The sequence below is a fragment of the Guptibacillus hwajinpoensis genome (assembly GCF_020171785.1).
Taxonomy (GTDB): Bacteria; Bacillota; Bacilli; order Bacillales; family Guptibacillaceae; genus Guptibacillus; species Guptibacillus sedimenti.
Window position 1 is genome coordinate 57,672 of the sequence record NZ_JAIVAE010000015.1, and the last position, 42,479, is coordinate 100,150.

Annotated in this window: 52 protein-coding genes; 33 read left to right on the plus strand and 19 right to left on the minus strand. The window is 41.7% G+C overall.

What is annotated here, in order from left to right; all coding sequences use genetic code 11:
- Window positions 1-163 precede the first annotated feature (163 nt).
- Together LCL91_RS19150 and LCL91_RS19155 are read left to right on the plus strand one after the other, a co-directional pair.
- Window positions 164-1,039 carry a DMT family transporter gene (locus LCL91_RS19150; RefSeq protein WP_224884762.1) on the plus strand — a complete coding sequence of 292 codons (876 nt, stop codon included), beginning with the start codon at window positions 164-166 and terminating at the stop codon, window positions 1,037-1,039.
- A 103-nt stretch (window positions 1,040-1,142) separates the two neighbouring features.
- A complete protein-coding gene (locus tag LCL91_RS19155) occupies window positions 1,143-1,340 on the plus strand; it encodes a hypothetical protein (protein WP_224884764.1) in 198 nt (65 codons plus the stop codon).
- A gap of 350 nt (window positions 1,341-1,690) precedes the next feature.
- Here the strand turns inward: LCL91_RS19155 and LCL91_RS19160 are convergent, their stop codons facing one another.
- From LCL91_RS19160 to LCL91_RS19175, 4 genes are all read right to left on the minus strand, one after another.
- Window positions 1,691-2,440, minus strand: a complete 750-nt coding sequence (locus LCL91_RS19160) for an SDR family NAD(P)-dependent oxidoreductase (RefSeq protein WP_160919769.1) — start codon at window positions 2,438-2,440, stop codon at window positions 1,691-1,693.
- 152 nt (window positions 2,441-2,592) lie between these two features.
- Window positions 2,593-3,171, minus strand: a complete 579-nt coding sequence (locus tag LCL91_RS19165; RefSeq protein ID WP_224884767.1) for a DNA-3-methyladenine glycosylase — start codon at window positions 3,169-3,171, stop codon at window positions 2,593-2,595.
- A 133-nt stretch (window positions 3,172-3,304) separates the two neighbouring features.
- Complete coding sequence (locus tag LCL91_RS19170) at window positions 3,305-4,840, minus strand: multicopper oxidase family protein (protein WP_224884770.1); 1,536 nt, start codon at window positions 4,838-4,840, stop codon at window positions 3,305-3,307.
- Window positions 4,841-4,997: 157 nt separating this feature from the next.
- Window positions 4,998-5,528 carry a 2'-5' RNA ligase family protein gene (locus tag LCL91_RS19175; RefSeq protein WP_224884772.1) on the minus strand — a complete coding sequence of 177 codons (531 nt, stop codon included), beginning with the start codon at window positions 5,526-5,528 and terminating at the stop codon, window positions 4,998-5,000.
- A gap of 241 nt (window positions 5,529-5,769) precedes the next feature.
- On the opposite strand from LCL91_RS19175, the gene LCL91_RS19180 reads away from it, so the two are divergent.
- Window positions 5,770-7,425, plus strand: coding sequence for an alpha/beta hydrolase fold domain-containing protein (locus LCL91_RS19180; protein ID WP_224884774.1), 1,656 nt, complete (start codon window positions 5,770-5,772; stop codon window positions 7,423-7,425).
- Window positions 7,426-7,528: 103 nt separating this feature from the next.
- On the opposite strand, the gene LCL91_RS19185 is transcribed toward LCL91_RS19180, so the two are convergent.
- Entirely contained in the window at window positions 7,529-7,831 is a 303-nt protein-coding gene (locus LCL91_RS19185) for a hypothetical protein (protein ID WP_160919777.1), read from the minus strand.
- 170 nt (window positions 7,832-8,001) lie between these two features.
- Between LCL91_RS19185 and LCL91_RS19190 the strand changes: the two genes are divergently transcribed.
- From LCL91_RS19190 to LCL91_RS19235, 10 genes are all read left to right on the plus strand, one after another.
- A complete protein-coding gene (locus LCL91_RS19190) occupies window positions 8,002-9,180 on the plus strand; it encodes a hypothetical protein (RefSeq protein ID WP_224884776.1) in 1,179 nt (392 codons plus the stop codon).
- Window positions 9,181-9,209: 29 nt separating this feature from the next.
- Entirely contained in the window at window positions 9,210-9,413 is a 204-nt protein-coding gene (locus LCL91_RS19195) for a hypothetical protein (protein ID WP_224884778.1), read from the plus strand.
- 150 nt (window positions 9,414-9,563) lie between these two features.
- Window positions 9,564-10,775, plus strand: a complete 1,212-nt coding sequence (locus LCL91_RS19200) for a hypothetical protein (protein ID WP_224884779.1) — start codon at window positions 9,564-9,566, stop codon at window positions 10,773-10,775.
- A gap of 210 nt (window positions 10,776-10,985) precedes the next feature.
- Entirely contained in the window at window positions 10,986-12,809 is a 1,824-nt protein-coding gene (locus tag LCL91_RS19205; RefSeq protein ID WP_224884781.1) for a solute:sodium symporter family transporter, read from the plus strand.
- A 272-nt stretch (window positions 12,810-13,081) separates the two neighbouring features.
- A complete protein-coding gene (locus tag LCL91_RS19210) occupies window positions 13,082-14,593 on the plus strand; it encodes a UDP-N-acetylmuramoyl-L-alanyl-D-glutamate--2,6-diaminopimelate ligase (protein ID WP_224884783.1) in 1,512 nt (503 codons plus the stop codon).
- 47 nt (window positions 14,594-14,640) lie between these two features.
- Window positions 14,641-14,889 carry an aldehyde dehydrogenase family protein gene (locus tag LCL91_RS22350; protein WP_425589701.1) on the plus strand — a complete coding sequence of 83 codons (249 nt, stop codon included), beginning with the start codon at window positions 14,641-14,643 and terminating at the stop codon, window positions 14,887-14,889.
- A gap of 290 nt (window positions 14,890-15,179) precedes the next feature.
- Window positions 15,180-15,347, plus strand: a complete 168-nt coding sequence (locus tag LCL91_RS19220) for a hypothetical protein (protein ID WP_224884785.1) — start codon at window positions 15,180-15,182, stop codon at window positions 15,345-15,347.
- 217 nt (window positions 15,348-15,564) lie between these two features.
- Window positions 15,565-16,209 carry a hypothetical protein gene (locus LCL91_RS19225; RefSeq protein ID WP_224884787.1) on the plus strand — a complete coding sequence of 215 codons (645 nt, stop codon included), beginning with the start codon at window positions 15,565-15,567 and terminating at the stop codon, window positions 16,207-16,209.
- Between the two features lie 155 nt (window positions 16,210-16,364).
- Window positions 16,365-16,571, plus strand: a complete 207-nt coding sequence (locus LCL91_RS19230; RefSeq protein ID WP_224884789.1) for a hypothetical protein — start codon at window positions 16,365-16,367, stop codon at window positions 16,569-16,571.
- Between the two features lie 88 nt (window positions 16,572-16,659).
- Window positions 16,660-17,196, plus strand: a complete 537-nt coding sequence (locus tag LCL91_RS19235; protein ID WP_224884791.1) for a small multi-drug export protein — start codon at window positions 16,660-16,662, stop codon at window positions 17,194-17,196.
- Window positions 17,197-17,257: 61 nt separating this feature from the next.
- Here the strand turns inward: LCL91_RS19235 and LCL91_RS19240 are convergent, their stop codons facing one another.
- Window positions 17,258-17,482: a hypothetical protein gene (locus tag LCL91_RS19240; RefSeq protein WP_224884793.1), complete on the minus strand. Its 225-nt coding sequence runs from the start codon at window positions 17,480-17,482 to the stop codon at window positions 17,258-17,260.
- Window positions 17,483-17,699: 217 nt separating this feature from the next.
- Here LCL91_RS19240 and LCL91_RS19245 point away from each other — a divergent pair, with 217 nt between their 5' ends.
- From LCL91_RS19245 to LCL91_RS19255, 3 genes are all read left to right on the plus strand, one after another.
- The gene (locus tag LCL91_RS19245) at window positions 17,700-18,791 is read left to right on the plus strand and encodes a YheC/YheD family protein (RefSeq protein ID WP_224884795.1); all 1,092 of its coding nucleotides are present in this window, start codon (window positions 17,700-17,702) and stop codon (window positions 18,789-18,791) included.
- Between the two features lie 664 nt (window positions 18,792-19,455).
- Complete coding sequence (locus LCL91_RS19250; protein ID WP_224884797.1) at window positions 19,456-19,893, plus strand: hypothetical protein; 438 nt, start codon at window positions 19,456-19,458, stop codon at window positions 19,891-19,893.
- 113 nt (window positions 19,894-20,006) lie between these two features.
- A complete protein-coding gene (locus LCL91_RS19255) occupies window positions 20,007-20,237 on the plus strand; it encodes a hypothetical protein (protein ID WP_224884798.1) in 231 nt (76 codons plus the stop codon).
- Window positions 20,238-20,373: 136 nt separating this feature from the next.
- On the opposite strand, the gene LCL91_RS19260 is transcribed toward LCL91_RS19255, so the two are convergent.
- Complete coding sequence (locus LCL91_RS19260; RefSeq protein ID WP_224884800.1) at window positions 20,374-20,766, minus strand: hypothetical protein; 393 nt, start codon at window positions 20,764-20,766, stop codon at window positions 20,374-20,376.
- Between the two features lie 247 nt (window positions 20,767-21,013).
- On the opposite strand from LCL91_RS19260, the gene LCL91_RS19265 reads away from it, so the two are divergent.
- From LCL91_RS19265 to LCL91_RS19275, 3 genes are all read left to right on the plus strand, one after another.
- A complete protein-coding gene (locus tag LCL91_RS19265; protein ID WP_224884802.1) occupies window positions 21,014-21,514 on the plus strand; it encodes a DinB family protein in 501 nt (166 codons plus the stop codon).
- A 61-nt stretch (window positions 21,515-21,575) separates the two neighbouring features.
- Window positions 21,576-22,088, plus strand: a complete 513-nt coding sequence (locus LCL91_RS19270) for a GrpB family protein (protein WP_224884804.1) — start codon at window positions 21,576-21,578, stop codon at window positions 22,086-22,088.
- 476 nt (window positions 22,089-22,564) lie between these two features.
- Complete coding sequence (locus LCL91_RS19275; protein WP_224884806.1) at window positions 22,565-22,753, plus strand: hypothetical protein; 189 nt, start codon at window positions 22,565-22,567, stop codon at window positions 22,751-22,753.
- A gap of 156 nt (window positions 22,754-22,909) precedes the next feature.
- Here the strand turns inward: LCL91_RS19275 and LCL91_RS19280 are convergent, their stop codons facing one another.
- Window positions 22,910-24,301 (minus strand): UDP-N-acetylmuramoyl-tripeptide--D-alanyl-D-alanine ligase, encoded by a 1,392-nt coding sequence (locus LCL91_RS19280; RefSeq protein ID WP_224884808.1) that lies wholly within the window; start codon window positions 24,299-24,301, stop codon window positions 22,910-22,912.
- Window positions 24,302-24,465: 164 nt separating this feature from the next.
- Here LCL91_RS19280 and LCL91_RS19285 point away from each other — a divergent pair, with 164 nt between their 5' ends.
- Window positions 24,466-25,803 (plus strand): YheC/YheD family protein, encoded by a 1,338-nt coding sequence (locus LCL91_RS19285; protein WP_224884810.1) that lies wholly within the window; start codon window positions 24,466-24,468, stop codon window positions 25,801-25,803.
- Window positions 25,804-25,934: 131 nt separating this feature from the next.
- Here LCL91_RS19285 and LCL91_RS19290 read toward each other — a convergent pair whose 3' ends face one another.
- On the minus strand, window positions 25,935-26,174 hold the full coding sequence (locus LCL91_RS19290; protein ID WP_224884812.1) for a hypothetical protein: 240 nt from the start codon (window positions 26,172-26,174) through the stop codon (window positions 25,935-25,937).
- Between the two features lie 420 nt (window positions 26,175-26,594).
- On the opposite strand from LCL91_RS19290, the gene aspA reads away from it, so the two are divergent.
- The 12 genes from aspA (at window position 26,595) to LCL91_RS19350 (ending at window position 37,500) form a co-directional block, all read left to right on the plus strand.
- Complete coding sequence (aspA, locus tag LCL91_RS19295) at window positions 26,595-28,025, plus strand: aspartate ammonia-lyase (RefSeq protein ID WP_224884814.1); 1,431 nt, start codon at window positions 26,595-26,597, stop codon at window positions 28,023-28,025.
- Between the two features lie 434 nt (window positions 28,026-28,459).
- Window positions 28,460-29,734, plus strand: coding sequence for an ABC transporter substrate-binding protein (locus tag LCL91_RS19300; RefSeq protein WP_224884816.1), 1,275 nt, complete (start codon window positions 28,460-28,462; stop codon window positions 29,732-29,734).
- A gap of 69 nt (window positions 29,735-29,803) precedes the next feature.
- A complete protein-coding gene (locus LCL91_RS19305) occupies window positions 29,804-30,757 on the plus strand; it encodes a carbohydrate ABC transporter permease (protein WP_224884818.1) in 954 nt (317 codons plus the stop codon).
- 3 nt (window positions 30,758-30,760) lie between these two features.
- Complete coding sequence (locus LCL91_RS19310) at window positions 30,761-31,597, plus strand: carbohydrate ABC transporter permease (RefSeq protein WP_166000736.1); 837 nt, start codon at window positions 30,761-30,763, stop codon at window positions 31,595-31,597.
- 74 nt (window positions 31,598-31,671) lie between these two features.
- Window positions 31,672-32,685, plus strand: a complete 1,014-nt coding sequence (locus LCL91_RS19315) for a LacI family DNA-binding transcriptional regulator (RefSeq protein WP_224884820.1) — start codon at window positions 31,672-31,674, stop codon at window positions 32,683-32,685.
- Between the two features lie 29 nt (window positions 32,686-32,714).
- Window positions 32,715-34,058 (plus strand): GH1 family beta-glucosidase, encoded by a 1,344-nt coding sequence (locus LCL91_RS19320; RefSeq protein WP_224884822.1) that lies wholly within the window; start codon window positions 32,715-32,717, stop codon window positions 34,056-34,058.
- Window positions 34,059-34,551: 493 nt separating this feature from the next.
- Window positions 34,552-35,088 (plus strand): RNA polymerase sigma factor SigY, encoded by a 537-nt coding sequence (gene sigY / locus LCL91_RS19325; RefSeq protein ID WP_224884824.1) that lies wholly within the window; start codon window positions 34,552-34,554, stop codon window positions 35,086-35,088.
- A complete protein-coding gene (locus tag LCL91_RS19330) occupies window positions 35,085-35,417 on the plus strand; it encodes a YxlC family protein (protein WP_224884826.1) in 333 nt (110 codons plus the stop codon). Before sigY ends, LCL91_RS19330 begins: the two co-directional genes overlap by 4 nt.
- Window positions 35,404-35,616 carry a transcriptional regulator gene (locus LCL91_RS19335; RefSeq protein ID WP_224884828.1) on the plus strand — a complete coding sequence of 71 codons (213 nt, stop codon included), beginning with the start codon at window positions 35,404-35,406 and terminating at the stop codon, window positions 35,614-35,616. The genes LCL91_RS19330 and LCL91_RS19335 overlap by 14 nt, the downstream gene beginning before the upstream one ends.
- A gap of 4 nt (window positions 35,617-35,620) precedes the next feature.
- On the plus strand, window positions 35,621-35,821 hold the full coding sequence (locus LCL91_RS19340) for a PLD nuclease N-terminal domain-containing protein (protein WP_202407261.1): 201 nt from the start codon (window positions 35,621-35,623) through the stop codon (window positions 35,819-35,821).
- 12 nt (window positions 35,822-35,833) lie between these two features.
- A complete protein-coding gene (locus LCL91_RS19345) occupies window positions 35,834-36,727 on the plus strand; it encodes an ABC transporter ATP-binding protein (RefSeq protein ID WP_224884830.1) in 894 nt (297 codons plus the stop codon).
- Entirely contained in the window at window positions 36,724-37,500 is a 777-nt protein-coding gene (locus LCL91_RS19350; RefSeq protein ID WP_224884832.1) for an ABC transporter permease, read from the plus strand. The genes LCL91_RS19345 and LCL91_RS19350 overlap by 4 nt, the downstream gene beginning before the upstream one ends.
- Before the next feature lie 326 nt (window positions 37,501-37,826).
- On the opposite strand, the gene LCL91_RS19355 is transcribed toward LCL91_RS19350, so the two are convergent.
- The 7 genes from LCL91_RS19355 to LCL91_RS19385 all read right to left on the minus strand — a co-directional run bounded on the left by LCL91_RS19355 (window position 37,827) and on the right by LCL91_RS19385 (window position 40,519).
- Window positions 37,827-38,150 (minus strand): hypothetical protein, encoded by a 324-nt coding sequence (locus tag LCL91_RS19355; protein WP_224884834.1) that lies wholly within the window; start codon window positions 38,148-38,150, stop codon window positions 37,827-37,829.
- Window positions 38,151-38,171: 21 nt separating this feature from the next.
- Entirely contained in the window at window positions 38,172-38,516 is a 345-nt protein-coding gene (locus LCL91_RS19360) for a DUF1433 domain-containing protein (protein WP_224884858.1), read from the minus strand.
- 48 nt (window positions 38,517-38,564) lie between these two features.
- Complete coding sequence (locus LCL91_RS19365) at window positions 38,565-38,837, minus strand: hypothetical protein (RefSeq protein WP_224884859.1); 273 nt, start codon at window positions 38,835-38,837, stop codon at window positions 38,565-38,567.
- 114 nt (window positions 38,838-38,951) lie between these two features.
- Complete coding sequence (locus tag LCL91_RS19370) at window positions 38,952-39,281, minus strand: DUF1433 domain-containing protein (RefSeq protein WP_224884860.1); 330 nt, start codon at window positions 39,279-39,281, stop codon at window positions 38,952-38,954.
- A 35-nt stretch (window positions 39,282-39,316) separates the two neighbouring features.
- Window positions 39,317-39,649, minus strand: coding sequence for a DUF1433 domain-containing protein (locus tag LCL91_RS19375; protein ID WP_224884862.1), 333 nt, complete (start codon window positions 39,647-39,649; stop codon window positions 39,317-39,319).
- A 34-nt stretch (window positions 39,650-39,683) separates the two neighbouring features.
- Window positions 39,684-40,016, minus strand: coding sequence for a DUF1433 domain-containing protein (locus LCL91_RS19380; protein ID WP_224884864.1), 333 nt, complete (start codon window positions 40,014-40,016; stop codon window positions 39,684-39,686).
- Window positions 40,017-40,171: 155 nt separating this feature from the next.
- Window positions 40,172-40,519 (minus strand): DUF1433 domain-containing protein, encoded by a 348-nt coding sequence (locus tag LCL91_RS19385; RefSeq protein ID WP_224884866.1) that lies wholly within the window; start codon window positions 40,517-40,519, stop codon window positions 40,172-40,174.
- A gap of 211 nt (window positions 40,520-40,730) precedes the next feature.
- Here LCL91_RS19385 and LCL91_RS19390 point away from each other — a divergent pair, with 211 nt between their 5' ends.
- Window positions 40,731-40,907, plus strand: coding sequence for a hypothetical protein (locus tag LCL91_RS19390; RefSeq protein WP_224884868.1), 177 nt, complete (start codon window positions 40,731-40,733; stop codon window positions 40,905-40,907).
- An 84-nt stretch (window positions 40,908-40,991) separates the two neighbouring features.
- On the opposite strand, the gene LCL91_RS19395 is transcribed toward LCL91_RS19390, so the two are convergent.
- From LCL91_RS19395 to LCL91_RS19405, 3 genes are all read right to left on the minus strand, one after another.
- A complete protein-coding gene (locus LCL91_RS19395; RefSeq protein WP_224597178.1) occupies window positions 40,992-41,144 on the minus strand; it encodes a hypothetical protein in 153 nt (50 codons plus the stop codon).
- Between the two features lie 246 nt (window positions 41,145-41,390).
- On the minus strand, window positions 41,391-41,735 hold the full coding sequence (locus LCL91_RS19400; protein WP_224884870.1) for a hypothetical protein: 345 nt from the start codon (window positions 41,733-41,735) through the stop codon (window positions 41,391-41,393).
- A 178-nt stretch (window positions 41,736-41,913) separates the two neighbouring features.
- Window positions 41,914-42,204 (minus strand): hypothetical protein, encoded by a 291-nt coding sequence (locus tag LCL91_RS19405; RefSeq protein WP_224884872.1) that lies wholly within the window; start codon window positions 42,202-42,204, stop codon window positions 41,914-41,916.
- Between the last annotated feature and the right edge of the window lie 275 nt (window positions 42,205-42,479).

Genomic DNA, 42,479 nt, shown 5'->3' on the forward strand with positions numbered 1-42,479 from the left:
GTGTATCGAGTTATTACATCTATTAGACTTTCTATTGTCTTTGGCAACAGTATGGTAAAAAGTATGGAATGTTCATGTATTTTCCATGATTTTGTTTTATGTGGTAAATAATTGGGAATTCCCTCCGAACAACATTATTTTAGTACAGCAAAGGAGGATTATAATGCGAGTCTATTATACAGGTTTCGTAATATTAGCAGCTATTTTATGGGGGATTTCAGGAGGTTTAGCAGGGATTTTAATGGACAAAGGATGGAGTCCCCTTGTGATCTCTTTTTATAGAGGGGCGATAGGGTTAGTGTGTTTAGTGATTTGGGTACTTCTTAAACGAAAAGAGAATTTAAAGAAACATTCGTCGAAAACGGTTATGTGGGCAATGCTCGCTGGAGTGGCTGTAGCTAGTAACTTCAGCTTTTACTTTCTTAGTATTTCTGAATCTGGTGTAGCAGTAGCCTCGACCTTAATGTACACCGCACCGATATTCGTCTTAATTAGTTCTTTTTGCTTTCGAATCGAGTCAATTACGCCATTTAAGGTTATCTCGATGATTATTGTCATGTTTGGTATCAGTTTATTAACGAACATTTATGAAACAGGAATAAGCGAACTAAATGTGGTAGGGATCATGAGCGGGTTACTATCAGGTATTTCTTATGCGCTCTTTATCTTTAGTTTCAAAAATGCTTCTAAAAATAATAGTCCTCCGTTTGTTCTTAGCACGGCTTTTGCTACATTTACTGTGGTATTGCTCCTGTTTATTGATCATAAGGAAGCAGTATCCGCATTGTTTTCGGAGGATCTAATCTGGTTTATTACGCTCGGAATCATTGGCGCAGGCGTTTCCTTTTACCTCTATGTAGAAGGGTTGAAAAAAACTTCCGCTTCCGTAGCTTCGGTTATTGCGATGGTTGAACCCGTCACCGCTTCTTTATTTGGATTAGTGGTTTTAGGAGAAGTTCTTACGGTCCTTCAGAGTATTGGGCTTATTGTTATCCTAATTACAATTACGATGTTAAGTGTAAAACAAAAGGATTGTTGAAGAATGATGAGAGAAAGTATGGTAGTAGCGTAGGTTGTTTGATTTAATGAATGTAAGAACTTTTGTGAAATTTTTACTACTGCGAATCGAAGGGGAAAGTGATATGGAAAAGGAGTGTTTTGTTTGCGTGAAGCCTGTAGGACTGCTGAGGGGGATGAGCTATGAAGATGATTTGTACGGAAGACATAGTGATCGAAGAAAAAAACGGGTCTATTCCGGCCATGTGGTCATTAAGGTAAAAGTGAGTAAGGCACTTCCTGGATGTGAGCGCGCTCAATTAGTAAGACTAGTCATCACATGAGCGTGTCCTTCATTTGGTTTATCGTGCTGACGAGCATGGGGCTATCATTTTTTTATTGGGGAGTAAGAGAAGTATGGCGAGGTAGTAAAGGGATTAATCGTGTTAAAGGCTATTTGGAATGTTTGTATGAAGTGGTGACACTTCAACTAAGTTCGGTTAGTCTTCACCTTCTAGTGGGAGTTGTATTGTTTATAGCAGGTGGAGTGTCTCTTTTCTTGTAGAGTGAAGGAATGTCTTTCAGTACGTGAGATAGATCTATGTGAGAGAGCATATTATATGGTTGAAGAGAACGGTAAGAAAAGGCCCGCAAAACGAATGGTTTTGCGGGCCTTAATATTATTTTAGATCACTTACTTCGTATTCGTAAACCCGCCATCAATGCGGATCACTTCACCATTGATATACTGTGCTTTCGACGTTAGTAGAAACGTAACAAGTTCTGCTACTTCTTCGGGCGTTCCGAGACGTTTCTGTGGAATACCGGCTTCGGCATTTTCTTTCATTTTCGGATTGGCATCATAAAAGTCTTTAACCATTGGGGTTTCGGTTGGTCCAGGGGCGATTGCGTTTGCACGCAGGCCGTCTTTCGCATATTCAGCCACAATACTTTTCGTTAGTCCAATAATCCCGTGCTTTGTAGCGGAATACGTGACAACCGAATCCTGACCAATGACGCCGGCACTTGAAGCGGTGTTCACGATGGAACCTCCACCATTTTTGATCATCACATCAGCTACGTATCGAACACCGTATAAGGCGCCCATTAGGTTAATGTCGACGATCTTCTCGATTTCTTCAACCTTTGTATTTAAGTAGTATTCTCCACTACCGGAGATGCCGGCGTTATTGAAGAAATAATCAATTGAACCAAAGGCTTCCACTGTTTTATCGACGTAGTTTTTTACTTCATCTGCTTTGGATACATCAGCTTTTATGAAAAGCGCATCAACGCCAGCTTTTTTTGCTAGGTCAACCGTTTCATTACCGCCTTCTTCGTTAATGTCTACGGCAACGATATTAACACCTTCATTAGCTAAACGAACAGCAGCTGCTTGTCCTAATCCACTTCCTGCACCTGTAATAATTGCGACTTTACTCATGCATAAAACCTCCTAATTCGTTGTTTAAAAATCCTATCCTGTTGCTATAGTACTAGCTTTACCCGATAAAAAATCACATTAAACGATTGGAGTGTAGCGCATAAGTCACGGATGGTAAGGCGTAACAAAAAAGCTGAAATGGAAAAACGATGTTACCTTGATACGTATTTGTTTCCCGTTACCCAAAAACGCCATGGATAGTCCCGTGCTTCACCGGAGTTATCAATGCCAATTCGTTTTCCTTCAGAAATGTGATCAGGCTGATAACCACTCCGAATATAAAGTGGCGCTCGCATTAAAGCATGTCCATAATCCCCTGGATCAATCCCAAGTGCTTTTGTGAGCTTACCAGGTCCATCCGTCCATTCCTTTTGTTTACGGCCGGGTCTTCGTTGTTCCATTAAATCGAGTCCTTTTAGAGGCTCAACGGCTCGCACTAGAACAGCTTCTGGAACACCGGTTTCAGCACTGACGACGTTGAATAAACAGTGAGTATGCATCACATAGGTATAGGCATTTCCAGGAGGGCCAAACATCACTTCCGTGCGCTTTGTGCGTTTGTTATTGAAACTATGGGCGGCTTGATCGGTTGCTCCTAGATATGCTTCTGTTTCAACGATATATCCCGATGCAAGCCCTTCGTCTGTTTCTTTTACCAGCTCACAGCCGAGAAGCGCTTTTGCTAGTTCGAGGGTCGGTTTTTGATAGAATTCTCTTGGTAAGATTGACATGAGTGGCTTCCTTTCTAATGGGGGATGAAAACTTGATTTCAGGTCTCTATGTACCAGTTTTCCACGAGTTTTGAATAGATAAACGCGGGAACCGCGGGTGACAGGCACCCGCGGTTTTGAAATGTCCGATCGTTCACTTTCTAATGACGACATAAGGCCGCATCATTTCATAATCTTCGTGTTCTAATAGATGGCAGTGCCATACAAACAAGCCTGCATAAGGTGCGAACTTCATAATGATGCGCGTGATTTCATTTGGATTTGCCCTGACGGTATCTTTCCAACCGCATTCATTCTCTTCCGGTTTCTTTCGTGGTCCCGTTGGAACAATGCCCCCTTTTTGATCATATAAACCCCTGTCAAAAGGCTGGCGATCAAGAATTTGAAAGCGAATAAGATGGAGATGAATAGGGTGAGTATTATTCGTGATATTAATAAAACTCCAAATTTCCACGTCACCTAATCGAGGCTTTTCGGTGATTGGATCAGACCAGAGCTGATTGTTTAATAGATGAAGGGATCGATTGTAGGAATCGTTTCTCATGTTAAGTAGAAGGTTTCGTTGATTGTTTGCCTGGTGCTCGTTCATTGTTTCATACTTGCCCAAGGAGCCTGGTATGACACCTTTCTCTTCATGAGAGAGCTCTTCTTTTACGCGAAATTGCATAATAACCCCGGTGGTCTTAGAATTCGGTAACTTTCCATTTGGATAGGATGAGGGGGCATTATTGGTTAAGGTGATCATCTTTCCACTAGAACGACTGAAGTCCACCACGACGTCCACACGTTCTGCAGGAGCGATCAAAACGCGAGTGACAGGCACCGGATGTGGTAATAACCCTTGATCTGTGCCAATTTTAGTAAAGGGAACGCCGTTAGAAAGAGAGAGACAATAGAATCGAGCATTTGCGCCATTCAGAATGCGAAACCGATACTTGCGAGGCTCCACTTCTAAATAGGGCCATACTTTCCCATTTACAAGGTTTACCTTACCAAAAAACTCTCCAACAACAGAGGGGGAGACACCTGTTACAGGGGGGGTGGGCTCAGACGGATAATACAAAGAACCGTCTTGATGAAACGAGCGATCTTGAATAATGAGCGGAAGATCGAATGGGCCGTCCGGCAAGCCGAGTGAACGTTCTTCTTCATCATGAATGAGATACATGCCAAGAAGTCCAGCATAGATGTTCAAGCGGGTAATCCCCATCGCATGATCGTGATACCAGAGGTTCGTGGCAGCTTGACGATTCGGATATTCATAAACGGGGTTAGTGAAAAAGGGACCGAGTTGCTGAAACCCCTTTGTAAACCAAGCTTCTGGATAGCCATCGCTCGTATCAGGTGTAGAGCCTCCGTGAAGATGTACGACGGTACGAACGTCGGGTACATCTAGACCAGCCCCATGAACGGTGTGATCAATCGGAAGGAAATGCCTGGTGGGAAGTTCGTTTTTCCAAAGAACACGAATAGGCTGATCCCGAAAGACGTGAAAGGTTGGACCTGGAAACATCCCGTTATATCCCCAGATCCGAGTTGGAGGCAAATCTCGATGAAGCTTTTGCATGGTTTCTTTCATGGTCACTTCGTAGAAGGGGGTGCCGTTGATGGTTTTAATTGGTTGAATGGTCGGGAGGATGGGGAGTCGATCCACAAACTTTTCGAGCATGTGTAGCACTCCTTTCATTACGGTGCTTTTATTTATCTTATGTTTACGTGTAAGCATCTATTTTTGATTTGTTTCGAGTGTGAGGGTGAGAACAGAAAAAACCCCCTCCTTTTCAATTGGAAGAGGGAGGGGGCGGCTAGGTCTATGGAGCGCACATTCAGCCTAGAGGGATTTGGAGTAGTGGTTCGTAGCGTTTGCTGTTAGGGCGTAGTTCGTATACTTGCACGGATTTTACTAGAAAAGTAGGGTACGGTGTTAACTCTTTCTCTGCTGCATGCGCCATATCGCTTAGCTCCTCTTTCGATAAGCCATGCTGTTCTTTTCCGAGCGTGAGGTGAGCTACAAAGTTATCGAGCTCAAAATATTGGTTAATAAGTTTCTGGGGAGGAGAAATTGCTCTTACAATCGCTTCGTGTAAGGGATACAGCTCATTAGATAGAACGCTTAAGTAAAGAATGTTATCCCCAAAATAGTTTGGTTTGGCTAGGGTAATCGTAAACGGGTGAAGGCTTTTACAAACCGTTCTCACTTTTTCCATCCATTCCTTATCTGGTGTTAAACCACCTTGTGCTTTGAGCGTAATGTGCGGTTCGACGATCAGGGAATCTAGCCATTTATGTTGAAAGTATTCGACCTTTTTTAGATAGTCGGGTGGTGGGGTGATACCGATGAAATACTGTGAGGGCATAGAGATTCAGTCCTTTTGATAGATTTTAATCGTGAGTACCGTTTGATTACGAGTATGGGCTTCTTATGCTGTTATATCTGTTTAATTATAGTTATTATAGCAAAATTAGGATTGTGAGAGTGTTTGACTGGTTGTAGTGTTCGAACATAGGGTATCATTGCTATATCTTACCACTTTGCAAATATCGACAGCATTCGCCTAAAACCGGGCGGTGACAGGCACCAACTAGAGGAGGTTTTCTATGTCTTCAGAACTTGAATCAAATATGGAACGCGAAACGAAGTCGCCATTACCTAAGAAATTCATCTTACAAGCTTCCTACTGGAAAGCCATTCAACTTCTTGCAGGGATAAATCTGCTCTTTAGTTTATTTTATCTCTCATTTCGAAATACAAGTCCGATTTGGAATGTGTTTGGGGTTTTGTTTCTCGTCATGATTGTGATGAGCATCTTGGGGGTGCTCAGGCAGCGTAAACTCAGTATTGTGAGCATGCTGTATCTGTTGTTTCTTCCTTTTGCTTTAATTTTAATAGGCCTCTTAAATTTCCAGCTATCAAATCAGTATCCAGGTGAAACGAGCAGCGCGCCGATCTTGATCCCTTCTTTGTTCCTTCTCGTTCATGTAGTGACGCTTATTTTTGCTTGGAGAATGGACAAGGAGCGAAATGGGAGAGTAAACGGCATCCCGAGGTGGTTTTCTGATCTATTAATATGGGGCAATGTCGTTGCATTAATTGTCGGACTCTTCACAAGCTCTCTGATTCTCTTTCGTTACGAAAACGGCGGCTATGGGCCTTACGTGAACCAACTCGCCTTGTTTTACGCATTTGTTTTCTTAGCGAGTACCGTACTCGTTTTACAGGGAAGCAAGTCGTGGATAAGACCACGCCAAACGTTGCGGAGGATCTTGATGAGCGGTGGGTTTGCCATTACTTTCGTTCATTTCTTACCGCTTCTCTCTGTCCCGATTATAATCAGTCAGGCAGAAGAACAGGTAGAAGAGGCGTTTAGTCAATGGGATTCAACGTCGTCCGAATTTCAACAAACGCCATTTTCGCTTCCCGCTTATTTTCTTGGCCTTCCACCTGCAGATGTGGAAGGAGAAAAGGATGTGCTGTTTTATGAAGGGACTGAAGGAGTGGACGATGGCGTTGAGCTTCGCTTTGATTCCTTTCTTCCAAAAGAAAAGGATGGAAAGCTGCCAGTCTTAATTCGTATCCATGGCGGGTCATGGGCAAATGGAGATAAAGGTGATGCAAACGTCATGCAGCAAAATACGTATTTTGCTGAACAAGGGTATGCGGTATTTGATATTCAATATGGACTCACAACGCTTAGTTCCTATGGATTAAGCAGCAATGTTCCTGACCATGTGAGGGGACCATTTTCAATTGATGATCAAGTTCGTCATATTGGACTTTTTACACAGTATTTAACGGAGCATGCAGAGGAATATGATCTGGATCTTTCAACCACCTTCATCTCAGGAGGTTCGGCTGGTGGTCATCTGGCAACGGCTAGCGCTCTTGCGATGACAGAAGGGAAGTATGGTGAATGGTTCTCGGAGAAACTGAAAGTGAAAGGGTTGATCCCTTACTATCCAGCGAACAAAGGGCCTGCGCTTGGCGGTATTCCGGGCACGGAGGAACTTCTCTGGCCAGAACAGCTCGTGAGCGAAGAAAGTCCACCAGCGCTTCTTTTTCACGGCACGCACGATACGTACGTGGGCTATGAAACGGCGGCATCGTTTAAAGAAACGTATGCAGAGAACGATAATAAAAAAGCCGCTGTGATTTATATGCCGTTTGGAAACCATGGCAGTGATTTTTACTTTGCAGGGTATTACAGCCAGACATTTACGTATTATATGGAGAGGTTTATGGCGTCGTATCGGTGAGTGTTTCGTGACTTTAGAAATAGAGTAAAAAAAACCAGGTTTCCCTAAAGAGTGAGGGAAGTGCCTGGTTTTCTTTTAAGTCGATTTAAATCGGTTTCTAAGATTAAACGAGACTAATGCCTATCCAAATAAAGTAAGCGATTACAGAAACGTTGAACAGTGTAAAGAGCAATCCGATCGTCGCCCATCCTTTTTTCTCATCGCTCGTTCGGTAGACAACAAATGCGAACAAAATAGACAGCACACAGCCCGCTAGAATAACAAACATAATGGATATAGCAGCCGATTCACCGGAGCGAGAAGATACCGGATCAATCAGAAACATAGCGAGTGTTGTTAGAACACTGATGATATTGAATAAAACCGTTCTCCACGTTGTTCTCTTTGAGCGGTAGGTGTAAAACATGTTGTTCTCCTTTCTAGCCTGTAGAGTAGCCTGTCTATCATTATAGTGGAGTTAAAAGGCAGACACAAATTGACAAGTGAAGGTGGTAGTAGAAAAAAGAATGGCGCATTCGACAAATTCCGACTGAAATCGGGTGGTGACAGGCACTACAATTAGAAAGGGGTGAAAAAATGAACAATTTCATAGGCGTTTTCTTCTATCTCCTCATCTTAGCGATCACTCTCTTGATCTACCGGAAGTCAGATGAATTCGAGCCTTATTTAGTATGGAAACTCATCGGCTACACGATTCTCGGAGGCTTTTCATTTCAGTTTAATGAATGGAAGTTGCCTCTTGGATTCTTCATTTACTTACTGTTCTTCACGAATATGAAAGTTAATGAAAAGGCCAAGAAGCGCGCGGTTTATTTAGGTTTAGTGATCTTCCTCGTATCAACAATTGTCCCATGGATACAAAACTACATATATGAGCAACCAAAAGAAGTTGCGGTACAGAACACTAACTTCTATGATGGAAGTCTTGCGAAAGAATGGGAGAACATACATAGCAAACTAGGTGATAGAGGATATCCGGTCAAGGTCCTTGATTTCGATATGGCGATCAGTGATGAGGGAGAGATCGAAGACTTAGATATGTACATAGAAGAGAATGCAACGCTGGGAAAAGTGCACTATCATATTACCCTGTCCAATGAGGACAAGGAATTCATTGTAGAACGTAGAAAGGTTGGAACAGAGGGGTTCCATTTTGCTTCAGAGACCCTGACAGAAGGGGAGTTTTTTTTCAAACAGATTGATTTGATTAGGAAACCTATGCTAAATGAAGAAGGCGTGGATACTTACTATTTATCTGCAAGTGGGCAGAGAACGAATTATCCACAAACAGATGATGATTCTTATCGGATTGATACGGCCGGTAAGAGAAAAGTTAAGAAGAGTGAATTGCCGACTGATGCCATCGTCGTTGATATTTGCGATGGTAATTGTGATTTTCGAGCGTATTTCCTTTTTGATGTGTTAGAGCGAATGCCTCCAATTACGGAAGACAACGTTCTTGATATCGCGCAACAACAATCATCTGATATCAGGAGCTGGCTAATCAGTCACACCGGGGATGGACTTGGACTAGAAAAAGATGGGGAATACTTCTTAACGAAAGATGGGAAAAAGGAGAAAGTAAGCAAAGAGACCTATTTTAAGGTATTAACAGAAACACCTAAAATAACAATCAACCACAACGAACCTCTGTTAGAAGTAACCGTGAAAAATCCTTATGGGGAAGAGCCTCATCAAATGGAATTTACCTTTAACAAAGAGTGGAGAGAAGTGAACTGGGTTCGTTTTCAATAAGCTAAATGAATGAAAAGCGAGGTGCCATGATGCGATATACAGTTGTTCGAAACTTGTATTTGTTTCTAGGATGGTTTTATTTAATAAGCGTGCTGCTTATTGCAGGCTATGCCTTTGTCTATGATTTAGGGTTACCTACTCTCTATTTTATCTGGATCATCGTAGGGGGTATCTTGTTGTTCATTTTTAGAAGAAATATGAAGCGAGTGATGAGAGAGAAACCAATAAAATAAGGGCAGTGCCTTCATAAAAAAATCGTTAACACTTCCAAGTTTAACTGTGTTGGCGGTTTTTTTTATGATAAAAGGACAACTATTTACCCGCTCATCCTTGGATATAGTACAATAAAACTGCACGATACAATAATTGGAAGTGGTGATGGAATGAATCAAAACGTGTTAACCCTCCCTGCAAGCGGAACATGTAAGATCATTTACGAGCACAGCATCCATGCGTTTCCCAGTCATTACATTTACAGAGAAACACCGTACGTTGCTTTTCGAGAAAAAGGTGGGTTCATTGAAAAACTCTACACCGTTCGCGATTGCTTAGTGCTCATTCCTCCATACACCCCTGCATCAGCAGATCTCACACGTTTCGACTTAGAAATTCAGGAAAGAATTCTGTCTTACATCCAGGATCGCAAAAAAGGATTCGGTTTTGAAAAAACAGGACAAACCTACATGTTTTGGATTCTTGACTTGGAAACACCATTACCTCACCGACCAAAAGTGACACCGAACACACCAGGTCATCAGTATTTCGCATATGAAGATTTCATATCCCGTGAGCCAGTAATCACAAAAAACGGAACCATCTCAAAATCTGGCGTCTTCGAGTACGATGACTTCAGAGACAATCTGCTGATCGATAAGTACAATTCCATTCTACCCGCTATGAGAAATATGAAAACAAAGCATTTAAGAAGTGAAAATAGTGAAGACGCCATCACCTGGAACGTGTTTAAATCGCTCCAACAAATCAATCCTCAACACTGGTATCCAGAACTGATTGCAAAAGGGATCAATCAAACGAAATACGCCATAAAGAAAGTAGTCCCCACCAATCAGCTGCCTCACAATCTAAGCATTAACCTCTGGAAAACAATCAAGCCGCCGTCAACTTTACTAGATAATCAGCTGCCAGAAGGACCAACGGAAGTGGATGTCATTATTGAAAGTGAAAACGTTGTCTGGTTTATTGAAGCGAAATTCAAGTCCGACATTTCCATAAAAACAACGCACAATCATTCCCGAAACCAGGTTCTGCGCAATATTGACGTTGGATCCCATTATGCTAAAGGGAAGGACTTTTATTTTTCGCTCCTTATCTTAGAAGATGCTATGTCCTCAAAAGGTGTTTCAGCTGTAGATACTTACAGCAGTGAACTAACGTCAAACACACAACAATTTCAGCGCCGCTTTCGCTCGAATCATCTTTCGAACGTTCAGGGCATAACCGTTTTTTATTGGAATGACTTTGTGGAGATCTTTAAGAACTGTATGCAAGAGGTGGAGGATGATTTTGAGCAGCTGATTGCAGCACGCGCTTTTCACTGGATGACCGAAAAGGTAGATCAGATGGTTATAAACTAATCAATTCATGAAAAGGGGCTGTCAAATGTGGTGGCCCCTTTGTTGACAAAACGTGGTAGAAATCCTTCCAGTCTCCATGTCTTTTCTACTAACTTTTCCTGTTTTTCATGCTCAATTTCAAAAAAATGTTTACTAATATAATAAAAAGGTTATTTCCCTTATTACAATAATATGAGAAATATTTTTTCTTGAAGTAGAGGGGGAGTCAAAATGCAATCACTTTGGTTTACATTGCTATCTTGTATAGCATTCATGGTGCTTGTTGGATACATAGCTTATCGGAAAACGAAAGGAACCACGAGCGGTTCCGATGGGTATTTTCTTGCAGGTAGAGGATTGAGCGGTGGGTTTATTGCCGGCTCGCTTTTGTTAACGAACCTGTCAGCTGAGCAGCTGGTAGGGTTGAACGGTCAGGCGTTTCGAACGAATCTTTCAAACATGGCCTGGGAAGTAACGGCAGGGGTAGCGGTAGTTCTTATGGGACTTTACTTGCTTCCAAAATATTTGAACATGTCGATTACCACACTGCCAGAATTCCTTAGCAAACGATTTGATGAAGGCGTAAGACGCTATACCGTTGTTTTGTTTATGGTTGGGTACGTTCTGGTAACGATTCCTTCTATGCTTTATTCCGGCGCACTCGCTGTTCTCAAACTGTTTGATGTGCCGTCTATTTTAAACATTTCCTATACCCAGTCGATCTGGGTCGTGATCTGGGGCATAGGAATTATCGGCGCTGTTTATGCGATCTTCGGTGGATTGAAAGCCGTTGCCGTGTCTGACACCATTAATGGCGTAGGGTTACTTATTGTTGGTGCGCTCGTTCCGATTCTTGGGCTTATCGCACTTGGAAATGGCGCGTTCCTAGACGGAGTTAAAACAATCACAACAACAAATCCGGAAAAACTGAATGCGATCGGCGGTCCGGAAGACTCTGTTCCGTTCGGTACAATTTTCACAGGACTTATCATTGCGAACATGTTCTACTGGGCAACAAACCAGTACGTCATTCAGCGCACACTCGGAGCGCAAAATTTAAAAGAGGGACAAAAAGGGGTTATTTTCTCAGGATTCTTTAAGCTTCTTATCCCGATTTTCATGATGGTGCCAGGTGTAATCGCGTTTCACCTTTACGGTGGGAATCTAAAGTCTGTTGACCTTGCGTATCCAACGCTTGTGATGAACGTGCTGCCATCCTACTTATCCGGCTTTTTCCTCGCAGTATTGCTTGGTGCCGTGTTAAGTTCTTATAACTCACTATTAAATAGTGCTTCAACAATGTTTGCACTTGATATTTACAAGCCGGCAATGAAAAAAGATGCCACAGATGAACAGCTGATCACCGCGAGTAAATGGTTCGGGTCAGTTATTGCGATTGTCACGTTTTTCGTGTCGCCGATGTTAATGTACGCACCAAATGGTTTATGGGATTTGATTCGAAAGTTTACTGGCTTTTTCAACATTCCGATTGTTGCCGTTGTGCTTATCGGTATTCTATCGAAAAAGGTACCGGCACTAGCCGCGAAAGCTGCGATCATTTTCCACGTGGTGGCTTACTACATGATGGTATGGGGCACGGACCAGATCTTTGGACTTCCGCTCAACATTCATTTCATCCACATCTACGGCATTCTATTCGTAGCTGAAGTGGCCATTATGTTTGGAGTTGCTTACTTTAAACCACAAGAAAAAGCGTATGTTTTCCCGAAAGCTTCGAAAGTGAACATGACGCCGTGGAAATATAGCGTTCCTGCAGGAATTCTACTGATTGCAAGCATATGTGAAACGTATCTTGTCTTCTCACCAATTGGCGTTGCTTATGCAGGTGGCATGATTTCACCATCGTTCTTACCAGCAACAGGAGCACTCGCAGTCGTCACGCTTATTGCGTTTGCCGCTGCAACGAAAAGCTGGGAGCGAAAGTACGGTCATGCGGTTCGCCGAGCGAAGAATGCGGTGAAAGAAACTGGAAGAGAAGTAGGAGGGCAAACGCAAAACCCTCAAGTGAATTATTTTACAAAGAAAGATCTATAAATCTGACTTTGAAACAAGGAGCCCATTCAGCTGGAATGCAGGCTCCTTGTTTTTTTGTGGTCATATCACAAATAGCCCTTCCTACAAAAATGGAAAAAAAGTCTCTTACCCTACTACCTATCGAACGTGTTACGTTATCTCACACGAAAAAACACATTGAAAACCGATTCAGCGCATCGATAAGGTTTATGCCTTAGGAAGGTAGGGAAAGTTTCCTATATCAAAATCGCTTTATCTTGTTAAAGCGGTACTTTAGGATAAAGGATGGTTTAATGAACAGAAAAGCTTATTTAATGGAAACTCTTTTAAACGGTGAATATTCAGGACCTTCACAGCAATCAATTACGTCAGTCGTGTATGATTCTCGTGATGTCGAAGAGGGGGCTGCTTTCGTCTGTATTTCAGGTGAAAAGATGGACGGTCACCTTTTTATCGAGCAAGCGATTGAGCTTGGGGCAAAAACAATTGTAGGGACGGATCATGAGAAAATGGCGACAGCTTCGGCCCTTTATCGGGAAGTGAGCTTCCTCTACGTTCACGATAGTCGACAAGCGCTCGCTGACCTTGCGAGAGTGATTTATGATTTTCCTTCCGAATCTCTCCATACGATTGGGGTCACTGGAACGAATGGAAAAACAACCGTTTCTTCTTTCACATATAATCTCTTAAACCATCTTTCTTTTCGAACGGGCTTGATTGGGACAGCTGGGATTTGGGATGATCAGCAGAAAACCACGTTTAAGCAAACCGTTCCGACTACGCCAGAAGCTCCAGATATTCATCGCGTGCTCGATTATTTCCGTGCGAGTGAAATGAAGGCAGCTGTCATTGAATCAACGTCCATTGCCATTGAACAGAAGCGTTTGTTAGGCATTTATTTTGATGTGGCGGTTCATACAAATCTAACGCCTGAACATTTAGAGTTTCACGGGACGATGGAAGCGTATAAAGAAGCGAAGTTAAAATTGTTTGATCAAGCGAAACGAGCGGTGGTAAATATCGACGATCCGGCCATGTCAGGAGACATCATTGAGCGTTTTCAAGGGCAACTTATCACCTATAGTTTGTCGGAGTTAGGTGACATACGTGCCGATCATATTCAAACGTCCATTAACGGAACATCGTTTACGCTCTATGCGTTTAATGAAACGTATAACGTAGAGGCGCCAATTATTGGTGAATACAACGTGGCGAATCTTCTTGCGGCGATCGCAACGTGCTATCAAATCGGGTTTTCAATTGATGAAATTCTGTCTGTGATTGATCATATTCAGGCACCTGAAGGCCGTTTTCAAGTAGTTGATGGGGCACCATTTCAAATTGTTCTCGACTACGCCCATACGCCAGATGCGCTCGCAACCGTTCTTGACGCCGTACGTCACGTACCGTACAGGAAACTGATCGTGATGATTACCGGCATTGGGCTGCGTAACCCTGAAAAGCGTCCGATGATGGCTCAGGTTGCAGATGGCATGGCAGATGAAATCATCGTCAGCGTGGATCAACCAGGATTCGCCGATCGACAAGAAGTAGTCAATGACGTTTTGAAAGGGTTCCACCATCCATCTGCTCCACATATTCACTCAAGGCTTTACCGAGAGGAAGCCATTCATCACGCCTTTGATCTAGCTGAGCCAGGAGACGTCGTGCTCTTAACTGGCATTGGCTTTGGCGGTTACCAGATCATAGGGGATGAGCGCGTGCCATATTCAGAATTAGAAGTGATTGATGATTATTTTAATAATGGATCGTTAGACGTTCAGCAAATGAAAGAACCGTGTTAAGTGCGTGATAAGTATGTTCGTTCCTGCTCCTCGAGCTAGGACCGTGCATGCTTTTTTTGTTTGGGTTGTTGAAAAGAAAAAGGCGATTTCGAGCTTCCAATGAGGAAGGGTTCTTTATTGACCAAACGATTTTTGATTACGTGATCACTTCAATGCAACTCTGGAAAGACGAAATTTTCGCTCCTGTGCTATCGATTGTGCGAGTGAAGAATCTAGAAGAAGCGATTGAACTAACCAATGAATCTGACGTGGGTGAATTTTACACGAGAAGAAAGGTGGTAACGGCAAGGTGGTAAGCGATAAGGCTATAGATGATCACACAATAGGTGTAGAGAGGAAGACCTCTCTACACCTTTTTATCAATAGTTCTTTTTTTAAAAAAGTTCTTCCATAAAGAAAGAGGAAAATAGGTATAGGTGAAACATTTGATGCGTTTCTTTCGTATGACTAATTAAGGTAGATAGGTCATGTATGTTCAAAAGGGGCTTAGTAGACAAAAGAAAATCCCTTATAAATACTGGCTAGCCGCATCGGTATGCAAATGTTTACATATTTTCACTATTTTTATTATTAGGGGGATGAAAAGTTGGGATTATTCTTTTACCTTACGATCGTGATTGGTTTCTCGCTCATTTATTATGGCTATGTAAAGAAAACAGAAAAAGATATAAAAATGAAAGAGCTAGAGCTTGAAGCGAAAAAGATTGAGTTGGAAATGAAGAAGTTAGAGTATCGTCAGGACAGCAGTGAATGAGCAGAAAAGTCATCGTGCTACGTCTTCACCCAGATGTTTCGATCGAAGAGTGGACGATAATGGATGAGAGCAAATAGTGCGTGGGAGCGATTATAGGGAACTCGTTAGGGAATAAATAATGGAAAAAATCGGTTATGACATACAAGATAAGCATGCGGTGCTAAGTAGGATAACAGTCTAACAATATATTGGAATCGAGAAAGACGGAGGAATTGAAATGAAACGATTATTCACTTTACTAGGAGTATTGCTTCTTCTAGCGGGCTGTACGAATGAAGACAGCAGTGGCGGGAAAGAGGAGGGGAAAAGTGCTAGTCAAGAGTCTTCTACAAGTTCCCTGGAAATTAAACCTGCAAAACTATCAAAACGTGAGCAAAGCATCGTCAATCAAATGGGAATCGATTTCAAAACCTTTTATACGGTTGATGGGAAAGTAGAAAAAGGGGAATCACTCGTAACGTCTATCGTTGTATACAAAGACGGAGATGGTGGAAAAGAAGAATTCATTTCCTTTGGTGGAGATAATGAACAAGAGCATTTCAATAAAGCACTTCACTCTTTTCAACTTTATATGGAAGAAGAAGTGGCACATTTCACAATGGGATCACCAGATGGATTTGGCAAAGGATCGACCATTATGCCTGAGAAGCTGGGCGCATTTATCTTTGAACAAATGGAAGAAGAGGTCACGATAACCAAAGGAGAAACGGTATATTTGGCGTACCTAATTGGATCGAGTGAGAGCCAAATGTCGTCAGGGAACCACAGTGATGTTAAAACCTTACCAGAATCAGTGAAAACGGCAGAGTATGCAGTGGTCGCTCAATTAGAACTGAAAGACAATCTTGATTTGAAAAAGTAATTGTACTAAAAATCCATATTCATGAAATGAAAGATTGAGTTGTTTGGAATTTATTTAAATAATTGGAATTAATGAGTTGTTGTTATTCTCAAATACCTGCTTACTAAGAGAGCCATTTAAAAAATAACGAATAGATGATAAGGAGGTGACGATAGTTGGATAGTAAAAAGTTCTCAAAATTGGATAGATGGCGAGCAAAATATGGCGCCTTGGCGATTGCCCTGAGCTGTCTTCTAACGGCTATTAACTCCTGGGGACAGAATTGGATTCTTACGAGTGTTATGGGTTTAGGTGCACTTGTTTGTGGAACAATCGGATTCTTTGACAGGAAGAGAACCATTGAGAAAGAACAAACAAATTAGCATGATCATATTAGATTCCTCATTAACCTATCGTGAAGCAATTGCGTAATAAAAGAAATTAGGTGGATTTTAGAAGGGAATGGAGAGAATGTTTTTATCGTATGTATTAGTGTTTGTTCTGGCTGCGATTCCTTTATTTGAACTTGTTGCTGTTATCCCATTAGCGATCATCGGCGGACTGTCACCAGTACTAACGGGTGTACTTGCTTTTTTAGGAAATGCCCTGACTGTTATTCTATTAATCGTTTTTGTAGATAAATTTAAAAGTTGGAGGAGGAAACGAAAGCAAAAGCGTCCGAAAGATGTGATCCAGGAGGAGGGCGAGACGACAGAGGCACATGTCGAAGAAGTGCAAGAATCGAAAAAAGAGAAGCGAGCAAGAGTTCTTTTTGATAAGTATGGTTTACCTGGATTAACGATCATCGGTCCTTTTTTCGTTGGCTCGCACATCTCCGCGTTTATGGGAATGAGCTTCGGGTCGAAAAGAAAGATGGTCACAAGCTGGATGATGACTAGCTTAGTTCTTTGGACAGTGATTATGGCGGTAGCCTCAACCTATGGAGTGGCCTTTTTTGTACCTGATGTAGAAGATGATGGCGTTTTGGTTCGGTTGTTTACGAACTAGCATTCTGGGATTTTTCACTTCTTAAAGAAAAGCAAAAGTCCCCATATAAAGGGACCTATCATTAATATAAAGGCTGTGTGGTATGACAGGGTGGAAATCCGTTAATATCCTGAATCATGTAAAAATCATACTGCTTTAAGGCGAATTGGGTTTGATACATATATTCCATCACGAGGAGCTTTCCATCAGATGTCCCGCACAAAATCCCTGATGCCCCCTGTCCATTGACGAATGAAATTCCAATCGGATAACCTATTAAACTTCGAATTTTTTGTTGCCATGGCATCTTCATCACTCCTTCCTACACATCATATTGGATGGAGAAGAATAGGTGCCTGAAGTTTGGTAGCCGTTTAGGAAGTGAGCCGCATTTCACAAGTCATAGGCCACTCGTTTTTAATAAAATTCCTTCAAGCAGTCATTGCGAACGAAATGAAATTCGTGTGACCAGGCACACCTCTGCCCCGTTTTGCAATAGATTAAAGCGAAGGGGGCAGATCGGCGTGAGCGATCACTATCTAGGAATTATTCTTCCCAAATCAACGTATGAGGCGATGCCTGACCTACAGGGAGGCACGCGCAGCATGTTCATGATTTGGGAGAAAGCAGCGAGAAAACATGGCCTTATTCCTTGTTATATGCGGTTCTTTGATATTCAGCCAGGCGTGGCAACGGTGAATGCTTATGTCTATAATAACGAGACGTTTCATCTTCAAAAAGTTCCAGCGCCGAAAGTCATTTACACGCGTGTCCTCGATTACTTGCCAGCTTATCGTTCTCATCTGAAATCCTTAATGAAGGAAGGGCACGTGATCTACAATGTGCCGAATTATGATGTGGAGAAACATAAGGTGCACGATCTGCTAGTTAAAAACGAGCGTGTAAGAAACCATTTACCAGAAACAGAGCTGTTTACCGTGTCGAACTTAAATAAAATGGCAGCTCGATACAATCAGCTGATTCTTAAAAAAAGTTACGGAGAATTTGGGATGGGCGCAATGAAAATGGAACGTGTGAAGAAGGGGTGGCGCCTTTCTTATAAAACAAAAGAAGGCGAGTTAAAGCAAGTCGATTTTAAAACTAAGCTCCCGACCGTGCTTATCAATCGGATCCGCAATTATACCTATTTAATTCAGGAAATGATTCCACTTGCAACTTACAAAACCCACCCATTTGATTTGCGAGTAGCTACACAAAAAAATCAATACGGGGAGTGGCAAGTATCGGGGCTGATGTGCAAGGTGGCAAATGGAGGAGACTTTCTAACGAATGGGGCCCAGGGTGGAACGACTTACACACTCGAAGCGGTTGCTCCGCACTCGCATCCAACCATTCCCTCCCAAACACTTGTGGAGAGCATTCATCAATTAGCACTTCAAACCGCTCGTATTCTTGATCAGCATTTTCCACACCTAGCGGATCTCGGCTTCGATATTGGGATCACAAAAGAAGGAAAACCGTATTTTATAGAATGCAATTTTATCTCTGACTATGTGAGCGGATTGTTTGAAGATGACCGGATCCTTCACGACGAGTGGGAATCTGTGTTTCGGACGCCGATTGAATATGGGAGATACGTAATGGATCGATTTTAGAAAAAACAGATATACTGATGGTGTCTAGCGGGTTCTGTTGATACAAAAATTAAAATCATACATCAAAGAGAGCGCCGAATCACATGGATGATGGTGCTTTTTTCTTAGTTAATGTTATAACTCAAAACTTCGATGCGTATGGAAGTTGTCTACCAAATGAAAAGCTTTTAAAATTTTTGGTTATGCAAGAGAGTTGGAATGATGGTTGAAAATGTCATTGATTTATAGTGAAACCCCTGCTGCTAAATATGATGATCAGTAAAAAGGTTAGGTGAAATTATGACAAGAAAACAAAGGTATTTGCAACTTATTATTGGATCACTCATATTTATCATTCTAAAATTACTACTCCAGTTAGATAATTATGTTTTTATCGTATTGATGGGGATCATTCTTGTAAACGTAGTGTTGATTGAAACCAGGAAAGATAGAAATAACAAAGTAAAATAGCAGAACCTAGTTACATTGTAAGCTCATCCCGGTGACCATACATACAAGTTAATAGTAGTACCAGTATGAAATTCGATATCTTTGATTTCAAGTCGTGGCACTCTAGAGGATTCATTGTTCTATTGATCGGAGCGTTTGCTTTTAAAAAAAGTAAACGCTCTTTGTAGGATTAGAGTGATAATAAGGATATGAAAAAACGAGAGGAGGCTGTTTATTGGGTAGGATAATTGTTTCATTAATGGCTATTTTTTTGTTGCTTTTAACGGGGTGTTCAGAAAAGGAGCTTTCATACACTGAAATAAATATTAAAGATGCAAAAGAAAACGTTAAGACGTTTATTGATGAGACTGAAGATCTAAATGGAACACATTTATATTATGAGAATGATCAAGTAGTCTATGTATTTGTGAATGGGATAAATGTAATCCAAGGTGATGAAGCCATTTATTTTGAAGATTTTAATTTAAACGCTGATGAAGAGAGCGATGCGTTAGAGGTTTCTTACACCCAGAAAAAAACTGAAGACTATTCAAATAAAGAGTTAAATCATCAACTTCTATACAAAGTGGTACTAGATAAGAAATATGAGACTCTGAATGCTTTTCAAAATGGTGAAGCCGTTACGTTTGGAAGTGTTATGTCTTCTGATTAATTCAACAACCTCGGAGCTACTGTTGGATAAAACAGGAGTATCAACTCTATTCCTTAATCTTTTCGTTTAGCTTTTTACAAGCTCTAGTTGAAACGCTTGAATGGAGTGATGAAATGACTAAATATCAGTGCAAAGAGTTTCAAAATGGGATTCAAATTGGAGAAGAGTACAATTTCTATTATGGAAAGGATGAATATTGGATTAGCCAAAATGAAGAGAGATTTTACTTAACAAAAGTACAAGGCGCCGTTACGCAAGAGTTTAGTACAGCGTCACAACTGTTCGCAGAGGGTAAAGTTGATGGAAGATGCATCTCTGATATTTATGAAGATATTGAGTGGTGAATTCGACAGAACTAAGCTTTGTCTCAAATCCAATTAACTTGGATCGATTCTGGAAGTCCCATCAACCCTTATTGTTCTTATGCGTTTTCCAGAATAGAGATAATGTAGAGAATAGCCATCTAAGATGTTCTCTACATTATTTTGAAATAGGTAATGGGACGTTTTTATACCATTTTAGCCATTTTTTAAGCAATAGAAGAAAATGATAATAGGACATTGAGCAGCATAGAGTGATTAAGACTACTGAGGGCATATCTACGGTTGTAAAATCTCCCCCTATACTAATCATCACAGTCATTAAACAACCTGCTAAAACACCTGATATTAAGTAATAAAAGAGCTTCATAATATACATTCTTTGCTTGCTTTTTCTTTCTTTACTAAATTTATCAACAAAGAGCGAAACGGGAACGGCAACAAGAATAAAAATCGGTAAAAAAATAAATATACCAGATAAGAAGTCACCTACAACCACTCCTGCAATAGTTGATGAAAGAAAAGCTGCTATCAACCTTAAAACAAATATCAAAGTGAATGAATCCTTTCTGCAAATACCTCGCGTTAATGTGAATTACATTGTATCAAAATATTGGAGCGAATCTGTACTTTTGTTAGCTACCTTAGGTTTGATTTATTCAACAAACTCAGAGCTTGATATTAATATATACCTTGTTCAACTATAGGGGCAGGTATTTGTCACCATTAATAGTATAGTTATTCATAAATAGAAAACGAGTAGTCAGATTTTTATTTGACTATTACAAAGGAGGGTTTAAATGAGTAACAATCATGAACTGCTTCTTACTTTCAGAAATGATCTTTACACTTATTCATTGGAACAGCTAAGATATATCTCAAAAGAAGGGGTTTGGTCGATTGGGCAGATGTATGACCATTTAATTGTTGTTGCCCATGAGTATCTAGATCATATCGAAACATGTTCGATATCACGTGAGGAACAAGTTCTTGGGAAAACCCAGTTTGGTGAGCAATTATACAAGAATGGAGGTTTTCCACCTATTAAAATAAGATTACCAGATGAACTAAATTCTCCACCAAATAATACAGACAGCAAGGAGGATCTAATTAAGAGGATGGATCAATTAATTCAAAGGTTGAGTCATTGGGAATCGAAAGTGAATAATATTAATTCAAATTATAAAGTTGAACATGGAGGGTTCGGCTGGTTAAATGCAAAGGAATGGTATGAGTTGGTTATGATGCATTTTCGTCATCATTTGCGTCAAAAAAAGGAGTTGGAAAGTTACGTATTATAAGTGGGAATTACTTTATGAATGGGTTGCCTCTCGGGGCAAAATTAATAAAAACAAGCTCTGTATGACAAAACCGATTGTGAATTTGATTGAATATAATACTGATTGGGAAAGTCAATTTGATTATGAGAAAAAGCGAATTATCGCTGCTATTGGTGATAAAATAGCTGGAATTGAACATATTGGAAGCACTTCAATAAAAGGATTAAAAGCCAAGCCTATTATTGACATTCTGGTCGGAATAAAGGATTTAAATAGTACATCAGCTTTTGTGCAACCATTAAGCGAAGTAGAATTTGAATATGTTCCAAAACCAGAGTTAACTGATAGAAGATTTTTCAGAAAGGGACTATGGGGAAAGGGGACTGCTCATTTACATATTTGTAAAATACATAGTACAGAATGGGTAGAAAAAATAATGTTTCGTGATTATCTTAGAAAGCACTCTGCAGTAGCTGAGGAATATGCTTTGCTAAAAAGTGAACTCGCTACAAAATACAAGTATGACAGATCTGCATACACCCAACAAAAAGACCCATTCATTAAAGACATTCTTAGAAAAGCCAGAAGAGAATGATAAAAATACTTTAATACCATCATTTCGGAGCGATGGTTCAATATTATGATACATAGTTAAAGGTATTTATATAAAAGAAGGAGATCTTCTAATGAATAAATGAATTAAAGAGAGTATGATCTCTGCACTCGTATTTGCAGGCATTGCTGTTCTTTCATAGACGGAGCAATAAAATGGCCAATCGTAACAGGACTAATGATGGGCGGTTTATTTCCAGGTATTTCATTATTCCTAAGATGAGTAAGCAAGGGGGTGGAGAAAAACAGTGAATATACCGTTTTTCGAGTCTCTATCATCTTTTATTCGATTCTAGGAAATTTGATCGGTGTACAAGGAGCGCTTTCTCATGTGCTTGGTTTTTTATTTGGTATAGGAATGAGTGTGCTTCTACTATAATTGGATATTTCTCTCAATAAATTGAAACGTACCTCAACCTATAAACGTAAATATACATAAGACTCTAAAGGAGGCATTGGATGGTATTTAAAAACGTTTTTCATAAAGAGCTAACGTGTTCAAACTGTCATCGCGTATTAAAATCAGGAGATGACATCTATGTCCATCTTACACTTCCAAATGAAAAGAAAATGCCAGTTGGTGTTTTAGATCAAGTATTAAGGAAACACTCAGAAGTCGTTTATTGCAAAACGTGTTATAAACAATAGCCTTCTTTTGGTATCGACTCGGTATATAAGATCGAATCAATGACAGGTTGAAATGGCATCGTGGCTATTTTCTATATAGAGATTAGAACGACCAGTGACAACAGTCTCTGATCGTTCTTTATCGTTTTAGCTATTGATTTTAAACGGGAGACAAACTCAGTCTTTCGTTGATCTCGCAACGAGCGCCTGCAGGGTATTGCTAAATGATCGGCGCATCGATGTTTTTAGTAGAATCGACGTTTGAGGAGAAGCGAGCTGATCGAGAAGAGAAAGTAACGCGGCCTGAGTCGTTACGTTATGAATCGCTTTCGGATTCATGCCTTGCTTAGCGGCTTCAAGACAAATCGGATAAGCATTTTTGCCAACGGCGATGAGAACATCGACGTTTTTCTTTGCCGCAAGAGCGCCCACTTTGCGGTGTTCCTGTTCCGCGTAATCCCCAAGCTCTTCAATTTCCCCTAAGACGGCAACTGTTTTTCTTCCTTCCGCTGTTTCAACAAGAACTTCTAACGCGGCTTGAATCGAAGTGGGGTTTGTATTCCACGTATCGTCGATGAGCAGACTTCCTTTTTTTCCTTCATAGAACTGCAAGTGACTTTTAATGTGACGGAACGTATGAAGGCGCCGAATCGCATCCTGGATCTTTACGCCGACAAGCGTGCATGCACCAATCGCAGCAAGCGCATTGGAGACGTTGTGCGTGCCGTATCCAGGTACAAAACAAGCGAACTCACCTTCATGGCAGGAAAGGATGAAATCCATGCCGTTTTTCTTAAGATTAAATTGGATTGAATGGGCTCGGAAATGCGCTCTTGGATCCTGGCCATAGTATAGAACTTTTCCAGTGAACTCTCTTAAATCAAGGCTCTGAATCGTTTCATCATCTCGGTTTAAAAGGATCGTGCCGTTCTTGCCAACGGCTTTTAACATCTTTGCCTTTTCAGCGGTATAGGCATTCTGGCTCCGAAATCCCTCTATATGATCCGTCCCTATTGCTGTGATAATCCCAATTTGTGGCTGAAAATAATGCGCAGAATAAAGCAGCTGATTTGGTCCAGATACGCCCATTTCAAAAACGGCATAATCGGTTTTTTCGTCGATTTCAAGCAAGTAATCAAGGTTTCTTGCGAGTCCGTTATGACTTAATTTTGTTCGAACAACGTGATTGTTTTCGGAGAGAATCCATGAGATCATTTCTTTCGTTGTCGTTTTTCCACACGTACCTGTCACGCCGATTACAGGAAGCTGGAATAAGCTACGGTAGAACGAAACAAATCGGTAATATGCTTTTCTCACATTCTCTACATAGATAATCGTCACATCATCTCGTACATGCTTCAGGGCTTTTGGATTAGAGGTGACGACGGTTAGATTGCGGACTGCCGGTAATGGAAGGGAGGCCTTTCGTTTCAATATAAATACAAGCGATGAATCTGTGATCAGATGTTCCCCATACTTTGCCGCGTTGTGAATGGTTTTGGTAATGCTCCCTGAAAGAACCTTTCCTTCTAGCACAGGAATCAATTGACGTAATGGAAGGTTTTTCATCGTAAACCTACTCTCGTATTAGACTTCTATGTATGTTATTCGCATTCATAGAAATCTGTACGGGCTAATCCATCATCTTAAGCGGAAGCACATCCCTCTTTTCTTCCAAAAGCATATACTACCCTAGAGCTTGCCAGCTGTGAAAATGGAGCGGGGGTAGTAGGATGTATGTGATCAAACCATACGAGAAAAAAGGCCAAATGATGATCGTTTCAAAATCATCCATTCCTGGTCTAGTTGGATATTTAAATAAGCAAGTGCGGCTACAGTTCGGAATTAGATCGGTAGAAGTCACGATTCACTTTTCTGATGCGATTAATAAAGAAAATGTGTATCTTTCAACAGATGTGCTGAAACAGCTTAGACTTCCATTAACGTGCGGCTATGATTTGGTTGTACAAGGAGGCAAGGTGACGATCGGTCCTTTTATCGGGATTCTTTGTGAATTAACGAATCGGAAACTAACGGAAATGTTACCAACGTACAGTAGTTTTGTGAAAGGTTACCGATACATTGGGGGCGCGATCGCTGTATTTTCGATCGAAGGAATTCAGAAAGAAAAGCAAACCATTTCTGGTTATCTCTACGATCCAGAGAAAAACAGCTGGGAAGTAAAGTCCTTGCCCTTTCCAGCCGTCGTGATGTCGATAGCTGAGCCGAGTTTAACCGCCTCATGGGAAGTCTTTCATGAGCATATGAAGAATTTTGACTCGCTGCTAGGAGGTCGCGTTTTCAACTATCCGCATTTCTCGAAATGGGAAATGCATCAAATGTTACGATCAGAATTAAAGGAACATCTGCCTGAAACGACGCTTTACACAAATGTTGAGGATATCCATGACATGCTGTACAGGCATGGAAACATCTATATTAAGCCGTTACACGGTCGATTAGGGAAACGCATCTTTAATGTTGTTAAAAATGGTGAACAAATAAAGGTGAAATATGATGAGAAACGGAAGAGACATGAGGAAGTATTTTCGTCTAATGCCGAGAGCCATCTCTTTTTTCAAAAGCATCTTATTTCAGGCGCTTTTCTTATTCAACAAACGATTCCACTTAAACTGCATAAAGGAAGCGTAATTGATTTCCGGGTGATGGTTGCAAAGAATGAGAAGGGGTTGTGGGAGAACTTAGGAATCTACTCAAGGTACGGAGCTAGAGGGCAAATTGTTAGCAACATAACGGCGGGGGGACATACTGAAATTGCAAGAGAAACGTTGAAAACTGTATGGAAACTTGAAGATAAAGAGATTCAGAGAGTCGAACAGGAAATGGAGCATATTGTGTTACGTTCGATTAAAGTATTAGAAAAGCACGGCTATCATTTAGGTAACATTGGGATTGATGTAGGATTAGATGACAATTGTCAGATGTCGCTGATTGAAATCAATCATCAAAATCCCGATCCGTACATTGCGCTAATGGCCAAGGATCGCCTGGCATTCTACAAGTGTCGATTTCAATTGATGAGGTATGGACGGTATTTGGGTGGGTTTTAGCTGGGGAGACTTCTGGTGAAGGAGAGAACGAATGGAGCTATCCTTTTCGCATACGGGCTTTGCAAAGAGAGAAGCAAGTAAGAAAAGGATAGCTATCTTATTGGAATTGTTTTTTTCATAGATATCCTCATTCATTGGTGGATTTCTGCAAATTCTACGAATGGATCGACGCGAAAGAACAGCTGTTCCAACTCTTTAAACGAACACATCACTTGATCAGATGTTTCATCAAAGAAGACAATCGCATAATCATCGTCATTTTCTGACCAAACACGTTGACCATAAGGGAGCGAATGATCATTCTCAAGCGTAACGTCTTTAATATCAAATGTGGCATGAATCCATTCTTGAACTCGTTCACGAGCTTCCATGTTTTAGCCTCCTTTAAAAAGTATTTCTCCTACTGTTACCCGAATTATATGGGGGTTAAGCAAATATTTTTTTGTTTTAGCTAAAGTATGCGTATGAAAAGTATGGGGAATGGGAGTTAAAGACGGTGAATTGAAGAAGAAAAAGAGAGCTCTCGTCATGAGGGCTCTCTACTTGTGTGCAGCGTGCTTTTTGCGAGAAGGATTCTCTTTAGCTAATAAAAAGCGAATTTGGCCAATATATGTGAAATATAGCCAAAAAAATTAAAAATTAGCCAATATATCAGGATTTTGGCCAATAAACAGGGGGTTCACCTTATCGATCGTTTATACTATTATTTATCATGGACGAATCAGTGGAACTTAGGAGATTAATCATGACAGTTCGATCGATTAGAAGAAGAATAAGAAGGAGAAGTTATCATGCCGACAACAATGAGTCACACAAGAATTGAATCTGACTTTTTAGGAGAAAAAGAAGTACCAATAGATGCTTATTATGGTATTCAAACCCTGCGCGCCGTGGAGAATTTTCCGATTACAGGCTACCGCATTCATGAAGAATTGATTAAAGGATTCGCGATGGTGAAGAAAGCGGCGGCGCTTGCTAACATGGAAGTGAAACATCTGTATTCCGGCATTGGGAATGCGATTGTGGAAGCAGCGGACGAATTGCTAGAAGGAAAGATGCATGACCACATCATCGTCGATCCCATCCAGGGAGGCGCCGGCACTTCCATCAACATGAACGTAAACGAAGTAATCGCCAACCGTGCGATTGAATTGTTAGGTGAAGAAAAAGGGAACTACATCGTTTGTAGCCCGAATACGCATGTGAACATGTCACAGTCGACAAACGACTCTTTTCCAACGGCCATTCACCTCTCCGTTTTAAATATGATGGAGCAACTCCTTAGCACGATGGAAGACATGCATGCGGCTTTCGAACAGAAAGCTGAAGAGTTTAATCACATTATTAAAATGGGGCGTACTCATCTTCAGGATGCGGTACCGATTCGACTTGGGCAGGAGTTTCAAGCATACAGCCGCGTCATCGCAAGAGATATAAAGCGAATCAAACAATCTCGTCAGCATTTGTATGAGCTGAACATGGGCGCAACGGCGGTTGGCACAGGACTAAATGCTGATCCGCGCTATATTGAATTCGTCATCAAAGAACTTGCTGATATTAGCGGTTTACCGCTTGTTGGGGCGGAAGACATGGTTGACGCGACGCAAAATACTGACGCATATACGGAAGTTTCCGGTGCGTTAAAAGTGTGCATGATGAACATGTCAAAAATCGCGAATGACCTGCGCTTAATGGCGTCAGGACCACGAGCAGGATTGGGCGAAATCAGCTTGCCTGCAAGGCAACCCGGCTCTTCGATCATGCCAGGTAAAGTGAATCCAGTACTACCTGAAGTGATTAACCAGGTTGCTTTCCAGGTGATCGGAAACGACAACACCATCTGCCTCGCTTCAGAAGCAGGACAGCTCGAGTTAAACGTCATGGAGCCAGTGCTTATTTTCAATCTGCTTCAATCGCTTAGCATTATGAAAAACACGTTCCGTACGTTTACAGACAACTGCTTAAAAGGCATTGAAGCGAATGAAGATCGTCTCAATGAGTACGTGGAAAAAAGCGTTGGTGTGCTTACTGCCGTAAACCCGCACATCGGGTATGAAGTAGCGGCGCGAATCGCGCGAGAAGCGATCCTAAGTGGCGCCTCGATCCGCGAACTTTGCATCAAGTATGATGTGCTGACAGAAGAAGAACTGAACTTAATTCTAGATCCTTATGAAATGACGCATCCAGGAATTGCTGGCGTGTCATTGTTTGAGCGGGAGTAGTTGTACTAGGGAAGCCACCCTTCGTTGTTAAGCGGAAGGGTGGCTTTTTTTGTGAGGTGGGTCGTTTGGAGCGAGGGGTAGTGCAGGGAACACCTGTGGGATTTAGACTCATTCTCGTTAGCTAATAAAAATTGATTTTGGCTAATATATTCTAGGTTTGGACAATAAAAATCCAGTTTGGCCAATATAACCGAAATGTAGCCAATAAAGCGAGAAATCCTCCGTCTCACAACTGAGATTAAGGAAACCGGTTTACAAAAACGTGGTTGAAAAATTAGAAAACTCCCGCATTTACCATTGAAATCGGATACATTATGTGGTTTAATCATAAATAACGAACCATTCCGGCTATTTTTTTTGCTGGTTTACGAAACCGGTTTCCTTAACTTGTTTTGTTCATCTATGGGTCTATCATTTATTGGAGGGGATATAGGATGAAAGGTAAAAAGAAATTTCTTTCCGTGCTGTTGCTAAGTACAGCTTTAGTATTAGCTGCTTGTAACGGGGGCGGAGAAGAGTCATCTGGAGATGGCAAAGTGAAATTGAACTTTTGGACATTTGGGGCGACAAATTATGATTCTCTAGCGGAAGAATATATGAAAGAAAATCCAGATGTTGAGATTAATGTAAAAACGTCTGAGCTAGGCGATCACCATAACAGTCTCTTTACATCGATTTCTGCAGGAACGGGCGCACCAGATCTTGCGATGATCGAAGTGGATCAGCTGGATCGTTACCGCGAGGCGCAGGAGCGATTTGTGAACCTGTATGATCTTGGGGCAGACGAAGTGAAAGGCGATTATCTTGATTGGAAATGGAACATGGCAGAGAGTACAGATGGCGACTTCTTGTTCGGACTTCCAACAGATATCGGTCCAAAAGCGATGTACTTTAACGTGAATGTTTTTGAAGAAGCGGGCTTACCGACAGAACCTGAGAAAGTACAAGAAATGATTTCCTCACCTGATCAATTTGCAGACGCTGCGAAAACGGTACTTGATGAAACAGGCAAACCAATGGTTGATAGCATGGAAATGGCTTATCGTGCCAACATGGATGCTTTAGAGAAAAGTTACTTTAATGAGAAAGATGAACTGATCATTGGCAAGGAAGGCAATGAAGTTAAAGACGCTTATGACTATGCTGTTTCTCTTTATGAAAAGGGTTACGTAGGAAATTATGAAATGTGGACGCCTGAATGGGCAACGGCTCTTAACAAAGGTGACTTTGCGGTTGAGATGGCGCCAGCATGGTTGAAAGGCTACATGACCGAAAATGCTCCAGAAGGAAAAGGCAACTGGCGCGTATCAACACTACCAAGTGAGTTTGCTGGTAACTGGGGCGGGTCATACGTCGCAATTCCAGCAGAAACTGAGCATAGTGAAGAAGCGTATGAGTTTGCAAAATGGCTCGTTTCTCCTGAAAACCAGTTGAAATCATTTGAGGAGAGCGGACTTTTCCCTTCAGCTCCATCCGTGTATGAAATGGACGAATTTGTGAATAACGAAGATGAATACTTCGGTGGTCAAAATACAGCGGCTACTTTTGCTGAAGCAGCGAAAGAAATTCCAGCTGTCTACAAAGGACCAAAATACGTAACAGTTAATGATGAAGTACTGACTGCTCTAAGAAACGTACAAGAAGGCGCTGATCCTGAGAAAGAATGGAAAGATGCGGTTAAGCGTATCGAGGGGTTAGTGAAACGATAAACAGAAAGCTGCTTAAAGGCTGGCGGGGGAAAACTCTTCCGGCCTTTAACTTTGGAGGAGGTTAAGTCATTGGAGGATGTGCAAAAGCAAGCAAAAGCTCGTAAAACCATCAAAGCTAGTAAACTGTCTGAAAAGAAGAAAGACATGATTTCAGGCTATCTCTATGTTGCACCATTCTTTATTGTGTTTGGGATTATTGGGTTATATCCAGCTCTGTTTAGTATTGTCCTAGCTTTTCAGGAATGGAACGGGCTTGGTGAGATGGAGTTTGTAGGACTTAGTAATTTTGCAGTCGTTTTACAAGATCCGTTATTTTGGAAGTCTTTATATAATACGGTCATCATCGGGTTAATGGGAACGGCCCCGCAGTTAATTGTCGGGATTGTTCTAGCTTATTTCCTTAATCTGGCCGTCATCCGTTTCACAAACTTTTTCAGGGTAACGATTTTCATGCCATACATCACGTCGATGGTTGCCGTTGCTCTTGTCTTTGGCGTTTTCTTTAGTAGTAATGAAACGGCACTTGCAAACTACGTGATTGGCTTGTTCGGCGTTGATCCGGTGAGCTGGAAAACGTCTGAATGGGGAGCGAAAATTGCGATTGCGCTCATGGTATTTTGGCGCTGGGTCGGCTATAACACCATCATTTATCTAGCTGGTCTACAAAGTATTTCGAAGGATCTGTATGAAGCGGCTACGATTGATGGAGCGAACAAACTCGAACAGTTTATCTACATTACGATTCCACTATTGAAGCCATTCATCATTCTAACGGTGTTTATGTCGACTGTTGGTGCCCTTCAATTATTTGCAGAACCAACCGTGTTCTTAGGCTCGTCTGCATTCAGTCGCGATGAAGCGATGACAGTGGTGATGTACTTGTACCGTGATGCCTTTAACCTTGGCTCATTCGGAACCGCATCCGCTACGGCCGTCTTATTGCTCATTATCATTATCGGTGCTGCAGCGATTAATACGTGGCTAACATCTGGCATTGGCAGCAAGAAGAAGAGAGGAGTGTAAGGAATGAAAAAAAGAAAAAATCAATCAAAAGCGGGCACGTTACCGATTTATCTTATTTTAGGCTTTACCTCTCTCTTTTCTCTGTTCCCATTTTACTGGATGTTCGTCATGGCGACGCAGCCGAGTGCGGCGTATAACTCTATTCCACCGACGTTACTACCTGGTGGAAAGCTAGTCGAGAACTTCCAGAAAGTGCTCGATACGATTCCGTTTTTCCAGGCGATGTGGAATACCGTCTTGCTATGTACAGTCGTAACCGTAGCGGTTTTGCTGATCAGTTCATTAGCAGGATTTGCGTTTGCGAAATTCCAGTTTCCAGGGAAGAACTTTTTGTTCATTTTAATTCTGTTAACAATGGTTATTCCGCCACAGCTGGGATTGATTCCACAGTATTATCTGATTTCTCAGCTCGGCTGGCTTGATTCGTTATTAGGTGCGGGAATCTTATTTCTACTAAATCCACTCGGAATTTTCCTAATGCGTCAATACATCAGCGAATCCGTACCTGACGAATTAATGGAAGCAGCGAAGCTTGATGGCTGTTCGAATTTTAGAATTTATTGGAGTATCGTCATTCCGATTATCAAGCCTGCTTTTGCAACACTCGGGATTATTGTCTTTACGTTAGTTTGGGGAGAATTCCTGTGGCAGTTCACCGTTTTGCGTGATCCTTCTTCTTATACGCTACAGGTGGCGCTTGCTTCTCTAAACAATGCTTTCCGAGTCGATTTCGGAATGTTACTTTCAGGCGTGTTCTGGGCAACGGTTCCATTGATTATTATTTTCCTTATTTTCAACAAGTGGTTTATTTCGAGCATTACGGAAGGATCTGTTAAATAATCGGCTGTCTCTCCCCCGTATTTTGATACAATAAATGAGAATACGTTAGCAATGTTGCTAAGGAGATGAACGCGATGAATTTAACGATTAGAGATATTGCTCGAATGGCTGGGGTATCTCCAGCGACTGTATCAAAAATTATGAACAATTACGATGGGATCAGTGAGGCCACTCGTCAGAAAGTATATAAAATCATTGAAGACACAAAATACCAGCCAACTTTTTCAGCGAAATCGCTGGCTACGAAGAAATCAAACTTAATCGGGTTAATCTACGCCGGTAAAATTAACGTTGATTTCAAACACCCATTCTTCAATGAAGTCATGAATACATTTAAGAAAGCAGTGGGGGCGCTCGGATATGATCTCCTTCTGTTTTCAAATGAAAAGTTCTATCAAGGTGAAAGCAAATACCTGGAGCGATGCAGGCATTTCCATGTCGATGGCTGCTTGATCGTAGCGGGGGATGAAATTGAGGCGGCGGTTCATGAAATCGCGCAAAGTGAGATTCCGTGTATTGGCATCGATTTAAAGTTAGAGGGACCAAAATCCAGTTATATCATGACGGATAATGCCAAGATTGGTATGAAAGTCGTTGAGAATTTCTATTTAAATAAAGTAAAAAAGGTCGCGTACATTGGTGGGAAGCAAGATTCGCTTATTTCGGGGATTCGAAATGAAGGATTCATGGAAGCGATGAAGCAGTTCGGTCTGCCGTTGAATGAAAAGTGGATTCACTATGGCGATTTCTTCGAGGATAGTGGGTACCACGCGATGAACAAGATTCTTCAGGACGATGAACGTCCTGAAGCCGTGTTCGCTGCTTCTGACATGATGGCTCTCGGTGCGTTGAAAGCGATGAAGGAGCACGGCATCAAGGTACCAGAAGATATGCAACTTATCGGCTGTGATGACATCGAATCTTGTCGCTATAGCGATCCCCCTTTAACGACCGTGAAACAGGACAAACAAAAGTTAGGAAAGCTCGCAGCCTACATGCTGGATGATTTAATACAAGGAAACGAAGAGATCCATCCAGTGAAAGTGGACCCTGATCTTGTGATTCGATCATCTAGTATAGAAAGGTAAGAGGGCTCCGACTACAGGAGGCTACCAACATGACAACAATTCAATTTCCAGAAACGCTGAAATGGGGCGCAGCAACCGCTTCTTATCAAATCGAAGGCGCAGCAAATGAAGATGGCCGTTCGCCGTCTATTTGGGACACGTTTTCCCATGCGCCAGGTAACGTGAGAAATGGAGACCATGGAGACGAAGCATGCAATAGCTATCATTTATATAAAGAAGACGTGCAGCTTCTCAAGAAGTTAGGCGTCGATCTTTACCGTTTCTCGATTGCATGGCCACGGGTGATGCCTGAAGGAAGAGGCGAGCTAAATCCGAAGGGCGTCGCTTACTATCAAAACTTGATCGATGAGCTGATCGAAAATGGCATCGAACCGATGATTACCCTTTACCACTGGGATCTTCCTCAAGTGCTCCAGGACAAAGGTGGCTGGGAGAACCGCGAGACGATCGATGCGTTTAACGAGTATGCGGTTGCGATGTTTAAAGAGTTCGGCGACAAGGTTTCGAAGTGGATTACGATCAACGAACCGTGGTGTGCTTCCTTCCTATCAAACTACTTAGGCGCACACGCTCCTGGTAAAACGGATCTACAAGCGGGCGTCGACGTCGCACACCATCTGATGGTTGCTCATGGTAAAGCCGTCCAATCCTTCAGAGAGCTTTTACCAGACGGTGAAATCGGCTATGCCCCGAATACAGGATGGCTTGAGCCATTTAGTAATAAGCAAGAAGATATCGATGCATGTAAGCGAGCAATGATGTGGCAGAAGGAATGGTTTATGGATCCTGTCTTCAAAGGGTCTTATCCAGAAACGTTGATTACGATTTTCGAAAACCATAACGCAAAGCTCAAGCTTGAGGACGGGGACCTTGAACTGATTTCTCAGCCGATTGATTTCATGGGCATTAACTATTACACGGGTAGTCTCGGACGGTATAAAGAAGGCGAAGGACTTTTTGAAGTAGAGGAAATTCCACTCGATTACCGAAAGACGGATATCGACTGGCCGATCTATGCAGATGGGTTCTACAACGTGTTATGTGATCTTCACGAAACGTATGGTGATGTGCCGATTTATATCACAGAAAACGGTGCTTGCTATAACCATGAAGTAGAAGACGGAAGAGTGCGTGATCAGGAGCGGATCGATTACTTAAAGCAGCATTTAACTTCCTTACACCGTGCGATCGAATCTGGAGTGCCGATCAAAGGCTACATCGTCTGGTCACTGCTTGATAACTTCGAGTGGGCATTTGGCTACGAAAAGCGCTTCGGTATCATTCATGTGAACTATCGTACGTTTGAGCGCACGCCAAAGGACAGCTACTACTGGTATCGCCAGACGATTAAGAATGGGTGGTTTGAGGTTTAAGAGGTTAAGGTTTGAGGCATGAGGTGAGAGCAAGACTCGCCGCGGGCGAGGGGGTTTGCTCAAGCATGAATAACCAGGTAGGGATACACGTTTTGTGTGGACTGCCTGGTTTTTTGTATAGAGTGAGGTGAGCGGATAGTGCGTGGAAGGGTGGAGCGCTTGTTGAAGGCTAGAATCATTCTTGTTAGCTAATAAAAGTTGAATTTGGCCAATAAAGAGGACGACACTAACAAGCACTGTGAATTTAGCAAACACACCCGATTTCGCTCATTTTTCTCAAATCCTATGAGTGATGTTAGGTAATGGGAAGAGCATGTGGTTGTATGAAAGTGTTGAATATGGAAAGTAAGGAAAAGCTAATTTCTGACAGACGGAAGTTAGCTTTTTATGTATCATTTGTGGAAAGGTATAGATAAATCTAAATAAATATAATTCAAATGAACGATTTCTATGAGGTCAGCGTCATATAGGTGCAGGTAAAGGAGAGGGTTGTATGGAACGCGAGGAGGAGATTCAATTAATTCAGCAAGCACAAGCTGGAAACGATGATGCGTTCACTCAGCTTTTTCAGTGCTATTATGCTTTCCTCTACAAATATCTTTTAAAACTAACCTTGAATGAAGAAACGAGCGTTGAGCTTGCTCAGGAGACGATGATGAAGTGTTATGTGAAACTTTCCTCCTATAAAGGGGAAGGAAAGTTCTCCACCTGGATGATCTCGATTGCTTCAAGGCTATACATGGATGTGCTTCGAAAACAAAAGCGAGAAAAGAAATGGGTGGAGGATGAGAAGCATGCCCTATCGCGAAAGCTAGCGTGGGAATCCAGTACGAAAGGAATGAATTGGAGCGATCTTTTCACAGACTTTAACACGTTAGACTCCACCTTAAGAGTTACGATCTTGTTACGGCATTATTATGGCTACTCGTATGACGAAATAGGAAAAATGCTCGGTATCCGTACAGGAACTGTGAAATCCAGGGTGCACACGGGGTTACAGAAGTTACGAAAGGAGTTGGATACGCCGTGAATGACAAGGAAGATAAAAAGATTGTGCAACACCTTAAACAGGATTGGCAGCAAATCGATGATCTTGGAAAAGAATCACTTTCAAAGGTGGATATGCATGAGCAACTTTTGATGTTCCAACAAAAAAAGAAAAAAGCTTTTTATCTTGAAAGTGCGCTCTTTCTGTTAACAGCGTTTGTGATTTTAACAGCTGTCACCATTAGTCTTTTCCAAGCTCCGATCTTCTTTCTAATCATCCAGATCGTGGCAAGCCTGATCGTTCCTTTTGGTGTCTATTTCACTTATAAGAAAGTGAATAAGAAAGGAGTGGTCAGTCATGACAAACCTTGAGCTCTTTGTTCTTGTTCCGATTCTGATCCTCTTGTTGCTCACCCAGAGCATGCTTCTCTTTGTCGATGCCAAGAAAAAAGGTAGCTACCCGTGGCTATGGGGAATCTGGGGATTGATTCAATTACCGATGCCAACATTATTTTACTTGCTGTTCGTCGTATGGCCATATAAACGAAGGCTAAAAAAGGGGAGGAGTTGAAAACATGGAAGTTTTGAACGACATAAACTGGGCACTAGTTGCGCCTCTATTGATCTTGCAGGCGATCTTAACCATTTCAGCGCTTGTGAGCTGCATCAAGCAAAAGGAAACAAACGGACCAAAATGGATGTGGATCCTTCTAATTCTGTTTGTGAATCTTTTTGGAGCGATTCTTTATTTTGTGATCGGACGGAAAAACAGTTAGGGGGTGGAAAGCATGCTTGTTAACATCGACAATCTATCGAAACAATTTAAAGAAAAAAGAGCGGTTTCGAACCTCTCATTTACCATACGTGAGGGCAGTTGTATCGCCTTGTTAGGTCCAAATGGAGCGGGTAAAACGACGACGCTACAGATGTTAGCTCGCCTCCTCACACCTGACTCAGGCGCCATCCAATTTAAAGGATATGCTGAGAAAGACTATCGGCCATTGATTGGCTTTTTACCTCAGCACCCATCCTTTTTTAATTGGATGACAGGCAAAGAATTTCTGTTTTTCGCCGGGAAGCTATCATCTATTCCAAAGAAACAGCTTCAAGCTCGTGTACAGGAGACGTTAAGGTTTGTAAGTTTAGAAGAGGCGATGAATAAAAAAATCGGAGGCTTCTCCGGCGGAATGAAACAACGCCTCGGCTTAGCGCAGGCTTTGCTTCATAAACCGAAGCTTCTCATCCTAGATGAACCGGTATCAGCGCTCGATCCAAAAGGCAGGCGAGATTTCTTACACCTGATTGAAGAACTGAAACAAGACATGACGGTGCTTTTTTCGACTCATATTTTACATGATGCCGAGCAAATCTGTGATGAAGTTCTTATCCTGCAAGATGGCTGTCTCAAGTGGAAAGGATCACTGCCTGCTTTACGTAAAGAGTTTGACCTATTGCCCATTAAAGTCCAAACCGAAGAACCGATGAACGGCATCATCGAACAGCTTGAGATCATCGAAGACTATGAGTATATTGATGCGAAAACAGTGAAAGTAAGATTGCCTGAGTATGTTCACCATAATGAGTTTTTACAGGCGCTCATTAACCGGAACCTATCGGTGACTCATTTTGAAATCATGCAGGACTCATTGGAGGATGCCTATATGAAGGTTGTGAGACAATGAACCGGTTTCTAACGTTACTACACAAAGAAATTACTGAACTGATGCGGAATGGTAAGTTGATTTGGCTCCCGATCGTTCTCATGATTATCGGCATCTCGCAACCACTGACAAGCTACTATATGCCACAAATCCTCGATATGGCCGGTAACCTACCAGAAGGAGCAAGCATCACGATCCCGACCCCTACAGGTGAAGAAGTATTGAGCGGCGCCATGTCTCAATATGGCACGATCGGAACATTGTTGTTTGCGCTCGCCACCATGAATGTCATCGCTCAGGAACGACAAAATGGTTCCATTACGCTTGTGATGGTAAGACCCGTGAACGAGTGGCAATACCTAGGCAGTAAAACGGTTGCCCAGCTTGCCCTTTTGCTTCTATCACTTATCTTAAGCTACTGCCTCACCTGGTATTATACGAATTTATTATTTACTCCGGTCGACTGGCAGGTCATGCTGAGCAGCCTCGTCATGTACTGCTTCTGGGTGATCTTTGTCGTTTGCGTCACGATTTTTGTTGGCACGATCATCAGGCAGAGTAGCGCAATCGCCGGCGTCAGTCTTCTTTTTCTAGCGCTAATCAGCCTGCTGACGTCACTACTTCCGAAATTCATGGAGTGGAGTCCAGGAAACATAAGGGGAGAAGCGACAAAGCTCTTAGTTGAACAGCAGTGGACCGAGTCAGCCTGGACGGTCATCGGTAGTACCGCAACGTTATCTCTTTTGCTATTTATAGCGGGCGTCATGGTGATGAAGAAGTATAAGCGTTATTAGAGGGGGGAGGGTAGTTGGGGCGAGGTGGGGAGGGAGATGGAGATGGGGGGGCGGTGTGCCGTACGTGTTTTGTTAGAATGATTCTCGTTAGCTAATAAAACGTGGATTTGGCCAATATATTTCGATTTTGGCCAATATATTTCGATTTTGGCCAATAAAAATAGATTTTGGACAATATATCTGGGATTTGGCTAATAAACAGGGGCTACGCAAGAACCGAGACCACATCTTTGCTCAGTAATCACACGTTTGCTCTCGACATGCGTCCTTTATTCTGCGGCAAGTAAACTAATTCGCGTTTTCATAGAGCCACCTCATAGCCATATTTAGTATTCACAAACTCTTTCTTCACACCCCTTTTTCCTAGGAGGAAAAGCATCGCTTCGAATGGCTAACCCGGCGACTGTAAAATCTTCTTCAAGGTTGATGGTGAAATCCTCACCTTGATTCACCGTACCATCAATCGCCATACCGCCCGTTTCCGTTTGATAGGGATCGTCTAATGTTATTTCTTCTATTAAAAAGTTGTTCACCATATAGCTTTCCGCTGCTTCAGTTGCTTTTTGGATGGTCTCCTCATCATACGATTCTGCCTGGCATCCGCTAAAGAGGATCACCAAGGCGAGGAAAGCACCTCTATAGGACTTCATTCCATTTCACCTCACATCAAATCAGTGCTCATATGTACACGTGCGCTCCATACAATTTTCTTTTCGATCCGGAAATGTCTCGCTTACCCCAACACTTCCAACCGAAAAATCATTTTCAATTCCCGCGGAAAAAGTACCCTCACCGTTATTCACCGATCCCTCTACCGTCATGCCGCCCATTTCATTTTGGTAGTCGGTTGTGATTTCAACAGATTGGATCTCTTTAAAGTTGCTCTTGATGTAATTTTGTGTGGAAGCCTCCGCTTTAACGATGGTTTCTTCATCATACGTTTCATGGGAAGATGCCCAACTACACCCACCAAGGACAGTGAACATAAGAAGCACGATAAGAAGTCGTCTTAACAAAAAATCACCTCGCAATCAGGAATGGGAAGCCGCACTTTTTCCGTCACGTTAATAGTCACAGATGTTCTCCTTACACGCTTCTTTCTTCTCTGGAAAATGTTCGCTCTGGATGGACATAACTGAAATCGTCAAATCGTTATTTAACATCACTGAAAAAGCCTCTCCATTTGCTTTCCCTTCAAGCTTGAAACTTCCCATCTCGCCCTGGTAGGGATTCTTCAGAGAGATTTGTTCAATGCTCTCATAATTATTTTCTATATAGCTTGTCACACTCGCTTTCGCTTCTTTGATCGTTTCCTCGTCATATTCCTCTCTTTGCATCAGGCTACATCCCGTAAGTAAAAGAAGTGTTAATGTCAAAAGAGAAAGGGGCCATTTCAATAGAATCACTTCCTTAGAAAGTTACAAACTATCATTTTGAGACTAGGGATTAACCTATTCTTCCAGCTGTCCATAGTCACACGAGTGCTCTCGGCACGCTTCTTTCCGTTCGGGAAATCCCTCGCCCTTCCCGATCCCTCCGACCGTGTAATCTTCATTTACCCCAATGTTAAATGTGGCCTTCCCATTGACCGTTCCTTCTAGAACGAGGCCCCCCATTGGAGCAGAAGGAGAATTGTTAAATTCTACGCTTTCAACGTTTTGAAAGTTAGCCTTTAGATAGCGCTCCACGCTCGCTTCTGCTTTGTCGATTTGTTCTGGATCTTGCTCCACACCACAACCGATTAGGATCGTAAACGATAGGAAAAAGACAAGTCTTTTCATTCACTATGCTCCTTACTATAAATGTTAGGAAACGCCTATTCATAATCACAAACGGTATGACGGCATTCTTCCTTTACGTCAGGAAATCCCTCCGTTTCACCAACGCTTTTCACCTTGAACGTTTCCGGATCGACGCTCGCTGAAAATTCAGCGCCATTGACCGTTCCGTTTATCATTAAACCTTCCATCGGATCACTCGTATCCTCGCTGAACGTCATTATTTCTACGTCTTCATAATTATGACGGAAATAACTTTCTACGCTCTCTCTTGCTTTTTCAATCGTTTGTTTATCAACCGTTTCTGATGAAGAAATAGCGTTACATCCTAATAAAAAAATTAAAAGGAAGATACCAATAGTACGTTTCAAAAAAACACTCCCTGTTAAAGAACATAATGACAACTTAGTCATCACAAACTTTCTCCTTACACGCGGGTTTCTCTTCAGGGAAACCCGGTCCTTCGCTGATCGCGATCACGTTTAACGAGTTGTCCATGTCCATTGAGAACACAGCCTCTCCATTTACTTTTCCTCGGATCACAAGCCCACCCATAGGGTCACTATGATCGTCACTAAAAGTGACCTCATCAACGTTTTCATAATTCGCTCTTAAAAAATGTTCCGCTTCTTTCTCTGCTTGTAAAATAAATTCTTCCGAGTACTCATTACTACCAGTAGAGAATAGACTACACCCGCTAAGGAAAAGGGCGAGCATGATAAAAATTGGTGCTTTCATTGCATGATCATCACCTCTCGTGAACGGCGGTTAGAAGTTGCCCCACCACTGTTAGAATCATTCTAGTTAGCCAATAAAATAGCAGAATGGCCAATATAATTAGATTTTAGCCAATAAAGAGGGCGACACTCGGTATAAGAGGGGAGATGCCTAGATTAATACGCACAAATCTGGTCTTTACACGCTTCTTTCATATCAGGGAAATCCTCTCCTGGAGCTAAATGCCCAATAGAAAAATTACTTCGAACGCCAGCTGTAAATTCAGTCGCCCCGTCATTAACCGTTCCCTCAATCGTTAAACCACCCATTTCACTTTCATAGGACCTGGTTATCTCAACCGATTCGATATCTTCATAGTTATCAGCAATAAAACGTTCAACCGATTTCTTTGCCTTGTCGATGGTTTCCTCATCATAGTCGTTTTCCTGTGAGAAAAACCCGCAAGCCCCTAATAGACTGGAGAGGGTGAGGAAGAAAAATAATCGTTTATAAAAGGGAACCACCTCGTTTTGATTCACGTTGTTAATAGATTGGTAGTGATGAAAAACGCTGAATCTAATTATACCAAATAAAGGTAGAGGATGAAGAGATCGTTGATTTGCTAGTTTCATTACGATTGAAAAGCATGTTTCGTATATGAGAGTAAGTGGTAGTTAAAATAGAAAGTTACAATATTTGGATGGTGTGAGAATAGGAGATTTGAAGGGGGTAAACATGTCTTTTGGTAAGAGGTTCCTTATTACATGGTTGAGTGTAATGGTATTAATGAGTATTGAGTATGTGTTTTTGCCTGATCATGTCATTATAAAGGGTCTTGCACTAGGTTTAACAACCATTACAGTTGCGACAGTATTGAACAAACTGTATCCCAGAAAAGAAAAAACGAAATAATCGTACATCCATAAGATCATTCTTCAGCTAAACGAATCATAACCATACACCACCCGAGTTGCGTATGGTTATGAGGTGTATTATTTACGAACCACAAATCTGTTCTTTACAAGCTTCTTTCATCTCTGGAAACCCTTCCCCTAATCCTAAACTTCCAACAGTAAAATCATTGTCGATTCCAGCTGAGAACCTAGCTTCACCACCATTGACCGTTCCATCTACATTTAGTCCACCCATTTCGCTTTGATAAACTTTAGTGACCTCAACGGATTCAATCTCTTCATAATTATTCGTGATAAATTTCTCAACAGAAGCCTTTGCTTTTTCCTTTGTTTCGTTGTCATAATTCTCACTCTGATTATGGAAGCTACAAGCAGCTAAGAGTAGAAGAACGACAAGAGGAAACGTTTTTAATGTAGAAATAGAACCATCTCCTAACCTTTAGCTCGAAAATGGAGCAAGCGCATTGAATGTAAGAAGCATTTAATCGTCACATAGTCTCTCCAAACATTCTTCTTTCTTTTCAGGAAACTGTTTACTTTGAATCGCTATCCCAGCTACCATCAGATCAGTGTCTAGGCTTACGGAAAAAGCTTCCCCGTTTGCTTTACCATCCACGGTCATAATCCCCATTTCTGCTTCATAGGGCTCGGTGACTTTAAGGGTTTCGATGTTAGCGTAATTGTTTTCTATGTAACTCGTCACGTTTGCTTGTGCTTCTCTCACTGTTTCGTCGCTGTATTCTTTCGTACTAGAATTCACACTACAACCAACTAATAAAATGAGCATAATTAGCGATACAATGGCGTAAATGCGGATGAATTTCATATGTGGATCACCTCAAATTGAATTATTCTATGTATAAATATCAATCAGCTAGCTTTATGTATTTTCTCGATTAGCCTAAACAGTATAGAAGGGAAGAGGGTAGCCCACATACTGCAAAAAGAAAGCCTGCTTGCACAGAAAAGATCTAAGGCAACAGGCTGAGAGAGTAGTAAACTTGTTACTTCCTAACTTCATAGTCACAAGAATGCTCTTTACATTCTTCTTTAGGCTCTGGAAATCCTTCACCCATGCCAATGCTTCCAACTGTAAAATCATCATTCACTCCGATAGTAAATGTCACTTTTTTATTAACAGTACCTTCAAGAACAAGTCTACCCATCGGTGTAGAAGGAGACTCTTGAAACTCTACGCTTTCGATATTTTGATAATTATTTATAATGTAACTTTCTACGCTGGCTTTCGCCTTTTCAATAGTTTCTTCGCTATAGTTTTCACTGTTAGAGTTCACACTGCAGCTCCCTAGCACTACTAGTGATAGGAATAGAAAGAAATGAATTCGTTTCATTTTCATCAATCCTTTGTTGCTAAATTAAACATGAATTTATTATACCAATTAGAGTAAATATAGAATCTTATAAATTCGACCTAAATCGGGTGGTGACATTGGTTGACCCCCTTATAATGGACACATGAGGTATCATAAAGATACGAGACAAGTGAGTTTAAGGGGGAAAAAGGTAATGGCGAGAAAACCACATTCTACATTTGAATTAAGAAAAAGGG

Bases quoted from the DNA above. Each gene is read 5' to 3' on its own strand.
- LCL91_RS19150 (WP_224884762.1), top strand. From the start codon at position 164: ATGCGAGTCTATTATACAGGTTTCGTAATATTAGCAGCTATTTTATGG.
- LCL91_RS19155 (WP_224884764.1), top strand. From the start codon at position 1,143: ATGGAAAAGGAGTGTTTTGTTTGCGTGAAGCCTGTAGGACTGCTGAGG.
- LCL91_RS19160 (WP_160919769.1), bottom strand. From the start codon at position 2,440: ATGAGTAAAGTCGCAATTATTACAGGTGCAGGAAGTGGATTAGGACAA.
- LCL91_RS19165 (WP_224884767.1), bottom strand. From the start codon at position 3,171: ATGTCAATCTTACCAAGAGAATTCTATCAAAAACCGACCCTCGAACTA.
- LCL91_RS19170 (WP_224884770.1), bottom strand. From the start codon at position 4,840: ATGCTCGAAAAGTTTGTGGATCGACTCCCCATCCTCCCGACCATTCAA.
- LCL91_RS19175 (WP_224884772.1), bottom strand. From the start codon at position 5,528: ATGCCCTCACAGTATTTCATCGGTATCACCCCACCACCCGACTATCTA.
- LCL91_RS19180 (WP_224884774.1), top strand. From the start codon at position 5,770: ATGTCTTCAGAACTTGAATCAAATATGGAACGCGAAACGAAGTCGCCA.
- LCL91_RS19185 (WP_160919777.1), bottom strand. From the start codon at position 7,831: ATGTTTTACACCTACCGCTCAAAGAGAACAACGTGGAGAACGGTTTTA.
- LCL91_RS19190 (WP_224884776.1), top strand. From the start codon at position 8,002: ATGAACAATTTCATAGGCGTTTTCTTCTATCTCCTCATCTTAGCGATC.
- LCL91_RS19195 (WP_224884778.1), top strand. From the start codon at position 9,210: ATGCGATATACAGTTGTTCGAAACTTGTATTTGTTTCTAGGATGGTTT.
- LCL91_RS19200 (WP_224884779.1), top strand. From the start codon at position 9,564: ATGAATCAAAACGTGTTAACCCTCCCTGCAAGCGGAACATGTAAGATC.
- LCL91_RS19205 (WP_224884781.1), top strand. From the start codon at position 10,986: ATGCAATCACTTTGGTTTACATTGCTATCTTGTATAGCATTCATGGTG.
- LCL91_RS19210 (WP_224884783.1), top strand. From the start codon at position 13,082: ATGAACAGAAAAGCTTATTTAATGGAAACTCTTTTAAACGGTGAATAT.
- LCL91_RS22350 (WP_425589701.1), top strand. From the start codon at position 14,641: ATGCTTTTTTTGTTTGGGTTGTTGAAAAGAAAAAGGCGATTTCGAGCT.
- LCL91_RS19225 (WP_224884787.1), top strand. From the start codon at position 15,565: ATGAAACGATTATTCACTTTACTAGGAGTATTGCTTCTTCTAGCGGGC.
- LCL91_RS19235 (WP_224884791.1), top strand. From the start codon at position 16,660: ATGTTTTTATCGTATGTATTAGTGTTTGTTCTGGCTGCGATTCCTTTA.
- LCL91_RS19240 (WP_224884793.1), bottom strand. From the start codon at position 17,482: ATGCCATGGCAACAAAAAATTCGAAGTTTAATAGGTTATCCGATTGGA.
- LCL91_RS19255 (WP_224884798.1), top strand. From the start codon at position 20,007: ATGACTAAATATCAGTGCAAAGAGTTTCAAAATGGGATTCAAATTGGA.
- LCL91_RS19265 (WP_224884802.1), top strand. From the start codon at position 21,014: ATGAGTAACAATCATGAACTGCTTCTTACTTTCAGAAATGATCTTTAC.
- LCL91_RS19270 (WP_224884804.1), top strand. From the start codon at position 21,576: ATGACAAAACCGATTGTGAATTTGATTGAATATAATACTGATTGGGAA.
- LCL91_RS19275 (WP_224884806.1), top strand. From the start codon at position 22,565: ATGGTATTTAAAAACGTTTTTCATAAAGAGCTAACGTGTTCAAACTGT.
- LCL91_RS19280 (WP_224884808.1), bottom strand. From the start codon at position 24,301: ATGAAAAACCTTCCATTACGTCAATTGATTCCTGTGCTAGAAGGAAAG.
- LCL91_RS19285 (WP_224884810.1), top strand. From the start codon at position 24,466: ATGTATGTGATCAAACCATACGAGAAAAAAGGCCAAATGATGATCGTT.
- LCL91_RS19290 (WP_224884812.1), bottom strand. From the start codon at position 26,174: ATGGAAGCTCGTGAACGAGTTCAAGAATGGATTCATGCCACATTTGAT.
- aspA (WP_224884814.1), top strand. From the start codon at position 26,595: ATGCCGACAACAATGAGTCACACAAGAATTGAATCTGACTTTTTAGGA.
- LCL91_RS19300 (WP_224884816.1), top strand. From the start codon at position 28,460: ATGAAAGGTAAAAAGAAATTTCTTTCCGTGCTGTTGCTAAGTACAGCT.
- LCL91_RS19310 (WP_166000736.1), top strand. From the start codon at position 30,761: ATGAAAAAAAGAAAAAATCAATCAAAAGCGGGCACGTTACCGATTTAT.
- LCL91_RS19315 (WP_224884820.1), top strand. From the start codon at position 31,672: ATGAATTTAACGATTAGAGATATTGCTCGAATGGCTGGGGTATCTCCA.
- LCL91_RS19320 (WP_224884822.1), top strand. From the start codon at position 32,715: ATGACAACAATTCAATTTCCAGAAACGCTGAAATGGGGCGCAGCAACC.
- sigY (WP_224884824.1), top strand. From the start codon at position 34,552: ATGGAACGCGAGGAGGAGATTCAATTAATTCAGCAAGCACAAGCTGGA.
- LCL91_RS19335 (WP_224884828.1), top strand. From the start codon at position 35,404: ATGACAAACCTTGAGCTCTTTGTTCTTGTTCCGATTCTGATCCTCTTG.
- LCL91_RS19340 (WP_202407261.1), top strand. From the start codon at position 35,621: ATGGAAGTTTTGAACGACATAAACTGGGCACTAGTTGCGCCTCTATTG.
- LCL91_RS19345 (WP_224884830.1), top strand. From the start codon at position 35,834: ATGCTTGTTAACATCGACAATCTATCGAAACAATTTAAAGAAAAAAGA.
- LCL91_RS19350 (WP_224884832.1), top strand. From the start codon at position 36,724: ATGAACCGGTTTCTAACGTTACTACACAAAGAAATTACTGAACTGATG.
- LCL91_RS19355 (WP_224884834.1), bottom strand. From the start codon at position 38,150: ATGAAGTCCTATAGAGGTGCTTTCCTCGCCTTGGTGATCCTCTTTAGC.
- LCL91_RS19365 (WP_224884859.1), bottom strand. From the start codon at position 38,837: ATGCAAAGAGAGGAATATGACGAGGAAACGATCAAAGAAGCGAAAGCG.
- LCL91_RS19370 (WP_224884860.1), bottom strand. From the start codon at position 39,281: ATGAAAAGACTTGTCTTTTTCCTATCGTTTACGATCCTAATCGGTTGT.
- LCL91_RS19380 (WP_224884864.1), bottom strand. From the start codon at position 40,016: ATGAAAGCACCAATTTTTATCATGCTCGCCCTTTTCCTTAGCGGGTGT.
- LCL91_RS19390 (WP_224884868.1), top strand. From the start codon at position 40,731: ATGTCTTTTGGTAAGAGGTTCCTTATTACATGGTTGAGTGTAATGGTA.
- LCL91_RS19395 (WP_224597178.1), bottom strand. From the start codon at position 41,144: ATGGGTGGACTAAATGTAGATGGAACGGTCAATGGTGGTGAAGCTAGG.
- LCL91_RS19400 (WP_224884870.1), bottom strand. From the start codon at position 41,735: ATGAAATTCATCCGCATTTACGCCATTGTATCGCTAATTATGCTCATT.